Here is a 56,231-nt window from a genome sequence, read left to right on the forward strand (position 1 = left end):
GATACCGCCGTGATCGGCTTTTTCCGGCGTCTCATCGCCAGGGGCGCGAGAAACGGTACGCCACGGGGAGGCGTTATCACGTGAGAAGTCTTCCCGCGGACGGTCATCGCGTGGACGGTCACTACGCGGGCGGTCGGAACGCGGACGTTCATCGCGTTTACGATCGTCACGTTTGCGGTCATCACCGCGGTTATTTCTGTCATCGCGGGCGGGGCGACGGCCACCGTCAGCACGAGAAGAAGACGCCGGACGCCCGCCACCTTTTCCGGTACGCGGATTTTGGGTGCGTTTATCAGAGTCATCATCACTGCGGACATACATCACTTTGACCTTGCCGCTTTTGTTTTTCATTTCGTCGTTCATGCTTTTCTCCACCAGCGCTGCGCGAAGCGCGCAGATTACCCGATGTGCCAGCGCATAGCCATAATTTCGTACAAAAGCCTGTGACTATTGTTCTCATTGAATAAAACGCATTGTTGTTTCAAACAGGCTCATTGATAATATGTAACATATTAGAAACATTATCGGCGTTCCGCCGCTGTCCCACGGCTCTATCAGAGGTTAGTTATGAATACCGTATGTGCCAACTGTCAGGCTCTTAACCGCATTCCGGACGATCGGATGGAAGATGGTGCGAAATGCGGACGTTGCGGCCATGAATTGTTTGATGGCGACGTCATTAACGCAACGGGTGCTACGCTGGACAAACTCCTCAAGGACGATCTTCCTGTCGTGGTCGATTTCTGGGCGCCATGGTGCGGCCCTTGCCGTAGCTTCGCGCCAATCTTCGAAGATGTGGCCGAAGAGCGAAACGGAAAAATGCGGTTCGTTAAGGTCAACACTGAAGCTGAGCCCGAACTAAGCGCCCGTTTTCGCATCCGCAGCATCCCGACCATTATGATTTTTAAAAATGGTCAGGTGATCGATATGCTCAACGGTGCAGTTCCAAAAGCACCTTTTGAAAGCTGGTTAAACGAGTCGCTGTAACATTCACGGGGCACATCTTGTGCCCCGCTGCCGCCTCTGCGAAAATAGGGTTTTTCCTGCATTTCGCCCATGACTGATAACGCTGTTCTTCAACTACGCGCCGAACGCCTTGCGCGCGCCACTCGACCGTTCCTTGCCCGAGGCAACCGTATTCGCCGCTGCCAGCGCTGCCTGCTGCCGCTGAAGGTTTGCCTGTGCGAGACGCTGGCCCCGAGTTCGGCACAGAGCCGTTTTTGTCTGGTCATGTTCGATACCGAGCCGATGAAACCCAGCAATACGGGACGCCTTATCGCCGATATTCTCCCGGATACCGCGGCGTTTCAGTGGTCCCGCACGGAGCCCCCTCAGGCCCTGCTCGACTTAGTGGCTAGCCCGGACTATCAGCCGATGGTCGTTTTCCCTGCGTCATATGCAGGTATCGATCGCCAGGTGCTTTCGACGCCGCCATCCGGTAAACCGCCGCTATTTATTATGCTGGACGGCACCTGGACCGAAGCGCGAAAAATGTTTCGCAAAAGCCCGTATCTCGACGCACTTCCGGTGATTTCTGTCGATCTTTCCCGCGTCTCCGCCTACCGCCTTCGAGAGGCGCATGCTGACGGGCAATACTGCACCGCCGAAGTGGCGATTGCGCTTCTGGATCTGGCGGGTGATACCGCTGCGGCTGGCGCCCTGGGCAACCATTTCTCCTGTTTCCGGGAACGCTATCTGGCGGGAAAAACCGTTCATAAGGGCAGCGTCACAGCAGCCGAGACGGAAAGCGTTTAAAATCATCAGGTCGCTTGCATTCACAGGAGGCCTGCATGAGCCAGCGAGGGTTAGAAGCGCTACTTCGTCCTAAATCCATTGCCGTCATCGGCGCATCAATGAAACCGGATCGTGCTGGCTATCTGATGATGCGCAACCTGCTGGCCGGGGGATTTAATGGTCCCGTCATGCCCGTCACGCCGGCGTATAAGGCGGTTCAGGGAGTGCTTGCATGGCCTGATGTACAGAGCCTGCCTTTCGTACCGGATCTGGCCGTACTGTGTACAAACGCGAAACGGAATCCGGAGCTGCTGGAATCGCTCGGCAAGAAAGGCTGTAAAACCTGCATTATTCTCTCGTCTCCGCCTGAACAGAAAGCCGAGCTTCTGGCCTGTGCCAGCCGCTATCAAATGCGCATTCTTGGGCCAAACAGTCTCGGCCTGCTCGCCCCCTGGCAGGGCTTAAATGCCAGCTTCTCTCCGGTACCAATCCGCAAAGGCAAGCTCGCGTTTATCTCGCAGTCGGCAGCGGTATCGAACACTATCCTCGACTGGGCGCAGCAGCGAGAAATGGGATTTTCCTACTTCATTGCCCTGGGCGACAGCCTGGATATCGACGTTGATGAGCTACTGGATTTTCTGGCACGTGACGGCAAAACCAGTGCAATCCTGCTTTATCTTGAGCACCTCAGCGACGCGCGTCGTTTTGTCTCGGCTTCGCGAAGCGCTTCGCGCAATAAGCCGATCCTGGTGATCAAAAGCGGACGCAGCCCTGCGGCACAGCGTCTGCTACATTCTCATTCCGGCATGGATCCCGCCTGGGACGCCGCCATTCAGCGCGCGGGGTTGCTGCGGGTACAGGATACGCACGAGCTTTTTTCCGCCGTTGAGACGTTAAGCCATATGCGCCCGTTGCGCGGCGAGAAGCTAATGATCGTCAGTAACGGTGCCGCCCCTGCCGCGCTCGCTCTGGATGAGCTATGGCGGCGCTTCGGCAAGCTGGCAACGCTAAGTGAAGAGACGCTGCAGCGCCTGAAAGAAGCGCTTCCGACCAGCGTGACGCCCGGCAATCCGCTTGATTTGCGCGATGACGCCAGCAGCGATCGCTACATCAAGGCAATTTCAATTTTGCTGGATAGCCAGGATTTCGATGCGCTGATGATTATCCACTCACCCAGCGCGGTCGCGCCGGGCAGTGAAAGCGCGCGCGCGCTCATTGAGGCCGTACGCAACCATCCGCGAGGCAAATATGTCACCCTGCTCACCAACTGGTGCGGGGAGTTTTCTTCTCAGGAGGCGCGGCGCTTGTTCAGCGAGGCCGGGCTGCCAACCTACCGCACGCCGGAAGGCACCATCACCGCGTTTATGCATATGGTGGAATATCGCCGTAACCAGAAACAGCTCCGCGAGACGCCGGCGTTGCCCGGGAATTTGACGGCCAATACCGTTGACGTTCACAGGCTGTTGCAGCAGGCCATTGAAGAAGGCGCGACCTCGCTGGATACACATGAGGTCCAGCCGATTCTGGGCAGCTACGGGATGCAAACCCTGCCGACCTGGATCGCCAGCGACAGCGCTGAGGCCGTGCATATTGCCGAGCAGATTGGCTATCCGGTTGCCCTGAAGCTGCGTTCCCCGGATATTCCGCATAAGTCGGATGTGCAGGGGGTCATGTTGTACCTGCGCACGGCAACGGAGGTGCAGCAGGCAGCTGATGCCATTTTCGATCGGGTCAAAATGGCCTGGCCGCAGGCGAGGATCCACGGATTGCTGGTGCAAAGTATGGCCAACCGCGCTGGTGCTCAGGAATTACGGGTGGTGGTTGAACACGATCCCGTCTTCGGTCCGCTCATCATGCTGGGAGAAGGCGGCGTTGAGTGGCGCCCGGAAGAGCAGGCCGTGGTGGCGTTGCCGCCTCTTAACATGAATCTGGCGCGTTATCTGATCATTCAGGCGATTAAAAGTAAAAAGATCCGCGGCCGGAGCGCGCTGCGTCCGCTCGATATTGCCGGGCTAAGTCAGTTCCTGGTGCAGGTCTCTAACCTGATTGTGGATTGTGCCGAGATCCAGCGGCTGGACATTCATCCGCTGCTCGCCTCCGGCAATGAGTTTACGGCGCTGGACGTGACTCTGGATATCGCACCATTTGAAGGAGACAGAGAGAGTCGCCTGGCAATCCGCCCGTATCCCCTGCAGCTGGAGGAGTGGGTTGAGATGAAAAATGGTGAACGCGCCTTGTTCCGCCCTATTCTGCCGGAAGATGAGCCCCAGCTGCGAGCCTTTATCTCTCAGGTCACGAAAGAGGATCTTTATTATCGCTATTTTAGCGAAATCAACGAATTTACCCACGATGATTTAGCCAATATGACCCAGATCGACTACGATCGAGAAATGGCGTTTGTTGCAGTTCGTCGCGCCGATAAGGGTGATGAGATCCTCGGCGTTACGCGTGCGATTTCTGACCCGGATAACGTCGATGCGGAGTTTGCGGTGCTGGTGCGCTCCGATCTTAAAGGCCTGGGTCTGGGAAGACGGTTGCTGGAAAAACTCATCAGTTATACGCGAGATCACGGATTGTTACGCCTTAATGGCATTACTATGCCTAACAATCGCGGTATGGTGACCCTGGCGCGAAAACTTGGGTTTGACGTTGATATTCAGCTTGACGAAGGTATTGTTGCCTTGTCCCTTAGTCTGACATCAGCCAGCAAACGCGAGTAAGCTACTGGAAATGTTACCCACTTTGGACGGGACTGGTGGTATCATTGTCCGCTTATGTTGTTTGCATAGTACAGACAACCCTTCAATGAACAGAGAAGATACGCACTGTGATGTTGTCAAAATTTAAGCGTAATAAACATCAACAACACCTTGCTCAACTACCGAAGATTTCTCAGTCAGTTGATGATGTAGAGTTCTTTTACGCTCCCGCTCATTTTCGGGAGACGCTTCTGGAAAAGATTGCCAGCGCCACACGACGCATTTGCATTGTGGCACTGTATCTTGAACAGGATGAAGGCGGGCGCGCGATCCTGAACGCGCTCTATGATGCCAAACGTCAGCGCCCGGAACTTGATGTTCGCGTGCTGGTAGACTGGCATCGAGCTCAGCGTGGCCGTATTGGCGCTGCCGCGTCAAACACCAATGCTGACTGGTATTGCCGTACGGCGCAGGAAAATCCTGGCGTCGATGTGCCTGTTTATGGCGTCCCGGTTAATACCCGTGAAGCGCTCGGCGTCCTTCATTTCAAGGGATTCATCATTGATGACAGCGTGCTGTACAGCGGCGCCAGCCTCAATGATGTCTACCTTCATCAACTCGATAAATATCGCTACGACCGCTACCATCTGATCCGTAATCCGCAGATGGCCGATATCATGTTTAACTGGGTTGATAAAAATCTGGTCCACGGCCGTGGCGTTAACCGCCTTGACGATCCCGAGCGTCCTAAAAGCCCGGAAATCAAAAACGATGTTCGCGCCTTCCGCCAGGAGCTGCGTGATGCGGTCTATCATTTCCAGGGCGATGCGAACAACGAAGAGCTATCCGTTACCCCGCTGGTAGGACTCGGCAAATCAAGCCAGCTGAACAAAACGATCTTCCATCTGATGCCGTGTGCGGAGCAGAAACTCACCATCTGTACGCCGTACTTTAACCTTCCTGCCGTGCTGGTGCGTAATATCATTCAGCTGCTGCGCGATGGTAAAAAAGTAGAAATTATCGTTGGTGATAAAACGGCAAACGACTTCTTCATTCCTGAAGATCAGCCGTTCAAAATCATCGGTGCGCTGCCTTATCTCTATGAGATTAACCTGCGTCGTTTCCTGAGCCGCTTACAGTATTACGTCAACACTGACCAGCTGGTTGTGCGTCTCTGGAAAGATGAAGACAATAGTTACCATCTGAAAGGCATGTGGGTCGACGATGAGTGGATGTTGCTGACCGGTAACAACCTGAACCCGCGCGCATGGCGACTGGATCTGGAAAACGCTATCCTGATTCATGACCCGCAGCATGAGTTAGCCGCCCAACGTGAACGCGAGCTGGAGCTGATTCGCACCCATACGACCGTGGTGAATCACTACCGCGAACTGCAGAGCATTGCCGATTATCCGGTAAAAGTTCGCAAGCTTATTCGCCGCTTACGTCGTATCCGTATCGACCGACTTATCAGCCGTATTCTGTAATATCCAGGCCCTGTCACCCGCAGGGCTTTTTTATGGAGCCCGTTGATGCGTATTCCTCTGTTACTGAGCATCCTTTTCCTGAGTGGCTGTAGCCATATGGCCAACGATAGCTGGTCCGGACAGGATAAAGCACAGCATTTCCTCGCTTCCGCGATGTTGTCCGCAGCCGGTAATGAATATGCCCAGCATCAGGGATACAGCCGGGACCGTAGCGCGGCGATCGGGCTGATGTTCTCAGTAGGTCTTGGGGCATCAAAAGAACTGTGGGATAGCCGCCCCGCAGGGAGCGGCTGGAGCTGGAAAGATTTCGCCTGGGATGTTGCCGGCGCAACGACCGGCTACGCCGTGTGGCAAATGGCGCGCTATTAAAGTCGGATACCTTTCCCTTTGCGATGCAGCATCAGGGAAACAATAAAAGCCAGAGCCCCCATACCCGTTACGTACCAGAAGAATGTCGTTTCGCTTCCCCATGACTTAAGCGACAACGCAACGTACTCCGCCGATCCGCCAAACACCGCGTTGGCTACCGCATAAGAAAGCCCTACTCCTAACGCACGAACCTGCGCCGGGAACATCTCGGCTTTCAGTATCCCGCTGATTGAGGTATAGAAACTGACAATCACCATCGCCACCATCACCAGCGCAAAGGCGGCATACGGTGAAGAGACATGCTGAAGCGCAGTCAGAATAGGAACGGTACATAACGCCGACAGCCCGCCAAAAATCAGCATCGACGTACGTCGACCAATTTTATCCGAGAGCGCACCGACGATCGGCTGTATGAGCATAAAGACAAACAGCGCCACGGTCATGACCACGCTGGCGACGTTGGCGTGCATACCGGTGGTGTTCACCAGGTACTTTTGCATATAGGTGGTGAACGTGTAGAAACTAAGAGAACCGCCCGCGGTGAAGCCCAGCACCATCAGGAAAGCTTTGCGGTTACGCCACAACCCTTTGAATGTTCCCGCCTCCTTCAGCATCCGGACCTCTTTCTGAGAGGTTTCATCTAGCTGACGGCGTAGCCAAAGTGCAACGACCGCCAGTACTGCGCCCATTGCGAAAGGGATCCGCCATCCCCAGGCATGAAGCTGTTCGTCCGTCAGAATTTGCTGCAGGATCACCACCACAAGAATGGCCAGCAGCTGACCGCCAATCAGCGTGACGTACTGGAATGACGCGTAAAAACCTTTACGACCTTCCAGTGCAATTTCACTCATGTAGGTTGCACTGGTACCGTATTCACCGCCCACCGATAATCCCTGGAATAAGCGGGCCAGCAAAAGTAGCGCCGGTGCCCAGGTACCAATCGATGCATATCCCGGTAAGCAGGCGATCACCAGCGAGCCAAAGCACATCATGCACACCGAGATCAGCATAGAGGCCTTACGCCCGCGACGATCCGCAATGCGGCCAAACAGCCAGCCCCCGATGGGTCGCATCAAGAATCCTGCGGCAAATACCCCTGCCGTTTGAAGCAGCTGCGTTGTGGTGTTGCCGGAGGGGAAGAAGATATGTGCGAAGTAGAGTGAACAGAATGAGTAGACGTAAAAGTCGAACCATTCAACCAGATTCCCTGAAGAGGCGCTGACGATTGCCCATACCCTTCTTCGGGTATCACTGTGACCCAGCGTCCCGTTTGATGTCATGCTTTCTGTCATTGTGATTATGCTCCTGCCATAAACTGCGGCGTATTGAGCCAGGAGACTCAATAACCTCGTAAATGAAATGTTATAATTTTGTTATAAATCACATTGAGACAGAGATCACACATTCCATTAGCAGGATAAGGGATTAAGAGAAAGGCCAGAGTGGGAAAACAAAAGCAAAAAACCCCGCACCTTTCGGTACGGGGTTCTTCTATTTTGATGCCTGGCAGTTCCCTACTCTCACATGGGGAGACCCCACACTACCATCGGCGCTACGGCGTTTCACTTCTGAGTTCGGCATGGGGTCAGGTGGGACCACCGCGCTAAAGCCGCCAGGCAAATTCTGTTAAATCTGTATCAGGCTGAAATTGATTGTTCTGTCTCTTCGCCAAAACACCTTCGGCGTTGTAAGGTTAAGCCTCACGGTTCATTAGTATCGGTTAGCTCAACGCATCGCTGCGCTTACACACCCGACCTATCAACGTCGTCGTCTTCAACGTTCCTTCAGGAGACTTAAAGTCTCAGGGAGAACTCATCTCGGGGCAAGTTTCGTGCTTAGATGCTTTCAGCACTTATCTTTTCCGCATTTAGCTACCGGGCAGTGCCATTGGCATGACAACCCGAACACCAGTGATGCGTCCACTCCGGTCCTCTCGTACTAGGAGCAGCCCCCCTCAATTCTCCAGCGCCCACGGCAGATAGGGACCGAACTGTCTCACGACGTTCTAAACCCAGCTCGCGTACCACTTTAAATGGCGAACAGCCATACCCTTGGGACCTACTTCAGCCCCAGGATGTGATGAGCCGACATCGAGGTGCCAAACACCGCCGTCGATATGAACTCTTGGGCGGTATCAGCCTGTTATCCCCGGAGTACCTTTTATCCGTTGAGCGATGGCCCTTCCATTCAGAACCACCGGATCACTATGACCTGCTTTCGCACCTGCTCGAGCCGTCACTCTCGCAGTCAAGCTAGCTTATGCCATTGCACTAACCTCCTGATGTCCGACCAGGATTAGCTAACCTTCGTGCTCCTCCGTTACTCTTTGGGAGGAGACCGCCCCAGTCAAACTACCCACCAGACACTGTCCGCAACCCGGATCACGGGTCTACGTTAGAACACCAGCCATTAAAGGGTGGTATTTCAAGGACGGCTCCACGCAGACTGGCGTCCACGCTTCAAAGCCTCCCACCTATCCTACACATCAAGGACCAGTGTTCAGTGTCAAGCTATAGTAAAGGTTCACGGGGTCTTTCCGTCTTGCCGCGGGTACACTGCATCTTCACAGCGAGTTCAATTTCACTGAGTCTCGGGTGGAGACAGCCTGGCCATCATTACGCCATTCGTGCAGGTCGGAACTTACCCGACAAGGAATTTCGCTACCTTAGGACCGTTATAGTTACGGCCGCCGTTTACCGGGGCTTCGATCAAGAGCTTCGCGTTGCCGCTAACCCCATCAATTAACCTTCCGGCACCGGGCAGGCGTCACACCGTATACGTCCACTTTCGTGTTTGCACAGTGCTGTGTTTTTAATAAACAGTTGCAGCCAGCTGGTATCTTCGACTGATTTCAGCTCCACCCGCAGGGGCTTCACCTACATATCAGCGTGCCTTCTCCCGAAGTTACGGCACCATTTTGCCTAGTTCCTTCACCCGAGTTCTCTCAAGCGCCTTGGTATTCTCTACCTGACCACCTGTGTCGGTTTGGGGTACGATTTCGTGTTACCTGATGCTTAGAGGCTTTTCCTGGAAGCAGGGCATTTGTTACTTCAGCACCGTAGTGCCTCGTCATCACACCTCAGCGTTAATAAGGTACCGGATTTACCTGGAACCTCCGCCTACATGCTTAAACCGGGACAACCGTCGCCCGGCTAACATAGCCTTCTCCGTCCCCCCTTCGCAGTAACACCAAGTACAGGAATATTAACCTGTTTCCCATCGACTACGCCTTTCGGCCTCGCCTTAGGGGTCGACTCACCCTGCCCCGATTAACGTTGGACAGGAACCCTTGGTCTTCCGGCGAGCGGGCTTTTCACCCGCTTTATCGTTACTTATGTCAGCATTCGCACTTCTGATACCTCCAGCATGCCTCACAGCACACCTTCAACGGCTTACAGAACGCTCCCCTACCCAACAACACATAGTGTCGCTGCCGCAGCTTCGGTGCATGGTTTAGCCCCGTTACATCTTCCGCGCAGGCCGACTCGACCAGTGAGCTATTACGCTTTCTTTAAATGATGGCTGCTTCTAAGCCAACATCCTGGCTGTCTGTGCCTTCCCACATCGTTTCCCACTTAACCATGACTTTGGGACCTTAGCTGGCGGTCTGGGTTGTTTCCCTCTTCACGACGGACGTTAGCACCCGCCGTGTGTCTCCCGTGATAACATTCTTCGGTATTCGTAGTTTGCATCGGGTTGGTAAGCCGGGATGGCCCCCTAGCCGAAACAGTGCTCTACCCCCGAAGATGAGTTCACGAGGCGCTACCTAAATAGCTTTCGGGGAGAACCAGCTATCTCCCGGTTTGATTGGCCTTTCACCCCCAGCCACAAGTCATCCGCTAATTTTTCAACATTAGTCGGTTCGGTCCTCCAGTTAGTGTTACCCAACCTTCAACCTGCCCATGGCTAGATCACCGGGTTTCGGGTCTATACCCTGCAACTTAACGCCCAGTTAAGACTCGGTTTCCCTTCGGCTCCCCTATACGGTTAACCTTGCTACAGAATATAAGTCGCTGACCCATTATACAAAAGGTACGCAGTCACACCACGAAGGTGCTCCCACTGCTTGTACGTACACGGTTTCAGGTTCTTTTTCACTCCCCTCGCCGGGGTTCTTTTCGCCTTTCCCTCACGGTACTGGTTCACTATCGGTCAGTCAGGAGTATTTAGCCTTGGAGGATGGTCCCCCCATATTCAGACAGGATACCACGTGTCCCGCCCTACTCTTCGAGTTCACAGCCTGTGTGCTTTCGTGTACGGGACTGTCACCCTGTACCGTGCGACTTTCCAGACGCTTCCACTAACACACAAGCTGATTCAGACTCTGGGCTGCTCCCCGTTCGCTCGCCGCTACTGGGGGAATCTCGGTTGATTTCTTTTCCTCGGGGTACTTAGATGTTTCAGTTCCCCCGGTTCGCCTCGTTAACCTATGTATTCAGTTAACGATAGTGCAACGAATTGCACTGGGTTTCCCCATTCGGACATCGCCGGGTCAAAGGTTCATATCACCTCGCCGGCGCTTTTCGCAGATTAGCACGTCCTTCATCGCCTCTGACTGCCAGGGCATCCACCGTGTACGCTTAGTCGCTTAACCTCACAACCCGAAGATGTTTCACTTCTGATTGCGAAAATTTGAGAGACTCAAACACACCATTAAAGATGTGTCGTTTCAATTTTCAGCTTGATCCAGATTTTTAAAGAGCAAATATCTCAAACGTGACTCGTAAGTCAGTTTTGAGATATGACGGCAGGTGACTTTCACTCACGAACCAGCAAGTGGCGTCCCCTAGGGGATTCGAACCCCTGTTACCGCCGTGAAAGGGCGGTGTCCTGGGCCTCTAGACGAAGGGGACACTGAAGTCTCAATCGCAAGACGCCTTGCTATTTACTTTTCATCAGACAATCTGTGTGAGCACTACAAAGGCAGGTTCTTTAAGGTAAGGAGGTGATCCAACCGCAGGTTCCCCTACGGTTACCTTGTTACGACTTCACCCCAGTCATGAATCACAAAGTGGTAAGCGCCCTCCCGAAGGTTAAGCTACCTACTTCTTTTGCAACCCACTCCCATGGTGTGACGGGCGGTGTGTACAAGGCCCGGGAACGTATTCACCGTAGCATTCTGATCTACGATTACTAGCGATTCCGACTTCATGGAGTCGAGTTGCAGACTCCAATCCGGACTACGACGCACTTTATGAGGTCCGCTTGCTCTCGCGAGGTCGCTTCTCTTTGTATGCGCCATTGTAGCACGTGTGTAGCCCTACTCGTAAGGGCCATGATGACTTGACGTCATCCCCACCTTCCTCCAGTTTATCACTGGCAGTCTCCTTTGAGTTCCCGGCCGGACCGCTGGCAACAAAGGATAAGGGTTGCGCTCGTTGCGGGACTTAACCCAACATTTCACAACACGAGCTGACGACAGCCATGCAGCACCTGTCTCAGAGTTCCCGAAGGCACCAATCCATCTCTGGAAAGTTCTCTGGATGTCAAGAGTAGGTAAGGTTCTTCGCGTTGCATCGAATTAAACCACATGCTCCACCGCTTGTGCGGGCCCCCGTCAATTCATTTGAGTTTTAACCTTGCGGCCGTACTCCCCAGGCGGTCGACTTAACGCGTTAGCTCCGGAAGCCACGCCTCAAGGGCACAACCTCCAAGTCGACATCGTTTACGGCGTGGACTACCAGGGTATCTAATCCTGTTTGCTCCCCACGCTTTCGCACCTGAGCGTCAGTCTTTGTCCAGGGGGCCGCCTTCGCCACCGGTATTCCTCCAGATCTCTACGCATTTCACCGCTACACCTGGAATTCTACCCCCCTCTACAAGACTCTAGCCTGCCAGTTTCGAATGCAGTTCCCAGGTTGAGCCCGGGGATTTCACATCCGACTTGACAGACCGCCTGCGTGCGCTTTACGCCCAGTAATTCCGATTAACGCTTGCACCCTCCGTATTACCGCGGCTGCTGGCACGGAGTTAGCCGGTGCTTCTTCTGCGGGTAACGTCAATCGCTGAGGTTATTAACCTCAACGCCTTCCTCCCCGCTGAAAGTACTTTACAACCCGAAGGCCTTCTTCATACACGCGGCATGGCTGCATCAGGCTTGCGCCCATTGTGCAATATTCCCCACTGCTGCCTCCCGTAGGAGTCTGGACCGTGTCTCAGTTCCAGTGTGGCTGGTCATCCTCTCAGACCAGCTAGGGATCGTCGCCTAGGTGAGCCGTTACCCCACCTACTAGCTAATCCCATCTGGGCACATCTGATGGCAAGAGGCCCGAAGGTCCCCCTCTTTGGTCTTGCGACGTTATGCGGTATTAGCTACCGTTTCCAGTAGTTATCCCCCTCCATCAGGCAGTTTCCCAGACATTACTCACCCGTCCGCCGCTCGTCACCGAGGAGCAAGCTCCCTGTGTTACCGCTCGACTTGCATGTGTTAGGCCTGCCGCCAGCGTTCAATCTGAGCCATGATCAAACTCTTCAATTTAAGTTTGATGCTCGTGAATTAAACTTCGTAATGAATTACGTATGTTCACTCAGAGACTTGGTATTCATTTTTCGTCCGAGGACGTTAAGAATCCATGTCACTTTGAGTGCCCACACAGATTGTCTGATAAATTGTTAAAGAGCAGTGCCGCTTCGTTTTCGCTGCGGCGCGGGGTGTGCATATTACGCTTTCCCGCTTCAGAGTCAAGCGTTTATTTACGCTGTTCTCTGCTGACCAGGCGGCGTGTGTGCCGTTGTTCCGTGTCAGTGGAGGCGCATTATAGGGAGTAATTCTGAACCTGCAAGGATAAAGTGAAATTTATTTACTGACTGCTCACTTTCCAGGCAAAACCAACTCCAGACCTCAATTTTCGCCTGGTTTTTAAACAAAAACGAGCCGCAAGCGGCTCGTTTTTGCGTTTTGTGACTTACTGCACTGCCACAATGCGATCGTCGTTGGCTTCCAGACGGATAACTTTGCCAGGAACCAGCTCCCCGGAGAGGATCTGTTGCGCCAGCGGGTTTTCGATCTGCTGCTGGATAGCGCGTTTCAATGGACGCGCACCGTACACCGGATCGTAACCGTTCTTACTCAGCAGCTTCAGCGCATCGTCGGAGATGTGAATTTCATATCCACGTTCTTCCAGACGTTTGTACAGACGCTGCAGCTGGATCTGCGCAATCGACGCAATGTGTTTCTCACCCAGAGGATGGAATACCACCACTTCATCAATACGGTTGATGAACTCCGGACGGAAGTTATGGCTTACCACACCCAGCACCAGATCCTTCATGTGGCTGTAGTCCAGTTCACCGAAACGTTCCTGAATCAAATCGGAACCCAGGTTCGAGGTCATAATGACAACCGTATTACGGAAGTCGACCGTTCTCCCCTGCCCGTCGGTCAGACGACCATCATCCAGCACCTGAAGCAGGATGTTGAACACATCCGGATGCGCTTTTTCCACCTCATCCAGCAGGATGACGGAGTAAGGACGACGGCGCACCGCTTCCGTCAGGTACCCACCTTCTTCATAACCCACATATCCCGGAGGCGCCCCGACCAGACGCGAGACGGAGTGTTTCTCCATAAACTCGGACATGTCGATACGCACCATCGCATCGTCGCTGTCGAACATAAAGTTAGCCAGCGCTTTGCACAGCTCGGTTTTACCGACACCCGTCGGCCCCAGGAACAGGAACGAACCAATCGGGCGGTTTGGATCGGACAGCCCTGCACGGCTACGACGAATAGCGTTCGATACCGCCTCAACCGCTTCGTTTTGACCAATCACACGATTGTGGAGATCGTTCTCCATGCGCAGCAGTTTTTCACGCTCGCCTTCCAGCATGCGCGCCACGGGAATACCGGTCCAGCGCGCCAGGACTTCCGCGATCTCGGCATCCGTCACTTTATTACGCAACAGACGCATCGTTTTACCTTCTGACTGCGTCGCTATCTCAAGCTGTTTTTCCAGCTCAGGAATTTTGCCGTACTGCAGTTCAGACATCCGAGCCAGATCGCCCACGCGTCGCGCCTGCTCAATGGCAATTTTTGCCTGTTCGAGTTCAGCTTTAATGGTCTGCGTACCGGAAAGGGAGGCTTTCTCGGCTTTCCACTCTTCTTCCAGCTCAGAATACTGGCGCTCTTTATCGTCCAGCTCTTCATTGAGCATATCGAGGCGTTTCTTACTGGCTTCATCAGACTCTTTCTTCAGCGCCTGCTGTTCCAGCTTGAGCTGAATGATGCGTCGGTCGAGTCGGTCCAGCTCTTCCGGCTTCGAGTCAATCTGCATACGAATGCTCGACGCCGCTTCATCAATCAGGTCGATCGCTTTATCCGGCAGCTGACGGTCAGCAATATAACGATGCGAAAGCGTCGCCGCCGCAACGATGGCCGGGTCAGTGATCTGTACATGGTGGTGCAGTTCATAGCGCTCTTTCAGACCACGCAGGATCGCGATGGTATCTTCAACGCTTGGCTCGGCAACAAACACTTTCTGGAAACGACGTTCCAGCGCAGCATCTTTCTCAATATACTGACGGTACTCATCCAGCGTAGTGGCACCGACGCAGTGAAGTTCACCTCGCGCCAGCGCAGGTTTCAGCATGTTCCCGGCATCCATCGCGCCATCCGCTTTACCCGCGCCGACCATGGTGTGCAGTTCATCGATAAACAGAATGACGTTGCCTTCCTGCTTCGCCAGGTCGTTAAGCACGCCTTTAAGGCGCTCTTCGAACTCGCCGCGGTATTTCGCACCGGCCACCAGCGCGCCCATATCCAGCGCCAGTACGCGACGGCCTTTCAGGCCTTCCGGCACTTCACCGTTGACAATACGCTGCGCCAGCCCTTCAACAATCGCAGTTTTACCGACACCCGGTTCACCTATCAGCACCGGGTTGTTCTTGGTACGACGTTGCAGTACCTGAATGGTACGACGAATTTCTTCATCACGGCCGATCACCGGGTCAAGTTTGCCCTGTTCAGCACGCTCGGTCAGATCGACCGTAAATTTCTTCAAAGCCTGACGTTGGTCTTCGGCTCCCTGATCGTTCACGCTTTCACCTCCGCGCATGTTCTCAATCGCCTGAGTCACGTTGGCGGTGGTCGCACCGGCAGATTTCAGCAGGTCGGTCAAGGTACCGCGTGATTCAAGCGCCGCCAGAACAAACAGCTCTGACGAAATAAAGTTGTCCCCACGTTTTTGCGCCAGCTTGTCGCAAAGGTTCAGGACGCGCACCAGATCCTGCGACGGCTGAACGTCGCCGCCGGTCCCTTCGACCTGCGGTAAACGGCTCAGCGCCTGATCGATAGCGGTGCGTAACTGGCCAGCATTAATGCCAGCGGACGTTAATAAAGGACGTACCGATCCCCCTTCCTGATTCAGCAAGGCGCTCATTAAATGAAGAGGTTCGATAAATTGGTTGTCGTGCCCCAGTGCGAGGGACTGGGCATCGGCGAGAGCAAGCTGGAATTTATTAGTAAGACGATCCAGACGCATAACTCCTCCCATAACAGGTCAAATTTGCTACTGGAGATTAAATGAGGTCATCCCTCAATTATTCAAGGTTAATGACCTGAATTATGTGAAAAGAAAACGGCACGTGCCGGATCGTCTTGATTCTTTAGGTTATATCAGCCAAATGAAACTTGCCATACGGCCCGTCGTCTTGTCGCGGCGATAAGAGAAAAAATCATCCTTTTCGGTGAATGTACAGCGATCGCCGCCGAAGATCTGCGTTATGCCGACGCTGTTCAGCCGCTGACGAGCAAGCTGGTAAATATCGGCCAGATATTTATCTCCGGAAGGCAGGAAGGCGTCCGCCGCTTGCGGATCTTTAACCATAAAGGCTTCGCGAACCTCCGGCCCCACTTCAAAAGCGCGAGGACCAATGGCCGGGCCAAGCCAGGCCATAATATTGGCGGGCTCATCCTTAAAGCAGGCGACAGTTTCTTCCAGCACGCCTTCACACAGTCCACGCCAGCCCGCGTGTGCTGCAGCCACCTCGGTGCCTGAACGGTTACAAAAAAGTACCGGCAGACAATCCGCGGTCATTACAGCACAAACGGTTCCCGGAGTATTGCTGTAAGAGGCATCAGCACGTTTAGAAGCATAGGGTTCCCCCGTCAACTTCAGCACCGCCTTGCCATGAACCTGTTCCAGCCAGACCGGTTTTGAAGGCAGGTTCCCCGCAGCAAACAGACGCCTGCGGTTCTCTTCCACATGCTCCAGGTTATCGCCACAGTGTGCGCCGAGGTTCAAAGACTCCCACGCGCCCTGGCTAACACCGCCAGTGCGGGTTGAACTGCAGGCGGCCACGCCGGCAGGCAATGGCCACTCCGGGACAATCAGTTTGGTCATAACCAGTCCACTTGATCCTTATGTTCTTCGAAATCAACACGCATCGCGTCAATAAGGTCCACCATATCCTGCGGGATAGGCGCATGCCACTCCATCTGAATACCGGTGATCGGATGGTAAAGGCGCAGCATGGTCGCGTGCAGCGCCTGACGATCGAATTTACGCAATACGCTGATGAACTCATCCGACGCGCCCTTAGGCGGACGTGGACGACCACCGTAGACCTGATCCCCCACCAGCGGATGGGTGATGTGGGCCATATGCACACGAATCTGGTGAGTACGCCCGGTCTCCAGACGCAGACGCAGGCGCGTATGAATACGGAAATGCTCCATAATGCGATAGTGCGTCACCGCCGGTTTACCCATCGGATGCACCGACATATGGGTTCGCTTGGTCGGGTGACGGCTGATGGGCTCTTCTACCGTCCCGCCAGAGGTCATATGCCCAATGGCTACCGCCTCATACTCACGGGTGATTTCGCGCAGCTGCAGCGACTCCACCAGACGTGTCTGAGCAGGAACGGTCTTCGCCACCACCATCAGACCGGTAGTGTCTTTATCCAGACGGTGCACGATGCCCGCGCGCGGAACATCCGCGATCGGCGGATAGTAATGGAGAAGCGCGTTAAGTACCGTACCGTCAGGATTCCCCGCGCCCGGATGAACAACCAGGTCGCGCGGCTTGTTGATTACCAGAATGTCATCATCTTCATAGACGATGTCCAATGGGATATCCTGCGGCTCGAAGCGGATTTCCTCTTCGATTTCAGCATTGATGGCGACAGCTTCCCCACCTAACACTTTCTCTTTTGGTTTGTCCCAGATTTTGCCGTTTACCATCACGCGCTGGTCAAGGATCCATTCTTTTATGCGTGAACGCGAATAATCAGGGAACAATTCGGCCAAAGCCTGATCTAAGCGTTGACCGAGCTGATTTTCGGAGACTGTTGCGGTGAGTTCTACTCGTTGTGCCATAAACTGCTTCTTCGTTTAACGTTGGGTTTTACGGCTTTGCCGTTTAATATAGTGTGCTATTGTAGCTGGTCTTAATCGGGAGCAGGAACAGAGTTTCTCCCGGACAAACATTTGAGGAAAGTCAAAACGTCATGACGCGCATGAAATATCTGGTGGCAGCGGCCACGTTGAGCCTGGCTTTGGTGGGCTGCTCCGGTTCAAATGAACAGGTCCCTGACAATCCGCCGAATGAAATCTATGCGACTGCACAACAAAAGTTGCAGGACGGTAACTGGAAACAGGCGATAACGCAACTGGAAGCGTTGGATAATCGCTATCCATTTGGTCCGTATTCGCAGCAGGTACAGTTAGATCTCATCTACGCATACTATAAAAATGCCGATCTGCCGCTGGCTCAGGCAACCATCGATCGTTTCATGCGTCTGAACCCGACTCATCCTAACATCGACTACGTGATGTACATGCGCGGCCTCACCAACATGGCGCTGGACGACAGTGCGCTGCAGGGCTTCTTCGGCGTGGATCGTTCCGACCGTGACCCGCAGCATGCGCGTGATGCCTTCAATGACTTCTCCAAGCTGGTGCGCGGCTATCCAAACAGCCAGTACGTGACCGACGCCACCAAACGTCTGGTGTTCCTGAAAGATCGTCTGGCGAAATATGAATACTCCGTGGCGGAATATTATACCCGCCGTGGCGCATGGGTTGCCGTGGTTAACCGCGTAGAAGGTATGCTGCGCGATTACCCGGATACTCAGGCAACGCGCGACGGCCTGAAGCTGATGGAAAATGCTTACCGTCAGATGCAGATGACCGCTCAGGCTGAAAAAGTGGCGAAAATCATCGCCGCGAACAGCAGCAACACCTGATTTTGCCTCAATGCAAAACGGCAGCCCGCTGGCTGCCGTTTTTTTGTTCGTTTCTGAGCATCGCTGAAGCGCGTTAGCCTCAACACATCCTGTCAACTATGGCCCCAATTTATGCCTTCTACAAGGTAAATCTCACCTCTTCCTGCCCTGCCTCACAAAAAAGATTCCCTGACAAAAACCGACAAAATAACGTGATCTAAATCACACATTTTGACATTGGGTCGGGTATGCTGGAATCACCAAGACGGAAAGACAAGAGGTAAAATTTATGACAATGAACATTACCAGTAAACAAATGGAAATTACTCCGGCAATTCGCCAGCACGTCGCAGACCGTCTCGCCAAACTGGATAAATGGCAAACTCATTTGATTAATCCACATATCATCCTGTCCAAGGAGCCGCAGGGTTTCATCGCTGACGCAACTATCAATACTCCAAACGGCCATCTGGTCGCCAGCGCAAAACACGAGGATATGTACACAGCTATTAACGATTTGATCAACAAGCTGGAACGGCAGCTCAATAAAGTGCAACACAAAGGTGAAGCCCGTCGCGCCGCAACGTCGGTGAAAGACGCCAGCTTCGCGGAAGAAGTTGAAGAAGAGTAATCCTTTAAATTGAGTGTACCGCCAACGCGCCTTCGGGCGCGTTTTTTGTTTTTTATTGACAGGGTGAAAACAGTACAGGTACTTTAACGGTATCAATCGCAGGATGACTTTATGAAACTTACGCCGTTCTTCTTCGCATTCTTTTTTACCTTCCCCTGAACGGGAGGCGTTTCGTCGTGTGATAAAGAATGCGAAGACGAACAACAAGGCCTCCCACACCGGGGGGCCTTTTTTATTGATAACGATAAAATGAGACAGGCAACACTATGACACCGGAAAACCCGTTACTGGATCTGCGCGTAAAAATCAGCGCGCTGGATGAGAAACTGCTGGCGCTGCTGGCCGAACGCCGCGCCCTTGCCGTTGAAGTAGGCAAAGCCAAGCTGGACTCCCATCGTCCGGTCCGTGATATCGACCGCGAGCGGGATCTTCTGGAACGTCTCATTCAGCTCGGCAAAGCGCATCACCTCGATGCCCACTACATAACCCGGTTGTTCCAGCTCATCATTGAAGACTCCGTTCTGACCCAGCAAGCGTTACTTCAGCAGCACCTCAATAAAACCAATCCACACTCTGCGCGTATCGCCTTCCTGGGACCGAAGGGCTCTTATTCTCACCTGGCCGCACGTCAGTACGCTGCACGCCATTTCGAAGAATTTATTGAGAGCGGCTGCGCGAAGTTTGCCGACATTTTTAACCAGGTCGAGACCGGCCAGGCGGATTACGCCGTGGTGCCGATTGAAAACACCAGCTCCGGCGCCATCAACGACGTCTACGATTTGCTGCAGCACACCAGCCTGTCGCTGGTCGGCGAGCTGACGATCCCTATCGATCACTGCGTGCTGGTCTCCGGCTCAACGGACCTGAACACGATCGAAACGGTTTACAGTCATCCGCAGCCGTTCCAGCAGTGCAGCCAGTTCCTGAACCGCTATCCGAACTGGAAAATTGAGTACACCGAAAGCACCTCGGCGGCGATGGAAAAAGTGGCGCAGGCTAATTCCCCCACCGTCGCGGCGCTCGGCAGCGAAGCGGGCGGCGCGCTGTATGGCCTGCAGGTGCTGGAACGCAACCTGGCAAACCAGACGCAAAACATTACCCGCTTCGTGGTGCTGGCCCGCAAGGCAATCAATGTGTCTGACCAGGTGCCAGCAAAAACCACGCTGCTGATGGCCACCGGCCAACAGGCCGGTGCGCTGGTTGAAGCCCTGCTGGTGCTGCGTAATCACAACCTGATCATGACCAGGCTGGAATCACGCCCAATCCACGGTAACCCGTGGGAAGAGATGTTCTATCTCGACATCCAGGCCAACCTGGAGTCCGCTTCCATGCAGAAAGCTCTCCGCGAGCTGGGCGAGATCACGCGTTCCATGAAGGTGCTGGGCTGCTACCCGAGCGAAAACGTCGTGCCGGTCGATCCAATCTAACGTTCGATAAAGCGGCTTTTCTTCATCCCTGCCACGCCCACCGGCAGGGTGAAGATGGCCCCGGATAGCGGATATTTCGCCACCTCCTCCGCATCCATATTCTCCCGCGTGGTGGTAATAAACAGCGTTTTCATATCATCGCCGCCAAAGCAGACCATCGTCGGGCAACGCACCGGCATGCGATATTCTTCCAGCTGCTCCCCTTGCGGTGAAAAACGCGCGATGCGCCAGCCGTCAAACAGCGCGCTCCAGTAACAGCCTTCCACATCCATCGCCGCGCCGTCCGGTATCCCCTCGCCCTCTTTAAACTGACGAAACACCTCGCGCCTGCCGGGTTCGCCCTGCTCATCAAGCGGCGTACGATAGATCACACCGTTTGGCGTATCTGAGGTAAACATCCACTGCTTATCCGGGCTAAACGCTAAGCCGTTATGCCCGTGGATATCGCACTGGATCACCTTCGGCGTCAGGTCGTTGTCGATGCGCATCAGCAGGGCGCCGTTGTAATCTCCCGGCCCCCAGAACGTGCCCGCATAGAAGCGGCCCAGGTGATCGGTACCTCCATCGTTAAAACGCGCCAGCTGCGGGTTAGAGGGGTTATCACACACCTTGCGGCGCAGCAGGCCGTGTTTATCGGTCAGCCAGATACCCGTTCTCATCGCAACGATAAAACCACCCTGCTCGCGCAACGCGAAACAGCCCACCTCCTCGTGGAAAGAGAGTACGGTATGTTCCGCCGTCGGCAGATGGTAGCGGTGGATCTCTCCTTCCAGAATATCGGCCCAGTAGAGCGCCTGCTCTTCGGCGCTCCAAGTCGGGCATTCAGGCAAATGCCCGGTGTAATTCAACAGCAGCTGCGGTTCGGCCATGACAGTTCCCCAAAATGAAAAAAGCCAGCATTGCTGGCTTTCAGTATATACATCATCGCATTACTGGCGACTGTCATTTGCCTGGCGCAATAAAGTCCGACTCTCATTCTGGAAACGCTGCGCGTAATCGCCAAACCAGTGTTCGACCTTGCGGAAGCTATCGATAAACGCCTGCTTATCTCCGTGCTCCAGCAGCGTAATGGCTTCACCAAAGCGCTGATAGTAGCGCTTGATCAGCGCCAGGTTGTTTTCAGAGGACATAATAATGTCCGCGTACAGCTGTGGATCCTGCGCAAAGAGACGCCCGACCATCGCCAGCTCAAGACGATAGATAGGTGAAGAGAGCGCCAGAAGCTGTTCAAGCTGTACGTTCTCTTCCGCCAGATGCAGACCGTAGGCAAACGTGGCAAAGTGGCGCAGCGCCTGAATGAACGCCATGTTCTGGTCGTGCTCAACCGCGCTGATGCGGTGCAGTCGTGCCCCCCATACCTGAATCTGTTCCAGGAACCACTGATAGGCTTCCGGCTGACGACCGTCGCAGTAAACCACCACCTGCTTAGCAAGGCTGCCGCTGTCCGGGCCAAACATCGGGTGCAGACCCAGCACCGGACCCGTATGAGCAGCCAGCATTGCCTGCAGCGGACCATTTTTGACGGAGGCCAGATCCACCAGGATGCAATCTTTCGGTAAAGGAGGCAGCTTCCCGATGATTTGCTCCGTCACGTGGATCGGCACGCTGACGATAACCATCCCGGCATCTTTCATGAGTTCCGGAGCATGCGCCCAGTCCTCTTTTTCCAGAATGCGCACCTGATAGCCAGAAAGCGTAAGCATCTTTTCAAACAGGCGCCCCATCTGCCCAGCACCGCCGACAATCACGACCGGACGCAGGGTCGGACAGAGGGTTTTGAAGCCCTTGTCGTTTTCACTGGAATAGGACTCCCGCATCACGCGACGCAGAACATCTTCAATCAAATCCGGCGAAACGCCCAGCGCCTGCGCCTCTTTACGGCGGGAGGCGAGCATAGAGGCTTCGCGCTCCGGGACGTAAATCGGCAGGCCGTATTTGCTTTTCACCTCACCGACTTCGGCAACCAGCGACATGCGTCGCGCCAGCAGATCCAGCAGCGCCTTATCCACTTCATCAATTTGATCGCGCAGTGCGGTCAATTCAGCAACCATAACTACCCTCTTAAGCCAGACGCGTCGCCAGCTGGCCGTTTAAATCTTTATGGATCTCACGCAGCAGTGCATCGGTAGTCTCCCAGCTGATGCAGGCATCCGTCACGGAGACGCCGTGCTTCATGGCACTGCGCGGTTGTTCAGATGACTGATTGCCTTCATGAATGTTGCTCTCAATCATCAGACCGATAATCGAACGATTGCCATCTTTGATCTGTGCGACCACGGATTCCGCAACCGCAGGCTGGCGACGGTAATCTTTATTCGAGTTACCATGACTGCAATCTACCATCAGTGCCGGGCGCAGTCCCGCCTGCTCCATCTCTTTTTCACACTGGGCCACGTCCGCCGGGCTGTAGTTAGGGGCTTTACCGCCGCGCAGGATCACGTGGCCGTCCGGGTTACCCTGCGTTTGCAGGAGGCATACCTGGCCTGCCTGGTTGATACCGACGAAACGGTGCGGCATGGCGGCAGCGCGCATGGCATTAATCGCCGTCGCCAGGCTGCCATCGGTACCGTTTTTAAAGCCAACCGGCATCGACAGGCCAGACGCCATCTCGCGGTGGGTTTGCGATTCCGTGGTACGCGCGCCAATCGCGGACCAGCTGAACAGATCGCCCAGGTACTGCGGGCTGTTCGGATCCAGCGCTTCGGTTGCCAGCGGCAGCCCCATGCTGACCAGCTCCACCAGCAGGCGACGCGCAATCTTCAGGCCTGCTTCCACATCAAACGAGCCATCCATGTGCGGATCGTTAATCAGCCCTTTCCAGCCGACGGTAGTACGTGGCTTCTCAAAATAGACGCGCATCACCAGATAGAGGCTATCGCTGACCTCCTCCGCTAATGCTTTAAATCGACGAGCGTACTCAATGGCGGTTTCAGGATCGTGAATGGAGCAAGGACCACACACCACCAGCAGGCGCGGATCGCGGCCGGCGATGATATTTGAGATGGTCTGACGCGAGTGCTCAATCTGAGCCTCCTGCGCGACGCTCAGCGGAAATTCTGCTTTCAGTTGATCCGGGGTAATTAAAACCTGTTCGTCAGTGATATGTACGTTGTTCAGCGCGTCTTTTTGCATGATGGCGATCCTGTAAAGCTCATTTGCGATAGTTGTTTTCCTCAATGAGGTGAAACCACGATACCATAAAAAGTAAACATTTCAATCCAAAATACGTACACATTACTTTACAGAAGCCAATTTATTGCAAAAATAAGCCGATAAAAACGTAAACTTTAAATTACAGACAGATTTTCTTTAGCCAGGCTATGCTGAAGAAAAAAGGAGAATGGCTATGCGTTCAATTGCTCTCGCGCTGTTGTCGCTGTTTTTAACGGGCTGTCAGATCAATCCTTATACCTTCCAGCCCGACTGGACCAGTCCCTCCTGGTTTGATGCAGGTAAAGAAGACGCCATGAATGGCCTGCCGGTTAAAGATAACCAGACCTTGGCCGATAGTTTTAACGACACCCACGTTGATCGTAGTGAATATCTTCGCGGCTATGCCGATGGTCAGAAGAGAGTCTGCGAAGAAGGGTTTATTCATGCCTGGGGATTAGCGGGCAAATCTTTCCCTGCCAGTTGTGATACTGTCGAAAACGCGACAAAACTGCGTGCGTCATGGCAAAAAGGAATGGATGAAGGTATGCGTTCCAGCAGACTCAATTAAGTCTGCTTTTAACCACCGGAAAATAAACAACAGTAGGATTTAGCTTAGGTTGGCCTGAGGCTATTTCTGACATAATGACGGCTCTGATAAACAATGGTATTCTGCCCGCAACTCTTAAGGACATCTATTTCCGGAGCGATGTGGCGGATTCTGGTGAGAAATTTATTCTTGATCTCTTTTTTCCGACTCACTCTGGTGTTAATGCTGTTCCTTATGGTGGGCCCAGCGACGGCAGGCACGCTTACGGAAACGGATAAATCGGTACGTTCGATTGTCTCAGGCATTGTGAGCTATACGCGATGGCCGTCACTATCCGGGCAGCCCAGACTTTGCGTCTATGCCACTTCTCACTATACATACGCGCTCAGCGGCGACGAAGGGCACAACGAGTTACCCTATACTCCCGTTATTGTACGTAACGATCGGGAAGCCCTGGCCGCGACGTGTGATGCGATTTATTTCGGGTCTGAATCACCGGCAAAACAACTTGAATTAATAAGTCAATATCAGGGCAGAGCGTTGCTATTAATCTCAGAGCAAAATCCGGAATGTGTAATTGGCAGTGCCTTTTGCCTGATGATCGATCGCGGCCAGGTACGGTTTTCCGTCAACCTGGATGCGTTGACGCGCAGTGGCGTAAGAGTCAATCCGGATGTATTAATGCTGGCACGGAATAAGCAGCATGGATAAAGATTTCACTTCAACGCCACGTCCGACGTTTAAAAGAACGTTGAGGCGAAACAGCATGATAAGCGTCATTATCACAATGACGTTAATATGGCTGTTGCTCTGTTTTGCTTCCGTCGTGACGTTAAAACAATATGCGCAAAAGAACCTCGAATTAACCGGCGCCACAATGAGCCACAGCCTGGAAGCTTCGCTGGTTTTCAACGACTCGCTGGCGGCCAACGAAACGCTTGCAGCCCTGGGCAAACAGGGGCAGTTTGCCGCGGCGGAGGTGATTAACGCGCATAAAAAGCGGTTTGCCTACTGGTCCTGGAACCCGGAAGATAACAACGACACGCTGGGCGCACTGGTCAGCCGTTGGCTTTTCCCCGTACCGGTTGCGCAGCCCATCATGCATAACGGCTTAAGGATCGGCGAAATCCGCCTTACCGCGCGTGACAGTTTGATCAGCCACTTCATCTGGACGTCGTTTGCCGTACTTACCGGCTGCATTCTCTTTGCCGCCGTCGTCGCGCTTATCATTACCCAGTCTTTGCATCGTGGGATGGTTATGGCCCTGCAGAACATTACCGACGTCGTGCATGACGTACGCACAAACCGCAACTTCTCCCGCCGGGTGAAAGACGGGCGTATCGAAGAGTTTCACCAGTTTGGCGAAGACTTCAACAGTCTTCTGGATGAAATGGAAGAGTGGCAGCTGAAACTCCAAGCGAAAAACGCCCAGCTGTTGCGGACCGCCATGCACGACCCGCTCACCGGTCTTGCCAACCGCGCAGCGTTTCGTAACAGCATTGCGGCCTTAATGAACGACCCTTCAGCCAGAACAAACTCGGCCCTGCTCTTCCTCGACGGTGATAACTTTAAGTTTATTAACGACACCTGGGGCCACGCGGCAGGAGACTGCGTGCTGATCGAAGTCGCCAGCAGGATGATGGAGTTTGGCGACAAACGTCATCAGTCTTACCGTCTTGGCGGTGACGAATTTGCCATGGTGCTGTACGGCGTTCACTCTGAGCTTGAGGTTCAACACATTTGTGCTGCGCTTTCGCAGCAGTTTATTCGTCCGTTTGATCTTCATAACGGGCAAAAAGCATCGATGTCATTCAGCATTGGCTTTGCTCTGGCGTGGGAAAATGCTTCCGTGGAAGCATTACTGGAGAGGGCTGACCGCAATATGTACCAGGTTAAAAACCAGCGTACGAAAACAATAAGTTAGAAAGGATACACTATGTTAAAACGTTACTTCGCGCCGTTAGTACTGGCCTCACTGGTTCTGGCAGGCTGTCAGTCGCCGCCGGAAGGCAAATTCACTCCTGAGCAAATTGCGGCGATGAAGTCTTACGGTTTTAACGAACTGAACGGTGACTGGTCGCTTGGCATGTCGGACACCATCCTGTTTGATAAAAATGACGCCAGACTGCGTTCTGAGAGTGAAACGCAGATCCAGTCCATGGCCTCTCGCCTGGCTGAAACCGGCCTGACCCATGCGCGAATGGACGGTCACACGGATAACTACGGGGAAGAAAGCTACAACGAAGCGCTGTCGTTAAAACGCGCCAACGCCGTGGCCGATGCCTGGGCAAAGGGGGCAAATATCCCGCGCAGCAATCTCACCACGCGAGGATTAGGTCAAAAATACCCGGTGGCGAGCAACAGTACCCCGCAAGGGCGCGCTGAAAACCGCCGCGTCGCAGTGGTGATCAGCACGCCATAGGGTTATTTAGCGGATGATTCGGCGAGCGTCACCCTGGTTGCCGCTCGCCAGCGCAGCCAGTCCACCAGAATAAACAGCGCCAGACTCACGCCCATGACCGGCAGGGCCAGCCCCAGCAGTACGCTGGTTATCAGCGTAACCCCTCTTCCCCATCCTGACAGCGCCAGCCAGCTCTGACAAAGCGTCTGTACCGGACTCACTGCCGATTGCGCAGGACGACGCATCCACCACATCCGGTATCCCCAGATAATGAGCACGCACAGGGCGAGGCCGAACGCCACGAGCAGCAGCTGATTCACCAGGCCGAATAAGATCCCCATATGGAAATCCACGCCCCAGCGGGTCAGTTTTGCCATTAACGGGAAATCCTCGAATCGGGTTCTGTCCAGGACCTGCATTGTATGGGGATCAACCGCAACGGCGTCCACCTGAGTCGGCCAGCTGCGATCGATTTCCGTCACGGTCCAGGCACGATCCTTCGTTTTCGCCGGGCGGATCTCCAGCTTGCTGGCATCAATCCCCGCGTGACGCGCCGCGCTTAACACCCCGTCAAACAGCGTCAAATCCATCGCCATTTCCGGCATCATCATCCCACCGTGATGACCACGGTGTTCGGCATGTTCATCCACGATCTCATGTTGGCCGGATAGCGTCGTGTTCACCTGCGGGGTGAGCCAGTTCATCTCTGCACGCAGCTTATCCACGTTCCCGCCAGCCCACTGGGACCAGGTCAGGCCGGTTGCCGAGAACAGCAGCATTCCTCCCAGCAGAACCCAGCCCAGCGTCACATGCACCCGACGCCGGTTCTGGAAGCGATTGTTGATCCGTCGTTTGGGTCGGGTATAAAACCACAGGGCAATACCGCCCAGCGCGGCAACCCACATCCACGAGGCCGCAAGCTCGCTGTAAAGGCGCCCAACGTCGCCCAGCATCAGGGACGTATGCAGGTAATCAATGGTCTGACGCAGGGGTAAAATCCCGCTGGTGCCGTATACCGTCAGATCTCCAAGCACCGCCAGGCTCACCGGATCGATAAAGATAGCCCGGTTCTCCGATGGCCCAAGCGCCGGGTCAGCGAACATCACGCGGGTGGTTTCCCCTTCAGCCAGCCCCGGACGAACAGCGTGCAAACGTAAATCTGATCCAACGGTTTTTTCCGCCACGGCGATTTGTTCCGCCAGAGGCTGCGGCTCGCCCACGGAATCCGCGTGGAGCGCGTGTCGGTAGAGCGCATTCTCCAGCTGCGGGGTCGCCACATACAGCGTCCCGGTCAGCGCGGCGAAGAAGATAAACGGGCCGACAAACAGCCCAACGTAGAAATGAAGGCGACGCAGCAGGTTTCCCCATGCCGCGCGCGAGGTGCAGGTAGTCATACTTTTCCTTTTTAAGGCAAAAAGTTATCGATATTTTTTTAAAGGGAAAAAGCAGACTGCCGCGGCGGCGCGCGGGTATCCGGGTATAGCCAGGGGAAGAAGTGCCAGTGGCTGACCGCCTGACGCGGCGGCTTAACGCGAAGCCTCTGCAGCACCACGCTGAGCAGGACGATGAGCGCCAGCATCACGCCAGGGACATGCGCTAACAGCACGCAGTAGCCACAGGCTTCCGCATGGTCGACAGGCATCGTGTGCGGCATATCGACGTGATGCTCGTCCATCGACATCATGCTCATGTCATGATGCATGCCCGGCATGGCGCTCATGGGATCTTTCTGCAACGAGACGGAGATAAGCGGTGCTACCACGATCAGCAGGATCGCAAACAGCGCGATCAATGCCGCTGCGCGTTTCCGGTCAGGCTGATGCAGTACGTTATCCACTTCCCCTCCACTCAAGAGGCAAGCATTGTAAATGATTTATGACAAAAGGGTTAACTCGAGAGGTGCGATGGGATAAAAAAAGGGCCAGCCTTTCGGCCAGCCCTTTCTAACAGGATGTCGCTTAAGCGAATCTTAGTTCAGACGCTCTTTAATACGAGCAGACTTACCAGTACGCTCACGCAGGTAGTACAGTTTAGCTTTACGTACAGCACCACGACGTTTAACAGCAATGCTGTCAACTACCGGAGAGTGAGTCTGGAAGACACGCTCAACGCCTTCGCCGTTGGAAATTTTACGAACAGTGAATGCAGAGTGCAGACCGCGGTTACGAATAGCGATAACCACGCCCTCGAATGCCTGCAGACGTTTTTTGGAACCTTCAACAACCCATACTTTCACTTCCACGGTGTCACCTGGACGGAAGGAAGGTACGTCCTGCTTCATCTGCTCTTGTTCAAGTTGCTTAATAATGTTGCTCATAATTTAATCTCTTATCCTGGGTAAACTGATATTCGGGAGCGTATTACGCATTCCCATCATGTTCATGCTGCTGGTGCGCGTGTTCAGTTTTGAACTCGGCCAGCAACTTTGCTTGCTCTTCAGTCAGAGCCAGGTTTTCCAGAAGTTCAGGTCTTCTAAGCCAGGTTCGGCCCAGCGACTGCTTCAAACGCCAGCGACGTATCTCGGCATGGTTTCCAGACAGTAACACTGCCGGGACTTCCATCCCTTCTAACACTTCAGGACGAGTATAGTGTGGACAGTCCAGCAACCCATCGGCAAAGGAATCTTCCGTTGCCGAAGCTTCATGGCCCAGAACCCCCGGAATAAACCGGGCGACGGAGTCAATCAGCGTCATTGCCGGTAACTCACCACCGCTGAGAACGTAATCGCCGATAGACCATTCTTCGTCAATCTCGGTTTGAATTACGCGCTCATCTATCCCTTCGTAGCGCCCACAGACCAGAATCAGCTTTTGATTCGTCGCCAGTTCGCTCACGCCCGCTTGATCAAGCTTGCGTCCCTGAGGTGACAGATAAATCACCTTTGCGCCTTCACCTGCCGCGGCTTTTGCTGTGTGAATGGCGTCCCGTAAGGGTTGCACCATCATTAGCATCCCCGGTCCGCCGCCGTAAGGACGATCGTCCACGGTACGGTGCCGGTCATGAGTAAAGTCACGAGGACTCCAGCTCTGGATGCTCAGCAGGCCATTCTTTACTGCCCGGCCAGTTACCCCGTAATCGGTAATCGCGCGGAACATTTCAGGAAACAGGCTAATTATGCCAATCCACATAGCGCCGTCTTTTACCGTTTATCCGGAGAATTTAAAAACCAGGATCCCAATCTACTTCAATGGTTTGAGTAGTGAGATCGACTTTCTTGATAACCTGTCCATCGAGGAACGGGACCAACCGCTCCTTGATGCCAAATGCATCTTTCAGGTTTGCCTTAATGACGAGAACGTCATTTGACCCGGTTTCCATCATATCGATGACTTTCCCCAGGCTGTAGCCTTCGGTAGTGACCACCTGGCAACCCATAAGGTCTTTCCAGTAGTAGTCGCCCTCTTCCAGCTTTGGCAACTGCGACGAATCCACGACAATTTCACAATTAGTCAGCGCATTCGCGGCATCACGATCGTCAACGCCTTTCAGCTTGATGATGATGTCCTGATTGTGGTGACGCCAGCTTTCCAGCTCGACCTCTTCCCACTTACCGCCTTTCTGGATGAACCAGGGCTGGTAATCAAAAATGCTATCAGCGTCTTCAGTGGAGGAAAACACTCTGAGCCAACCACGGATACCGTAGCAAGAACCCATTTTTCCCAATACGATCGGTTCAACAGGTGCTTTACTGCTCATCATGACCACCGTGACAGATTAAGCTGCTTTGTTTGCTGCTTTGATCAGCGTAGCAACGCGATCGGAAACAGTAGCGCCCTGGCCAACCCAGTGAGCGATACGATCCAGATCCAGACGAGTTTCTTCTTCTGCGCCAGCGGCCAGTGGGTTGAAGAAACCAACGCGCTCGATGAAGCGACCGTTGCGTGCATTACGGCTGTCAGTCACAACAACCTGGTAGAACGGACGCTTTTTAGCGCCGTGACGTGCTAAACGAATAGTTACCATAACATCCTCTTGTGTGAATAAAACAACCGGGCCCCATCGAGGAACGGAGCCCGGGTGTCATATTAAAAGCCCGAAAATTTTACTCATTTTCGGGCAAAAAGCAATCTCAAAAGCGATTAACGCCCTGGAAAACCGGGAGGCATCATGCCTTTCATCCCGCGCATCATCTTCGCCATGCCGCCTTTCTTCATTTTCTTCATCATGCGCTGCATGTCGTCGAACTGTTTCAGAAGGCGGTTAACGTCCTGCACCTGCATGCCGCAACCGGCTGCGATACGGCGTTTACGGGAACCTTTGATGATGTCCGGGTTAGCGCGCTCTTTCAGCGTCATCGAGTTGATGATCGCCTCCATACGCACCAGCACCTTGTCATCCATCTGCGCTTTCACGTTGTCAGGGATCTGGCCCATGCCCGGCAGTTTGCCCATCAGGCTGGCCATGCCGCCCATGTTTTTCATCTGACGCAGCTGCTCAAGGAAGTCGGTGAGATCGAACCCGTCGCCTTTTTTCAGCTTGCTGGCGAGTTTCTCAGCCTGCGCGCGGTCAACCTTGCTCTCAATATCTTCGATCAGCGACAGCACGTCGCCCATGCCGAGGATACGGGAGGCAATACGGTCCGGGTGGAACGGCTCCAGCGCTTCGGTTTTCTCGCCCACGCCGAGGAATTTGATCGGCTTGCCGGTGATGTGGCGAATCGAGAGGGCCGCACCGCCGCGGGCGTCACCGTCCACTTTGGTCAGCACCACGCCGGTTAACGGCAGCGCTTCGTTAAACGCTTTCGCGGTATTCGCCGCATCCTGACCGGTCATGGCGTCGACAACAAACAGGGTCTCTACCGGGTTGATAGAGGCATGCACCTGCTTGATCTCGTCCATCATCGCTTCGTCAACGTGCAGACGACCGGCGGTATCCACCAGCAGCACGTCGTAGAATTTCAGCTTCGCCTCTTTCAGCGCGGCGTTAACGATGTCGACAGGCTTCTGCGCCACGTCGGACGGGAAGAAATCCACGCCAACCTGCTCAGCCAGAGTTTCCAGCTGCTTGATCGCCGCCGGGCGATAGACGTCCGCAGAGACCACCAGCACTTTCTTCTTGTGCTTTTCGCGCAGGAATTTACCCAGCTTACCGACGCTGGTGGTTTTACCCGCACCCTGCAGGCCCGCCATCAGCACCACGGCCGGTGGCTGAGCGGCCAGGTTAAGCACCTGGTTCTCTTCGCCCATCGCCGAAACCAGTTCATTACGAACGATTTTGACGAACTCCTGACCCGGAGTCAGGCTCTTGTTAACTTCATGACCAACCGCCTTATCTTTCACGCGGTTGATAAAATCACGAACAACCGGCAACGCGACGTCTGCTTCCAGCAGCGCCATGCGCACTTCGCGCAGCGTTTCCTTGATGTTCTCTTCAGTAAGGCGTCCGCGGCCGCTGATGTTGCGCAGCGTGCGCGACAAACGATCGGTTAAATTATCAAACATTGTCTCTCGCCTGAGTAGAAACGTTGGGTCGCATTGAGCGACACATACACAGAATTTTGCCGGAGTATAACATGAAGGCGCCTTTGTTGTTATGCAACGGTTGGAGCAGGCGTCACGTAACGTTATACTGCTTCTCTTTCTTATTAAGACAACTGTCGATGCCTATATGCCTGTTTTCGCACTGATCGCCCTTGTTGCCTACTCTGTCAGCCTCGCGCTGATTATTCCCGGACTGCTGCAAAAAAACAGCGGCTGGCGGCGCATGGCTATTCTTTCGGCGGTGATCGCACTGATTAGCCACGCCTTTGCGCTGGAATCACGCATCATCCCCGGTGACGGCAGCGTGCAAAACCTGAGCGTCCTCAACGTCGGCTCGCTGGTCAGCCTGATGATCTGTACGGTAATGACCATCGTCGCGTCTAAAAATCGCGGCTGGCTGCTGCTGCCAATTGTCTACACCTTCGCGCTGATCAATCTGGCCCTCGCCACCTTTATGCCTAATGAGTTCATTACGCATCTGGAGGCGACGCCGGGGATGCTGGTGCATATCGGCCTGTCGCTCTTTGCCTACGCGACGCTGATTATCGCCGCGCTTTACGCCATGCAGCTCGCCTGGATTGACTACCAGCTGAAAAACAAAAAGCTGGCCTTTAACCATGAAATGCCGCCGCTGATGGTCATTGAGCGTAAGATGTTCCACATCACCCAGGTGGGGGTGGTGCTGCTGACGCTCACGCTCTGCACGGGGCTGTTTTACATGAAGAACCTGTTCAGCGTGGAGAATATCGATAAAGCGGTGCTCTCCATCATCGCGTGGTTTGTCTATATTGTCCTGTTATGGGGCCATTATCATGAAGGCTGGCGCGGTCGTCGCGTGGTCTGGTTCAACGTCGCGGGTGCGGGCATTCTCACCCTTGCCTATTTTGGCAGCCGCTTCATACAGCAATTTGCTGGCTAAGAAACAAAGGAGTTCCCCCTGGAACACATCTCTACCACCACGCTGATCATTACGCTGATCGTCATGGTGGTCATCTCCGCCTATTTCTCCGGCTCGGAAACCGGCATGATGACCCTGAACCGCTACCGGTTACGTCATCGTGCCAAACAGGGTAACCGCGCCGCACGTCGCGTTGAAAAGCTGCTCCGCAAGCCGGATCGCCTGATAAGCCTGGTGCTCATCGGCAACAACCTCGTCAACATTCTGGCCTCCGCCCTCGGCACCATCGTCGGGATGCGCCTGTACGGCAATGCCGGGGTGGCGATTGCCACCGGCGTGCTGACGTTCGTGGTGCTGGTTTTTGCCGAAGTGCTGCCGAAAACCATCGCCGCACTTTATCCTGAGAAAGTTGCCTACCCAAGCAGCTTCCTGCTGGCACCGCTGCAGATCCTGATGATGCCGCTGGTCTGGCTGCTGAACATGGTGACGCGCGTCCTGATGCGGATGGTGGGAATCAAAGCCGACGTCACTATCAGCAGCGCACTCAGCAAAGAGGAATTGCGCACTATCGTGAATGAATCCCGCTCACAGATTTCCCGGCGCAATCAGGACATGCTCCTGTCGGTGCTGGATCTGGAAAAGGTGAGCGTGAACGACATCATGGTGCCGCGTAACGAAATCGTCGGTATCGACATCAATGACGACTGGAAAGCCATCGTTCGCCAGCTGACGCACTCCCCGCACGGGCGCATTGTGCTCTATCGTGATTCACTGGATGACGCTATCAGCATGCTCCGCGTGCGCGAAGCGTACCGTCTGATGACCGAGAAAAAAGAGTTCACCAAAGAGGTGATGCTGCGCGCCGCCGACGAAATTTACTACGTGCCGGAAGGAACGCCGCTCAGCACGCAGCTGGTAAAATTCCAGCGAAACAAGAAGAAGGTCGGCCTGGTGGTCAACGAGTACGGCGATATCCAGGGGCTGGTGACGGTCGAAGATATTCTGGAAGAGATTGTCGGGGACTTTACCACCTCAATGTCGCCTTCCCTCGCGGAAGAGGTCACCCCGCAAAACGATGGCTCGGTGCTGATTGACGGCAGCGCGAACATTCGTGAACTCAACAAAGCCTTTAACTGGCATTTACCGGAAGATGAGGCTCGCACCATTAACGGGATGATTCTGGAAGCGCTGGAAGAGATACCGGCAGCGGGCACGCGGGTGCGCATTGAACAGTACGATATTGATATCCTGGACGTGCAGGACAATATGATTAAGCAGGTGAAAGTCCTGCCCGTAAAACCCCTGCGCGAAAGTATCGCGGAGTAAGGTTGTAGGCCGGGTAAGGCGAACGCCGCTACCCGGCACTACGGATTGCGAATTACGCTTTCGCTTTCGCCACGGTCACCATCGCCGCGCGAATGGTACGGCCGTTCAGGGTGTAACCTTTCTGCATTACGCCCAGTACTTTACCGGCTTCAATCTCTTCAGATTCAACCATCGCAATCGCCTGGTGAACGTTTGGATCCAGCGGAACGTCGGTATCGGCAATCACTTCCACGCCAAACTTACGCACCACGTCGAGCATGGATTTCAGCGTCAGTTCGATGCCTTCGATCATTGCCGCGTTGTCCGGATTCGCTTTGTCAGCCACTTCCAGCGCGCGATCGAGGCTATCGATCACCGGCAGCAGTTCGTTGACGAATTTCTCCAGCGCGAACTTGTGCGCCTTCTCAACGTCCTGCTCGGTACGACGACGCAGGTTTTCCATTTCCGCCTTGATGCGCAGAACACTCTCGCGTTCGCGATTCTGTGCTTCTACCAGCTGGGCTTCCAGATTCGCAATTTTTTCATCGCGCGGGTCCACCTGCTCAGCAGATGCGTCTGGCTCTACAGCCTCAACTTCATCGTGCTGTTCCGTGATAATTTCTTCAGGGGCTTGCCCCTCAGGCGTTTTCTGTTCTTTACTACTCATGAATTTCTCCGCGTTTTTCTGCATTCATCTCGCTAACTTCGCTTATTATGGGGATCAGTTTCCGGGATTCAAGGGAACAAGACAGATTGTCATCATTCATCAGGCACAAGGACCTCCAGAAAATGAATAATCATTTCAGGTGTATTGGGATCGTCGGGCATCCGCGTCACCCTACCGCACTAACGACACATGAAATGTTGTATCGCTGGTTGTGTAGCAAAGGCTATGAAGTGATGGTCGAGCAGCAGATTGCTCAGGAGCTGCAGCTGAAGAGCGTCAAAACCGGCACGCTGGCGGAAATTGGCCAACAGGCCGATCTCGCCGTGGTGGTGGGCGGCGACGGCAACATGCTAGGCGCGGCGCGCACGCTGGCGCGCTATGACATCAAGGTCATCGGCATCAACCGTGGCAATCTCGGTTTTTTAACCGATCTCGACCCGGACAATGCCCAGCAGCAGCTGGCCGACGTGCTGGAAGGCCACTATATCAGTGAAAAACGCTTTTTACTGGAGGCGCAGGTGTGCCAGCAGGACTGTCAGAAGCGCATCAGCACCGCGATTAACGAGGTCGTGCTTCATCCCGGAAAAGTGGCGCACATGATCGAGTTCGAAGTCTATATCGACGAAATCTTTGCCTTCTCCCAGCGTTCTGACGGGCTGATTATCTCCACCCCGACCGGCTCAACCGCCTACTCGCTTTCTGCCGGCGGCCCGATCCTGACGCCCTCGCTGGATGCCATTACCCTGGTACCGATGTTCCCGCACACGCTCTCCGCCCGCCCGCTGGTGATCAACGGCGACAGCACGATCCGTCTGCGCTTCTCGCACCGCCGTAACGACCTGGAGATCAGCTGCGACAGCCAGATAGCGCTGCCTATCCAGGAAGGTGAAGATGTGCTTATTCGCCGGTGTGATTACCACCTGAATTTGATACATCCAAAAGATTACAGCTATTTCAACACTTTAAGCTCGAAGCTTGGCTGGTCAAAAAAATTGTTCTGATTTTGCATCCAGGACTTTACTGTATATAAAACCAGTTTATACTGTATGAAAACACAGTTATGGTTTTTCATACAGGAAAACAATTATGCTGGCACAACTGACCATCAGCAACTTTGCCATTGTTCGTGAGCTTGAGATCGATTTCCACAGCGGCATGACGGCGATCACCGGGGAAACCGGTGCAGGTAAATCCATTGCCATTGATGCCCTCGGCTTGTGCCTTGGCGGCCGCGCCGAGGGCGACATGGTGCGCATGGGCGCAAACCGTGCCGACCTGTGCGCCCGCTTCTCCCTGAAAGACACCCCTGCAGCCCAGCGCTGGCTGGAACAGAACCAGCTTGAAGATGGACGTGAGTGTTTACTTCGCCGCGTGATCAGCAGCGACGGTCGCTCCCGCGGCTTTATCAACGGCACGGCGGTCCCACTCTCCCAGCTTCGTGAACTCGGCCAGCTGCTTATTCAGATCCACGGTCAGCACGCGCATCAGCAACTCGTCAAACCCGAACAGCAGAAAGCGCTGCTGGATGGCTATGCGGGTGAGTACGAGCTTACTCAGCTTATGGCCGAGCACTATCGCCAGTGGCATCAGAGCTGCCGCGAGCTCGCTCAGCACCAGCAGCAAAGCCAGGAGCGCACCGCCCGTGCGGAGCTGCTGGAATACCAGCTCAAAGAGCTGAACGAATTTAACCCGCAGGCGGGTGAGTTTGAGCAAATCGACGAAGAGTACAAGCGCCTGGCGAACAGCGGGCATCTGCTCTCAACCAGTCAGAATGCGCTCAACCTGCTGGCGGATGGCGAAGACGTGAACCTGCAGAGCCAGCTGTATAACGTCCGCCAGCTGCTTACCGAACTGGTCGGCATGGACAGCAAACTTTCTGGCGTCCTGGATATGCTGGAAGAGGCAGCCATTCAGATCTCTGAAGCCGGTGATGAACTGCGCCACTACTGTGAGCGTCTGGATCTCGACCCGAACCGTCTGTTTGAGCTGGAACAGCGTATCTCCCGTCAGATCTCGCTGGCGCGCAAGCACCACGTTACGCCGGAAGAGCTGCCGGGCTACTATCAGTCTCTGCTGGAAGAACAGCAGCAGCTCGACGATCAGGCTGACTCGCTGGAAACCCTCTCCCTGGCGGTGAGCCTGCACCATGAACAGGCGCTGGCCACAGCGCAAAAGCTGCATGAAATCCGTCAGCACTATGCTCAGGAGTTAAGCCAGCATATTACCGATAGCATGCACACGCTGGCGATGCCGCACGGCGTCTTCACCATTGACGTTCGCTTTGAAGAGAATCACCTGACGGCGGAAGGTGCGGATCGCATCGAATTCCGCGTCACCACCAACCCGGGGCAGCCGCTGCAGGCGATTTCCAAAGTGGCCTCCGGCGGTGAACTGTCGCGTATTGCGCTGGCGATTCAGGTGATCACCGCGCGTAAAATGGACACCCCGGCGCTGATTTTCGATGAAGTGGATGTCGGCATCAGCGGCCCGACGGCGGCGGTGGTGGGTAAACTGCTGCGCCAGCTCGGCGAATCAACGCAGGTGATGTGTGTCACCCACCTGCCGCAGGTTGCGGGCTGCGGTCATCATCACTTTATCGTCAGCAAAGAAACCGACGGTGAAATGACCGAAACGCACATGAAGCCGCTGGATAAACGTGCTCGCCTGCAGGAGCTGGCACGCCTGCTCGGCGGCAGCGAAGTCACGCGCAATACGCTTGCGAACGCGAAAGAACTGCTGGCGGCATAAACTTTTTTGGGATCTCAGGGTCATACAGAACAACAAAAACGCCGCCAGACCGGTTTCAAAGTGGGGCAAGGTCTATTATCATCGGCATATTACATATGAGCCGCGTTCTGCTCGGGCCCGAAAAGGAATCAAATCACTATGCGTTGTAAAATGCTGACCGCTGCCGCAGCGGTTCTTCTGATGTTGACCGCAGGCTGTTCCACTCTGGAGAAAGTGGTTTACCGTCCTGACATCAACCAGGGGAACTACCTTACCCCTAACGATGTGTCCAAAATCCGCGTGGGGATGACACAACAGCAGGTCGCTTATGCACTGGGAACCCCGATGATGTCCGATCCGTTCGGCACTAACACCTGGTTCTATGTATTCCGCCAGAAGCCGGGCCATGAAGATGCGACCCAGCAGACCCTGACGCTGACCTTCAGCAGCGCCGGTGTGTTGACCAACATCGACAACAAGCCTGCCCTGACCAAATAATCCGGTGTCAGAAATGCAAAAAGGTGCTCATTGAGCACCTTTTTTGTTTTGTGTTGATCCCCTCGCCGCTTTGGGGAGAGGGTAAGGGGAAGAAAGCGCTACTTGCTGGCCTTCTCCGCACGCTGACGACGCAACTCTTTCGGGTCGGCAATCAGCGGACGATAAATCTCCACCCGGTCGCCCTCTTTCAGCACATCGCCCAGCTTCACCGGACGGCTGTAAATCCCGACCTTGTTCTTCGCCAGGTCGATATCGCTGCGAAGCTCTAGGATGCCGGAAGCACGGATGGCCGCCTCAACGGTCGCCCCCTCTTCCAGCGTCACGCGCTGCAGATACTGCTTCTCCGGCAGCGCGTAAACCACTTCCACAGCAATCTTATGCGACACTGTAAACCTCTTTGGCGCGGGTGGTGAACGCCTGAACCATATTCGATGCCAGCTCTTTAAAGATGCGGCCAAACGCCAGCTCAATCAGCTTATTGGTGAACTCGAAGTCAAGATGGAACTCAATGCGGCAGGCGTCAGCGCTCAGCGGCGTAAACTTCCAGCCCCCCATCAGGGTCTTAAACGGACCATCCACCAGATGCATCAAAATACTCTGATTACTGGTCAGCGTATTACGGGTGGTGAACGTCTTGCTGATCCCCGCTTTGGAGACATCCACCGCCGCGGTCATCTGCGTCGGGCCGGACTCCAGAACGCGGCTCCCGGTGCATCCCGGAATGAACTCTGGATAAGACTGAACATCGTTCACTAACTGGTACATTTGTTCCGCGCTGTAAGGCACAAGCGCAGTACGGCTAATCTGAGGCATAGCATTTCCCATGGTCACACAACGGACAAATAATAACATTTATCACCTGTTAAAAAAACGCTAAGCCTCATCTCGTGCTAAGATAGCGCGTTAGACCTCACAGGACGCAATGAGGTGACTTTTTGAAATCAGATTACCGACGGCTTTACGACACTTATGACGAAGAAAAAAGCACATAAACCAGGCTCGGCGACCATTGCGCTCAACAAGCGTGCTCGCCACGAGTATTTCATTGAAGAAGAATTCGAAGCTGGCCTTGCGTTGCAGGGCTGGGAAGTAAAATCGCTGCGCGCCGGGAAAGCCAACATTGGCGATAGCTACGTGATCCTGAAAGATGGCGAAGCCTTCCTGTTCGGTGCGAACTTTACGCCGCTGACCGTCGCCTCCTCACACTACGTGTGTGACCCAACGCGCACGCGCAAATTGCTGCTGAACAAGCGTGAGCTGGAATCCCTCTACGGACGCATCAACCGCGAAGGTTTCACCGTGGTCGCCCTGTCGCTGTACTGGAAAAACGCCTGGTGCAAAGTGAAAATTGGCGTCGCGAAGGGTAAAAAACAGCACGACAAACGTACTGACCTGAAAGAGCGTGAATGGCAGCTCGACAAAGCGCGCATTATGAAAAACGCAGGACGTTGATTCTGCACACTTATTGTACTATTCAATAAGTTAGCGTTCCGGGCTGGTATCCAGGAAGTGAAATCTGGTATACTCAGTTCAACACTATTGGGGCTGATTCTGGATTCGACGGGATTTGCGAAACCCAAGGTGCATGCCGAGGGGCGGTTTGCCTCGTTAAAAGCCGCAAAAAAATAGTCGCAAACGACGAAAACTACGCTTTAGCAGCTTAATAACCTGCTCTGAGCCCTCTCTCCCTAGCTTCCGCTCTTAAGACGGGGATCAAAGAGAGGTCAAACCCAAAAGAGATCGCGTGGAAGCCCTGCCTGGGGTTGAAGCGTTAAAACTAATCAGGCTAGTTCGTTAGTGGCGTGTCTGTCCGCAGCTGGCGTGCGAATGTAAAGACAAACTAAGCATGTAGTACCGAGGATGTAGAAATTTCGGACGCGGGTTCAACTCCCGCCAGCTCCACCACTTACTTTTCCGGATACGTCCGGGGAAATCCTGAAAGCCCGCATGGCACAAGCCCTGCGGGCTTTTTTGTGTCTGTCGTTGTCCGAGAACATCCGGCTAAATCCAGAGAAAATTGGTACACGTTTAGGTACACGCTATACTGTGGTCCATTAAACGTGTACCAATTATGGAAGGGATCCAGACATGGCGCGCATCACACGCCCCCTCACTAACAACGAAATCCTTAAAGCCAAACCTCGGGAAAAAGACTTCACCCTGCATGATGGTGACGGCCTATTCTTGCTCGTCAAAACCACCGGTAAAAAACTCTGGCGCTTCCGCTATCAACGTCCGGTCAGTGGCACCCGAACTAATTTGAGTCTCGGCTCATACCCTGCCCTTACTCTCGCAGCAGCTCGTCAGATCCGCGACCAGCACTTAACAACGCTCGCACAAGGTATGGATCCGCAACAGCAACAAGAGCAGGCATCAGAACAACGTCAAATTGAGCTGGATAGTATTTTCTCAACTGTGGCCGCCAACTGGTTCAAAATGAAGAGCAAAAGCGTCACTGAAGACTACGCCAAAGATATTTGGCGCTCTTTGGATAAGGATGTGTTCCCTGCAATAGGCGCAATACCTGTTCAGGAGATTAAGGCCAGAACGATTGTTGAAGCATTGGAACCAATCAAAGCACGTGGTGCATTAGAGACGGTTCGCCGCCTGGTACAGCGTATTAACGAGATAATGATTTACGCAGTCAACACTGGCCTGATTGATGCGAACCCGGCATCTGGTGTCGGAATGGCATTTGAGAAACCGAAAAAGCAAAACATGCCGACGCTTCGGCCAGAAGAATTGCCGAAACTGATGCGTTCTTTGGTGATGTCGAATCTTTCTGTTTCGACTCGCTGTCTTATTGAATGGCAGCTTCTGACCCTAGTGCGCCCGTCTGAAGCTTCTGGTGCCCGATGGGAAGAGATCGATCTCGAGGCAAATCTCTGGACGATTCCAGCCGAACGGATGAAAGCGAAGCGTGAACATATTGTTCCTTTATCGCCACAGGCATTAGAAATTTTGGAAGTGATGAAGCCTATTAGTGCTCATCGAGAACATATTTTTCCAAGTAGAAATGATCCAAAGCAATCTATGAATAGCCAGACTGCTAATGCCGCTTTAAAACGGATAGGTTACGGAGGCAGACTTGTTGCACATGGGCTACGTTCTATCGCGAGCACAGCTTTAAATGAGGCGGGCTTTAATGCTGATATTATCGAAGCAGCCTTAGCCCATAGTGATAAAAATGAAGTACGAAGAGCTTATAACCGCTCAACGTACCTGAATAAAAGATTAGAGCTAATGGCATGGTGGGGAAGGTTTGTTTATCAAACAAACCTTTTATAATTATACCTTAAAGAATTTGTTTGTCGAAGATAACTCAAGGATGGAGTTATCCTTCATCATTTTTAAATCAACATCTTCTGAAAACTTATCACTTAAGATTGACACAATATATTGACCATTTATATTGTTTGCTTCAAAAAATATATCTCTAATTTGATTCACATCAACATCTTCAATGCTATCATGAATTACAAAAGTTGGTCTCTTCAATTTAACTTTATCAACAAATTTAATATATGCTAAATCAAATGCAGTTATCTCGCCCTTCTTCTTACCCCCGTTACTATTTGGCGTAACACATGAAATATCGAAATTACACTTTCCTTTATCAATATCGAAAGAAAGATCAAAGATATATCTCTCGCCATAAATTTCCTTTGTAAGATCACCAAAAAACTCGTTAAAAATCTCGATATTCTTCTCTAGACCTTGAACAGCCAACTCGATCTCTTCAAGTAACTTCTCCCTACTATCTTCAAGCGATTTTATTAAGGCATTAGTATCGTTAATACGAGTGAGATTAGTCTCTATGCTAGCCAGATTTTCACGTAACTCAGTGAGTTTATTAAATAGTTGATTTATGGATTTTAACGTTTCTGGCTCTTTGATTGTTTTAAATAAAGATGACTCTTGCTCATGAAAATCATTAATTTTTTCATTTACAGCATCAATCTCTTCTTTTTTCTTTAACAACTCCGACTCTAAAAAATTAATTTTATTTTTAATTACATCATTATGGAATAATACCATTTCTTCATAAGATCTTTTAAGCTCGCCTTTAAAATAAAGACCGGCTGAATTATATATTTCGATTAAATCGTCTTCTACGAGTTGCGTGATATTATTTTTTAGGGACAAGATCGATTCTTCAATATTCCTAACGCGCATATTTAAAGAAGCATAAGTCAAAGAGTAGTCACTGATAATTCTTTGTATTTCTGATAGCTTTTTAAGGCTTTCATCATGGCTATCTTTAAAATCAAAATTTTTAATATTTTTCTCTGCCTCTGCAATTTCCTTTTTTAGAGGCTTGATCATTTTTGATAAAACTGTCTCTCTGTTCGGATTTCTGTATGCGGCAAGATATGCTCTTTGTTTTTTTATATCTTTATTAAATTCACCCTTTTTCTTTATCAATGGCAACCCATTGAATCCAAACAAAAACAAGTATAATAAATCGTAGACATCAGAAGTTGTATTAGCATGTAAAAAGTTAAGAGTTTTCTGCATTTTTTCATTCGTGTTTCTAATGAATTTATGCGACACATTTCTTAGAGATGGCTTATCTGTAGTCAAACCAAATACTGCTTGAGCTATGAAGTCATAATATTTTTTCTTATCAACTTCAACATCGCTTAAATAATACTTTGAATTTTTCTCATCAGTAGATATTGTTCGAGAAACAATTGCTTTTTTATTTTCTACCGTATTAAAATCCAATGTAAACCTTAATATGTTATCATTGATTAATGATACTATTTCAGGTATATCCTTTCCAAATTCAGCATCATGATAGATATCATTACCTGAAGACATAAACAAGTAATCTAAAACGCGTGATAACGTGGATTTACCTACACTATTACCACTATCTTTACCTGACGTTCTTTTATTTACAATTAGGTTTAAACCGTCTTTAAACGTCACTTCCCTAACAATAGCATTGTTTTTTAAAACAATAAGTTTATTGAGCCGCATATACTACTCCACCATTTCCATCTAACTCAATTGCGCCGATTATGAAAAGCCAATCTAATGAGTAAAGAAAAAGATCAAACGATAATTCAAAGACAGCATTTACTAAATCATACAGTCGAGAAATTTCAATCACCATTGAATCATTGCTTTGGAAAAGCCTAAGTACCACACTTCCAATATATACAGGGTTTGCTTTTGGATCCGAATCAATTGTAATCATTTGGATTCTCCAGCACTATGCACTCGATAATTGAATAACTCACAATCATACGAATGCCATTATCAATATCTTCTTGTAAAAACTCGGAATCTAAATTAGAGCATGAACTAACCGTTTCTTGAGCAGCTCTAATAACATCATCTATAATATTATCTGAGTTTTTCCTAACAACTTCAATGTTAAATGGCTTTTCATAGAGCCCATATAACCCCAACGCCGCGTTATAATAGCCTCTAAATTGTCTTTTCAGTTTGGCACTACCATTTAAAATTATACTATCAAGTGTTTTAATAGACTCATCAACTAGTAAAGCATCTTCTTTGTAAAGTTCAGCTACCCATCTGTTTCTTTTAAGATCATTGAACGAGATTTTAACGTCAATATTTGACGCACTTCTGTTTAAACTTTGCCCGCTACCAACTGGATTGGAAATAATTTCTATCAATTTCCCAATAACACTGGCTCTTAATACTCGTGGCTGGTTAGTTATATGTACAGGGCCTGTATTATCATTAAAATTAACACCAGAGCCCATAACTACCCCCGATTATCAATATTAACAGGCCCATTATTATCTTGGAAATATTGGGATCGCTCGCCTTGATTAATATTATTCCTATTGGTTGTGATATTTGTAATCTGCGAATTGAGATCATTTATCGTAACATTAAGCTGTTGTATCTCATTATTTTTCTTGGTCACTTGCGTAGTCTGGTATATTGCTATACACCCAGAGACCACCCCAACTATATATCCAAAGGCACTTACGTATTCATTGGTGAGTAGTGATGCAATCATTTGGAACTCCATTTCAAGCCTGATAATTTAAAGTTACAACTATTTCATTCAATTAGAATAGCAATTTAAGAAGAGTAAATGAACAAGTATTGTTCATTCTCGTTAACCTGATCTCACTCAACATTGAGCCACTCAGGTCTCTCTCCTTCTTATGAACACTCAATGCAACTATGTAAACTTCTGAGGCCAAAACTGATGCCTTATGTAATCTATTGTTAGCATCAACAAATTAAAATGATTTAACACTATCGGCGCGCAATGCTCTCCCCGCCCCGCCTGCCCGCTTAATGGGGCGCTTTTAATGCAGGTGCATGATTGGTCTCAGGGCGCGCCAGTGCTGGCGCTGGCGGTGGATTCAGTGTCGGTAAAACGCATGCAAAGCCATGCACCTTATGCATGCATGGCTTTTTTACGTAAAAATGGCGGGATTTTCGGGGATTTTTGAAAGGACTACTGCGCAGCCAGTTCTGCACGACGGCGGGTGTAATTCAGGTTCTGTGCAGGTGTGAATTTTTCACGATTATCATCGCGCGAAGCCGCGTCAGGCCTGAATCCAATGGCTGTTAAAATGTCATTATCCTGCGCCGAATAATTAATTTTTTCACCGGCGGCCAGCCAGACCTGCAGCGCCTCACGCAGATAGTCGACCGAGTGCTGCATGGCGCAGCGCTGAACGGCGGAATGTTGCCCGGAATAATTCATCAGCTCCGGGGCAAGGGCGGCGGCCAGCTCCGCGCCATGCGCCTGCATAAAATCATTTAATCGGTCGCGGATGCTGATGCGCTGCACCTCCTCATGCGAGCGGATATAACGCCCGGCAGCCTGGTTAATTTCCCACCTTTTCACGTCGATAATCTCGCGCAGCGTTTGCAGGCTCCGGCCGCTGTGGCCGCTACCGGCAAGCTGTTCGCGGTATGCCTGTTCGGACTGCATCAGTTCTTCCCTGCGTTGCAGCCAGGCGGATTTATTTGTCTGACAGGCCTCAAAGGCTTTCTGTAGCGTCAGTGTGGTCACGTAAGTTTCTCCTGATGACTGGTCGTGCTTACGCACCGGCACGGTTAACGGTGGCTGTCGGTTCGGACGCAGGAATGACCGGCTCTGTCGGCGGCGAACAGATAATCCCGTCAACGGATTCAAGCGTGCGGAAAGTTGCAGAGCACTCGATATTCACGCACTGGTGATAGCGCTGTTTAACGTTCTCTGACAGATAACGACTGGTGCGGGCGTGTGCACTGGTTTTGCAGAACGGACAGTGAAACATACTTATGCCTCCGCCTTAGTGCCGTCATTTTCAGACAGCTTTCTGGCGAGCTTCATTCTCTTCGCCGGGCTGCGTAACAGCTCCGTATCCACACCGGTAATCTGCGGCCGGTGCATGCCCGTCACGGACAATACCGGCTCCTGCTTCATATCGAAGTGATACAGGCTGCCCTGACGGCGCAGCGCATCGCGCAGCTCACTGATAGCCACGGACTGCGGGGCGCTTTCTCCCTTCATTTCGAGGGCGCGAATGCGCAGCAGGAAAGCACGAATGAGCGCGACGGGAACAGCATTGATAGCCTGAGCCCATTCCGCACCGGCATAAGCGGTAAAGGCATCGTCATGCGCTGACAGGTATTTACTGGCAGTGGAGCAGGCATTCAGCATGGCGCGTGTCCGGTCGGTTTCCAGCTCCGCAATCAGGCCGGTGAATTCGTCGGCCAGCTCGCGACTGGCGATACGCTTGCTGTGCTCAGCTTTCATTTCAGGGGTGAGACTGCCGCGCAGGGTGCGGAAGCGGCTGCGCCAGTCCTGCTCCGCCTCAGTGCTCTCATCGAGGGCGGTCTGCCGCTCCTGCTTACAGCGTTCAATGGACGTATCAATCTCTTTCAGTTCCTGCATGCTGGCCGCATGTGTGTCTCTGGCCGCAGTGAATGTGCTCAGCTTGTCTGTGATGCGCTGGCTGCTCTCTGCAGACTGTTGGGCGGCTACATTCTGCAGGGCGGTAATGACTGTTTCAGGTTTCATGTTCAGGTTCTCCGTGTGTTCAACCTGAAATGATTCTGCCCTTCATCACACAACATCTCGATTCATTGCAGTTGTGGCAGTTCTGGCACAAACAGCACTCAAAAACCGGCTTGCCAGAGAAAGGTCTCAGCAAAACCTTGCTCATCGTTTGTTTTTTTACTTATAACTATTCACCACTGTTCACCTTAAATAAAAATATAAGAAATACAGTAAGATAAAGGGTGAACAGTTGAGGGCATGACTGTTCACCGTCTGTTCACCACTGTTCACCCTCCTGTTTTGCTCTGTCTATACCACTTAGACTTTATTTCGATTAAAAATGAAAAGCGTATAACTAAAAGCAATAGAAATTGCTGCATTGTAATGCAGTGATTTGCATATGTTTGCCAGCGTTTTCCTTTGTTTGCCATAGCGAAAAGTCAATGTTTGTTTCACCAAAAATCTCACATGACCTGAGGAAAAATATAGACATAATAAGGAGCTACCCGAAGCCGGACGGACATGACCGGCACTGTATGGACTTTGTGAGGTAGCCCGATGCACACCGCTTTTTCTTCCCCGTCTTCTGCCCCTGCCGCGCCACTGATGCCGGTCTCTGATGCCGTTCAGGAGCGCTTTATCCGCCTGCCTGAAGTGATGCATCTGAGCGGCCTGTCCCGGTCAACCATTTACGACCTCATCAGCCGGGAGGCTTTCCCGAAACAAATCTCCCTCGGCGGTAAAAACGTGGCGTGGGCGCAGTCTGAAATCACTGCATGGATGGCGGATCGCATTGCCGAACGTAACCGGGGCTATGACGCATGATGATGACCGTTCAGCAAACAACCCCTTTTTCTGGCTTGCTTCTTTTCGCCGTTTCCAGGTATAGTTTTCCCGCTGTCGCAAAATCGGCAGCCGGGCGTAGGAACCCGAGTTACTCAATGGCGACACCGGACGCGCCATGCGTCTTTTTTTACGTCGTTGCTCAGGCACACCCATTTTTCGGGCTGTGGTGTTTACACCTTAGCCCCTGTCAGATAATGGTGATCCGGGCGGGGCAGCCTTCGGGCTGGCCGGTATTCATTGAGGCCGGTATTCCTACCCCCGTTCGGGTCACCACCCATGAGCGTAGGAACTCCGGTGGTGGCAATAACCGCTACTCAATGGAGGTTGCCACTATGGCTATGACCCTCACCTCATCACACCCGCAGTTTGTATTTGTGTTTGCCGCCGTTCGTCGCGCAGACCTTAAACCCCGCATTTGTATGCTTCGCACCGTTGCTGGTGATGAACACGCCGCACGCCTTTCTCTTGTTCGCGATTACGTCCTCTCGTTTGCCGGCCGTCTGCCGGTTGCGGAGGTGCGCGCATGAGACACACCACCATTACCGCCCGTGACCTCGAATGCCTTGAGCACATGCGCAACGTCGGCCAGCTCGTCAATGAGCTGATGCAGGTGCAGGACTGCGCCAACGTTCGTCGTGACCCTGCGCAGCAGTTACAGCTCACCTCCGTGATTTACCTCATGACCGCCCAGCTCGACGGCGTGGTCGAACGCTGCAATCAGCGCTGGCTGACCGGGGAGGGCAACGTATGAAAAAGCCATTACAGCCCGTATTACGCGCCGCGCTGTATCGTCGCGCCGTGGCCTGTGCATGGCTGACCCTGTGCGAACGCCAGCACCGCTACCCGCAACTCACCCTTGATGCGCTGGAAAGCGCCATCGCCGACGAGCTGGAGGGCTTCTATCTGCGCCAGCACGGTGAGGAAAAAGGCCGCCAGATTGCCTGTGCACTGCTGGAAGATTTAATGGAAGCCGGACCGCTCAGGGCCACCCCGTCGCTGTCCTTTCTGGGACTCGCCGTGATGGATGAACTCTGTGCCCGTCATATCACATCGCCTGTTATGCACTGAGGGAGAAAATAACGATGAAAATGAACGTAACGGAAACCTTAAAACAGGCGTGCGGCCACTGGCCGCGCATTCTCCCGGCGCTGGGTGTGAAGGTCATTAAAAACCGCCATCAGGCCTGCCCGGTGTGCGGCGGCTCTGACCGCTTCCGCTTTGATGATAAAGAGGGGCGCGGGACGTGGCTCTGCAATCAGTGCGGCGCGGGTGACGGGCTTAAGCTGGTTGAAAAGGTTTTCGGTGTAAAACCGTCAGAGGCAGCCCAAAAGGTGAATGCCGTGACCGGCAACCTGCCGCCGGTTGCCCCGGAAGTGATTGCGGCCGCAGAGGCTGAAACGGAGGCTGACCGCAAAGCGGCGTCCGCACTGGCCGTCAGGCTGATGGAGAAAACCCGCACGGCCTGTGGCAACGCCTATCTGACCCGCAAGGGCTTCCCCGACCGGGAATGTCCGGTAATGACGGTAATGCATAAAACCGGCGGCGTGACGTTCCGCGCCGGTGATGTGGTTATCCCGCTGTATGACGAGACCGGCGCACTGGTTAACCTTCAGCTCATCAATTCTGAGGGGCTCAAACGCACCCTGAAAGGCGGGACGGTAAAAGGGGCGTGCCACACCATCGAAGGGAAAAAACAGGCCGGAAAACGCCTGTGGATTGCGGAGGGCTATGCGACCGCGCTCACCGTGCATCACCTGACCGGTGAAACCGTCATGGTGGCGCTGTCGTCCGTGAACCTCCTTTCTCTGGCGAGCCTTGCCCGTCAGAAATCCCCGGCCTGTCAGATTGTCCTCGCCGCCGACCGTGACCTTAACGGTGACGGCCAGAACAAAGCCGCTGCGGCCGCAGGAGCCTGTGAGGGCGTTGTTGCCCTGCCTCCGGTGTTCGGTGACTGGAATGATGCGTTTATGCAGCACGGCGAGGAGGCTACGCGGAAAGCCATTTATGACGCCATCCGGCCACCGGCGCAAAGTCCGTTTGACACCATGAGCGAGGCGGAATTTACCGCCATGAGTGCCAGCGACAAGGCCTGGCGGGTACATGAGCATTACGGCGAAGCGCTGGCGGTGGATGCGAACGGCCAGCTCCTGTCCCGTTATGAAGCAGGGATATGGAAAGTCGTTCAGCCGTCCAGTTTCGAACGCGACGTAGCCGGGCTTTTCCAGCGCCTGCGCGCCCCGTTCTCGTCAGGGAGAATCACCTCAGTGGTGGAGACGCTGAAGCTGATTATTCCTCAGCAGGCCGCACCGGCACGCCGTCTGATTGGTTTTCGCAATGGGGTACTCGATACCCAAAGCGGCCTGTTCAGTCCGCACCACAAATCGCACTGGCTGCGCACGCTTTGCGACGTGGATTTTACCCCGCCGGTGGAAGGCGAAATGCTGGAGACTCACGCGCCGAACTTCTGGCGCTGGCTCGACCGTGCTGCCGGTAGCAGACCAGAAAAACGCGATGTAATTCTGGCCGCGCTGTTTATGGTGCTGGCGAACCGCTACGACTGGCAGCTCTTTCTCGAAGTCACCGGTCCCGGCGGGAGCGGGAAAAGTATTCTGGCCGAAATTGCGACCCTGCTTGCCGGAGAGGATAACGCCACGTCGGCCGATATCGACACGCTGGAAGACCCGCGCAAGCGTGCATCCCTGATTGGCTTCTCGCTGATACGTCTGCCTGACCAGGAAAAATGGAGCGGTGACGGTGCAGGACTCAAGGCCATCACCGGCGGCGATGCAGTTTCAGTTGACCCGAAATACCAGAACCCGTACTCAACACATATTCCGGCGGTGATTCTGGCTGTGAACAATAATCCGATGCGCTTCACCGACCGCAGCGGAGGCGTCTCCCGTCGACGGGTGATTATTCATTTCCCGGAGCAGATTGCACCGGAAGAACGCGACCCGCAGCTCAGGGATAAAATTGCACGCGAGCTGGCCGTTATTGTGCGCCAGCTTATGCAGAAATTCAGCGACCCGATGGCCGCGCGCGCACTGCTCCAGTCGCAGCAGAACTCCGACGAGGCGCTCAGCATCAAGCGCGACGCTGACCCGACGTTTGATTTTTGCGGCTATCTGGAAATGCTGCCGCAGACCAACGGGATGTATATGGGTAATGCCAGCATCGTCCCGCGTAATTACCGTAAATATCTCTATCACGCGTATCTGGCCTATATGGAGGCCAATGGGTACAGAAACGTGCTCAGCCTGAAAATGTTCGGGCTGGGGCTGCCTATGATGCTGAAAGAGTACGGCCTGAATTATGAAAAGCGGCACACAAAGCAGGGGATACAGACCAACCTGTCGCTGAAAGAGGAAAGCTACGGCGACTGGCTGCCGAAATGCGATGAACCCGCAGCGACATAACCGACTCCAGACCGGCTAAAGCCGGTCTTTTTCTTTCCGGCAATTGCCATAAGGTGAACAATCCACTGTTCACCCTTCACCGTGTATTCACCCTGTATCACTATGAAATTATTAATAAAAAAGAAAAGGTGAACAGTGTGAACAGTAAAACCGGAAAAAACTTTTTATACCCCCCGTGTATCGCCTGACCGGGCGCGGCCAGAACGAGAAAAACGAACAAAGGTGAAGAGTCGACTGTTCACCCTTCACCAATTCATCACCATCTAACAAATTGATATTAAATGAAAAATAATCGAGGTGAACAGTGTGAACAGTTAAATGCAAAAAAACTTTTTTTCTGTGCTTATTGTTTAAAAAAAAAGACCACATGAAAAAGGTGACACATTTCTAAAGAGGGATCGTATTACTATGACATTTCATAATTGGTACACGTTTAGGTACACAACTGAAAGTTGAATACAAAAAAGTCCTTTATATTTAATACATTGAGGAATTTATTCAGACTCCGCCAGCCCACCAAAATTCTCCATCGGCGATCACCAGAGTCGACTGATGAAGTCCTGAAAGCCCGCACGGCGCAAGCCCTGCGGGCTTTTTTGTACCCTCAACATGTCCCGCGAAGTCCGTAAAATTTCCCGGCGACACAGAAACATCACGCCATTAAACATTATATCTCTCATGCTCAATGAGCCATTCTTTGCGTGAAATCCCCCCTCCATAGCCTGTCATCGCGCCATCTTTTCCTATTATTCTGTGACAGGGGATCACAATCGCAATCCGGTTGGCACCATTAGCTGCAGCGACGGCGCGCACAGCATTGGGCTTATTAAGCCGTAGTGAAATGGCCTGATAGTGTGAGGTCTGTCCATAGGGAACAGCACGCAACGCATGCCAGACGGATTGTTGAAAATCACTGCCCGGAGCATCTAAAGCCAGATCAAACTGTCGGCGCGTTCCGGCAAAATACTCGCCGATCTCTTTTACTGTCTGCCGGGTATGGCTGTTTTCGCCGGTGACGATTCTGGCGTTAAATAAACGCTGAATATCGCGGAATTCTGTTTCCAACATCCGGCGATCGGTAAACTCCAGCAGACAGACTCCCAGCTCTGTCGCGCAGACAAACATCGGTCCAAGCGTCGTGGTAAACCGGTGAATGACTATCACCTGGGTTGCCTGAGTCGGCGCTGCGCCAGTCAGCCGCTTGTAGGTATAACCAAAGCCGCTAAGCGATTCATAGCCATTGTCCAGCGCAACATCAGTCGCCGCTCGTCCACTTTTTAGCTCCTGCAGGGCAACGTTCACCCGCTGCATTCGCTGGAAAGCCTGAAAAGTGATGCCGTGATGTTGCAGGAACCAGCACCTTACCCGCTCCGGGCTGATGCCATGCTGACGAAGCTCCGCGTCTGCTACACGGGATTTGATATCGCGCCTGACAAGCGCAAGCGCCTGCTCAACGAATAATGGCGCGCTGTGCGCATTTTCCGCAGGTCTGCAGACCTTACAGGGACGAAAGCCGTCCGCCAGGGCAGATTTGGCATCTTTATAAAATTCGACATTTTCGCGCTTGGGCTTTCGCGCCCGGCATACCGAAATGCAGAATACGCCAGTGGTTTTGACGCCAACAAAAAACACGCCAGTGTAGTCTGAATCACGTTCAAGTAATGCCTGATACCAGATATCACACAGATTTTTATCGGTTATTTTCATCACCAAAAAGTCCTTCAAACGTCTGACGAGATCGGATCGCATGCATGACATCAATCAGCGTTGACTGCATCGCTGAATGAACAAAATTGCCCATTGAAATGCGGCTTACCCCTGCCCGTTTCAGCCTGTCGAATGACGGAAGATCGGGCATACACATGACATTCAAAGGCAATCCCGTTGCCTCTGCAATGAGGCTGATGTCTTTCTCTGAAGTCAGGCAGGGAACAAAAAGGCCGTCAGCACCTGCAGCTTTGTAGCGTTGACCCCGTAATATCGTCTCCTGCAACGCGTCTTCATGCCCGAGCAGGTAAGTGTCAGTCCGGATGTTCAGAAACAGGCTGTAATTTTCGCTTCTCAGCGTATCGCATACTGTTCTCAGGTTACGGGAAAAATCAGAGGCATCGTCAAGCTGACGAACCCCGTTTATGACTCGGCTGTCTTCGAGGTTAACGCCTGAGACGCCTGTCTGAGCAAGGCGCCGCAGATTGTCTGCTATCTCTTCGGCTGAATCACCATACCCTGCTTCCATGTCAACGCTCAATGGCAGGCTGCTGGCAGCCCGGATCCGGGTGACCATATAAAATAACTCATCAAACGGCACTCGCTGCCCGTCGTCATATCCCAGTGTGGACGCTATAGCTGCACTGGACGTTCCCAGAACCTGGTAGCCTGCTTTTTGCGCTGCGACAGCACTGGCGGCATCCCAGACGTTGGCGATAAGAAGAGGCTCATGCTGATAGTGGCGTTCTGCAAAGTTCATATTCATATCCTCTCGATAGATTGAAAATGAATCTAAGCACTCAGGAAGAACCTCACAACCGAAATTCAGACGACCATTTTTTAGCAAACGTCGTCTGAACATGGGGGGCGGAACAGACCAAAACCTTTCAGGCCCGGGCTCCGGCTTTCAGCATGGCTAAGCAGACGAGGCTCTCCCACATGTTCCCCGGTGAAAGCATGGAGCAGGTGACCCAGTGTTCCGGCGAGCACAATACGCTGAGCCATGATTTCGTCATAGTAGAGAGGGGCTACCACAACGACAAAATCGAGATCGGAGTATTTATCAAACCCGCCATGAACAAGCGAGCCGCCAGCGAGAAGGGAGTGAATCTGCGATCATTCCACCACAATCACTACGTCCAGCCCTGACAGAGCTCATTCATCTTCTCGCTTGAGAAGCTACCCTCTCCCTTTGACCAACATCAACGACACCGCCCCTCCCCCTATGGAGAATAAAAAAACACCCCCACCCAGCGCTACGGAATAGCCGCTCACCCCGGAAGGAGCCCCACCATGTACAGACCCATAACCGTCATAATATTCATTCTCCTGACCCTCGCCGCCCTCGCGGAAATAGGCGTTTTATCCCTTGGATAATCCTCAGGCGAAATACCCCTCATCGGGGCATGTTGATCTCATTACAGTTTTTTCCTAAAGCCATCCCGTTTCGCCTGTGCCATGCTGAATCACGCTCATAACCGATAACGTTAAATGAGGATATTATGAAAAAAACAATTATCGCATTATCTGCCGTTCTGCTGGCTTCCCCAGTATTTGCTGCGACCACACATGCAACTGACGATACCGTCGCGGCGGCGAACGCAAACGCCAACGAGGCGAAGCAAAAACTGCACGAAGAGCAGAACAAAGGTGAAGAGCTGAAACTGAAACAGAAGCATGCTGCGGAAGGTAAAAGCGAAAGCTTTGGCAGCAAGGTCAGCGAAGATTCCCAGAAAGCCTGGCATAAAACCAAAGAAGGCACCGAGAAAGGGTGGGATGCCACCAAAGAAGGCGCTGAGAAAGGCTGGAACAAAACCAAAGAAGGTGCCAGCGAGCTGGAAAAGAAAGTCACTGAGTAAATATTTATGCTCGCAAAAAGGTCGCGCTTGCGGCCTTTTTTATTTCTTCGAATATAATTAGCACCTCGGGCGTTTACGCAGTGCGCATTTATCGGAGAAACCACTATGTATCGCCTTTTGGCCTTTCTGGCCGTTCTGCTGTTATGCCCTTCCCTGCATGCCGCCCCGAAGAGCTACCTTATCGACACCGATAACACCGCCATTCGGCTGTCGTGGCATGCCTTCGGCGGTATCCTCTCCTGGGCGACATTCAGCGGCGTGACGGGAGCCGTAACGCTCAACCCGGAAAACGACGTCGACGATCATATTCACGTCACCATTCCCGTAGCGACTCTCGTAGCCTCAAACAAGCTGCTCACCTGGCAGCTCAAAAGCGACATGTTTTTTGAATCCGAGCGTTACCCGACAATCGAGTTCATCAGCTCTCGCGTGGTCGCCCAGGGCGACGGGCGGTTCAGGGTGTTCGGCACGCTGACCGTGCGAAACATTGCCCGTCCGGTGATCCTTGAGGCCATCGTGAAAAACCCGCATGCGCAGGCCCTCACGCTGGATGCCACCACCGCGATCTCGCGCGCGTCCTACGGAATGGATAAGTTTGCCCTGGTCGTGGACGATCGAATTGCCATTGCCATTGCGATTCAGACGAATAAAGTGCCGTCATCCTGAGATCAGGCGCTGTAGCTGCTCCGCGTTTCCCCGCAGATGTGACGGCGGGTTGCGGCCAATCAGGACAAACTGGTAGCCCGCATCCTGCCACCACGCCAGGTTCATGCTGTGCCGCTTCTCCTGGCGGAGCGAGGCCGTCGCCTTTTCATCAACAGGAGAGATACAAAGCGCCATCGGGCCGTAGTCGGCATTGATCCAGGCAATCTGCGCGATCGAGGTGGTTTCATAGCGCAGCATTCGCACCATTTTCAGCTCTGCCCCCTGAAGGACAAGCTGCGACATGTTCAGCTTCAGGCCGATGTCCTGCGCAGCCCGTTCCAGCCCGCGCTGCAGGACCGGCGTCGCGCTGTCCATATCCAGCAGCGTCTCGACGCTGTACAGGGACATATATTGCGCTTCGAGGTCGCGGATATGGGCATTCTCATCCGCAGGCGCAGCTGCGGGACGCAGCAGGTAGCCCAGACCGGAGCCAACCATCAAAAAGCTGACCGACGCGGCAATCAGCGCCCGCCTGCTGACGCCGACCGGCGAGGAGGATTGTGGATCGGGAAGAGCTGCCAGACGCGCCTGCATTGTCTCAAGAGGCGCGTCATCCAGCAGGGAAGCAAACGCCCCGGCGTAATCCTGGCTGCTTTTCATCAGTTCGTCGGTTCGTCCGGCGAGGCGTTCATCACGCTTTAACTGTTCTTCAAACTGCTGCGCGTCGGCGCGGCACATCTCGCCATCTATCCAGGCCACGATAGCGTCGTCGTTATAGGGCGGTACAAAACGGTGCGCGTTCAAGAGCGTTTCTCCTTTACCGGAGGCAGTGCGTCAGCGGATCTGGCAAGACGAGCCCGTGCCGTCGCCAGCCGGCTCATCACGGTTCCGATCGGCACCGCCAGAGTGTCTGCCGCCTCCTGGTAGGTAAAGCCTTCGACATAAACCAAAAATACCGCGTTGCGCTGGGCTTCAGGCAGCGCGTTGACGCGTTGCATCACCTTAAGGTAATGCAGGCGTGTCTCATCCTGTTCACGGGTGTCCGGTGCCATAAGCTCGTCGCTGGCCACAAATCCCTGCCCCTGACGCACGTGTCGTGCCCGAAGTTCAGAGATCCAGATGGAGTGAAGGATCGCGAACAGCCACCTGTCTATGCGTGTGCCCGGCGTATACTGGCTGCTTCTTTCAAGCGCACGCACGCAGGTGGACTGAACCAGCTCTTCGGCGATATCCCTGTTTCGCGACAGCACCAGCCCATACCGCCAGAGACGCGGCAGGTGTGCGGCTAACTGTTGACGAACCTCACGGGTAGCGATGTGTTTTCCCTCCACGAGAAAATCAGGATTCCGGATGTCCGTTGATAGCGGCCTGCAGGTCGCGATACTCCTCACAGGACTGGCCACAAATACCGGCAATCACCTTCAGCTGTTCTTTCGCGAGGTCCGGGCGTCCTTTTACCATCCACGCTTCACCGAGATATTCCCGGGCTTTGGCATAATCCGGGGCGATAGCCAGCGCGCGCTGGTAGTAACCAATCCCTTCGTCCGTGCGGCCCAGTTTGCGCGTGGCGAACCCGCGGT

Annotated in this window: 57 protein-coding genes, 1 tRNA gene, 3 rRNA genes, 1 other RNA gene, 1 pseudogene and 1 other annotated feature (2 of these 64 cut by a window edge); of the genes and pseudogenes, 29 read left to right on the forward strand and 34 right to left on the reverse strand. The window is 53.1% G+C overall.

Going from position 1 to position 56,231, the window contains the following annotated elements:
- Positions 1 to 363: the start of a tRNA/rRNA methyltransferase gene (locus tag AB3N39_RS15775; protein WP_133294946.1), read on the reverse strand. The gene continues 771 nt to the left of window position 1, outside the view; 363 of the gene's 1,134 nt are visible here — the first part of the coding sequence; the start codon lies at positions 361 to 363; the stop codon falls past the left edge of the window.
- Between the two features lie 204 nt (positions 364 to 567).
- On the opposite strand from AB3N39_RS15775, the gene trxC reads away from it, so the two are divergent.
- From trxC to AB3N39_RS15800, 5 genes are all read left to right on the forward strand, one after another.
- On the forward strand, positions 568 to 987 hold the full coding sequence (gene trxC / locus AB3N39_RS15780; protein ID WP_136195579.1) for a thioredoxin TrxC: 420 nt from the start codon (positions 568 to 570) through the stop codon (positions 985 to 987).
- Positions 988 to 1,056: 69 nt separating this feature from the next.
- Positions 1,057 to 1,755 (forward strand): tRNA-uridine aminocarboxypropyltransferase, encoded by a 699-nt coding sequence (tapT, locus tag AB3N39_RS15785; RefSeq protein WP_127731990.1) that lies wholly within the window; start codon positions 1,057 to 1,059, stop codon positions 1,753 to 1,755.
- Between the two features lie 35 nt (positions 1,756 to 1,790).
- Entirely contained in the window at positions 1,791 to 4,454 is a 2,664-nt protein-coding gene (pat, locus tag AB3N39_RS15790) for a protein lysine acetyltransferase (RefSeq protein WP_127731992.1), read from the forward strand.
- Positions 4,455 to 4,564: 110 nt separating this feature from the next.
- Positions 4,565 to 5,920, forward strand: a complete 1,356-nt coding sequence (pssA, locus tag AB3N39_RS15795) for a CDP-diacylglycerol--serine O-phosphatidyltransferase (protein WP_115876029.1) — start codon at positions 4,565 to 4,567, stop codon at positions 5,918 to 5,920.
- A gap of 45 nt (positions 5,921 to 5,965) precedes the next feature.
- Positions 5,966 to 6,289, forward strand: a complete 324-nt coding sequence (locus AB3N39_RS15800; protein ID WP_133294948.1) for a YfiM family lipoprotein — start codon at positions 5,966 to 5,968, stop codon at positions 6,287 to 6,289.
- Here AB3N39_RS15800 and AB3N39_RS15805 read toward each other — a convergent pair.
- From AB3N39_RS15805 to rluD, 8 genes are all read right to left on the reverse strand, one after another.
- A complete protein-coding gene (locus tag AB3N39_RS15805; protein WP_115876030.1) occupies positions 6,286 to 7,581 on the reverse strand; it encodes an MFS transporter in 1,296 nt (431 codons plus the stop codon). The genes AB3N39_RS15800 and AB3N39_RS15805 overlap by 4 nt on opposite strands.
- A 209-nt stretch (positions 7,582 to 7,790) precedes the next feature.
- A 5S ribosomal RNA gene (gene rrf, locus AB3N39_RS15810) occupies positions 7,791 to 7,906 on the reverse strand.
- Positions 7,907 to 7,978: 72 nt separating this feature from the next.
- A 23S ribosomal RNA gene (locus AB3N39_RS15815) occupies positions 7,979 to 10,883 on the reverse strand.
- A 183-nt stretch (positions 10,884 to 11,066) separates the two neighbouring features.
- Positions 11,067 to 11,142: transfer RNA gene (locus tag AB3N39_RS15820), tRNA-Glu, on the reverse strand.
- 85 nt (positions 11,143 to 11,227) lie between these two features.
- Positions 11,228 to 12,767, reverse strand: a 16S ribosomal RNA gene (locus AB3N39_RS15825).
- The 16S, 23S and 5S rRNA genes sit together here with 1 tRNA gene alongside, the layout of an rRNA operon.
- Positions 12,768 to 13,194: 427 nt before the next feature.
- A complete protein-coding gene (gene clpB / locus AB3N39_RS15830; RefSeq protein ID WP_045909253.1) occupies positions 13,195 to 15,768 on the reverse strand; it encodes an ATP-dependent chaperone ClpB in 2,574 nt (857 codons plus the stop codon).
- A 129-nt stretch (positions 15,769 to 15,897) separates the two neighbouring features.
- A complete protein-coding gene (gene yfiH / locus AB3N39_RS15835; protein ID WP_133294950.1) occupies positions 15,898 to 16,629 on the reverse strand; it encodes a purine nucleoside phosphorylase YfiH in 732 nt (243 codons plus the stop codon).
- Positions 16,626 to 17,606 (reverse strand): 23S rRNA pseudouridine(1911/1915/1917) synthase RluD, encoded by a 981-nt coding sequence (rluD, locus tag AB3N39_RS15840; RefSeq protein WP_111964900.1) that lies wholly within the window; start codon positions 17,604 to 17,606, stop codon positions 16,626 to 16,628. The genes yfiH and rluD overlap by 4 nt, the downstream gene beginning before the upstream one ends.
- Before the next feature lie 131 nt (positions 17,607 to 17,737).
- Here rluD and bamD point away from each other — a divergent pair, with 131 nt between their 5' ends.
- The 4 genes from bamD to pheA all read left to right on the forward strand — a co-directional run bounded on the left by bamD (position 17,738) and on the right by pheA (position 20,512).
- Positions 17,738 to 18,475, forward strand: coding sequence for an outer membrane protein assembly factor BamD (gene bamD / locus AB3N39_RS15845; RefSeq protein ID WP_023308867.1), 738 nt, complete (start codon positions 17,738 to 17,740; stop codon positions 18,473 to 18,475).
- Between the two features lie 268 nt (positions 18,476 to 18,743).
- The gene (gene raiA, locus AB3N39_RS15850; protein WP_003863162.1) at positions 18,744 to 19,085 is read left to right on the forward strand and encodes a ribosome-associated translation inhibitor RaiA; all 342 of its coding nucleotides are present in this window, start codon (positions 18,744 to 18,746) and stop codon (positions 19,083 to 19,085) included.
- Positions 19,086 to 19,195: 110 nt separating this feature from the next.
- Positions 19,196 to 19,321 (forward strand) — a sequence feature (Phe leader region).
- A complete protein-coding gene (gene pheL, locus AB3N39_RS15855; protein WP_100249759.1) occupies positions 19,197 to 19,244 on the forward strand; it encodes a pheA operon leader peptide PheL in 48 nt (15 codons plus the stop codon). Its footprint overlaps the feature before it by 48 nt.
- 30 nt (positions 19,322 to 19,351) lie before the next feature.
- On the forward strand, positions 19,352 to 20,512 hold the full coding sequence (gene pheA / locus AB3N39_RS15860; protein WP_021242003.1) for a bifunctional chorismate mutase/prephenate dehydratase: 1,161 nt from the start codon (positions 19,352 to 19,354) through the stop codon (positions 20,510 to 20,512).
- Here pheA and AB3N39_RS15865 read toward each other — a convergent pair.
- The 3 genes from AB3N39_RS15865 to aroF are packed head-to-tail and all read right to left on the reverse strand — an operon-like array spanning position 20,509 to position 23,644.
- Entirely contained in the window at positions 20,509 to 21,381 is an 873-nt protein-coding gene (locus tag AB3N39_RS15865) for an SMP-30/gluconolactonase/LRE family protein (RefSeq protein WP_367896871.1), read from the reverse strand. The two genes, pheA and AB3N39_RS15865, sit on opposite strands and share 4 nt — an antisense overlap.
- A 60-nt stretch (positions 21,382 to 21,441) precedes the next feature.
- Positions 21,442 to 22,563, reverse strand: coding sequence for a bifunctional chorismate mutase/prephenate dehydrogenase (gene tyrA, locus AB3N39_RS15870; protein WP_133294954.1), 1,122 nt, complete (start codon positions 22,561 to 22,563; stop codon positions 21,442 to 21,444).
- A 10-nt stretch (positions 22,564 to 22,573) separates the two neighbouring features.
- The gene (gene aroF / locus AB3N39_RS15875; protein ID WP_111964897.1) at positions 22,574 to 23,644 is read right to left on the reverse strand and encodes a 3-deoxy-7-phosphoheptulonate synthase AroF; all 1,071 of its coding nucleotides are present in this window, start codon (positions 23,642 to 23,644) and stop codon (positions 22,574 to 22,576) included.
- 214 nt (positions 23,645 to 23,858) lie between these two features.
- Between aroF and AB3N39_RS15880 the strand changes: the two genes are divergently transcribed.
- The 4 genes from AB3N39_RS15880 (at position 23,859) to AB3N39_RS15895 (ending at position 26,634) form a co-directional block, all read left to right on the forward strand.
- A complete protein-coding gene (locus AB3N39_RS15880) occupies positions 23,859 to 24,233 on the forward strand; it encodes a DUF2799 domain-containing protein (RefSeq protein ID WP_288460794.1) in 375 nt (124 codons plus the stop codon).
- Positions 24,234 to 24,371: 138 nt separating this feature from the next.
- Positions 24,372 to 24,923: a YfiR family protein gene (locus AB3N39_RS15885; protein WP_288460792.1), complete on the forward strand. Its 552-nt coding sequence runs from the start codon at positions 24,372 to 24,374 to the stop codon at positions 24,921 to 24,923.
- The gene (gene dgcN / locus AB3N39_RS15890) at positions 24,916 to 26,136 is read left to right on the forward strand and encodes a diguanylate cyclase DgcN (RefSeq protein ID WP_288460791.1); all 1,221 of its coding nucleotides are present in this window, start codon (positions 24,916 to 24,918) and stop codon (positions 26,134 to 26,136) included. Before AB3N39_RS15885 ends, dgcN begins: the two co-directional genes overlap by 8 nt.
- Before the next feature lie 12 nt (positions 26,137 to 26,148).
- Entirely contained in the window at positions 26,149 to 26,634 is a 486-nt protein-coding gene (locus tag AB3N39_RS15895) for an OmpA family protein (protein ID WP_115876096.1), read from the forward strand.
- Positions 26,635 to 26,636: 2 nt separating this feature from the next.
- Here AB3N39_RS15895 and AB3N39_RS15900 read toward each other — a convergent pair whose 3' ends face one another.
- From AB3N39_RS15900 to ffh, 7 genes are all read right to left on the reverse strand, one after another.
- Positions 26,637 to 28,007, reverse strand: coding sequence for a PepSY domain-containing protein (locus tag AB3N39_RS15900; protein ID WP_136195206.1), 1,371 nt, complete (start codon positions 28,005 to 28,007; stop codon positions 26,637 to 26,639).
- A 38-nt stretch (positions 28,008 to 28,045) separates the two neighbouring features.
- The gene (locus AB3N39_RS15905) at positions 28,046 to 28,450 is read right to left on the reverse strand and encodes a DUF2946 domain-containing protein (RefSeq protein WP_136195205.1); all 405 of its coding nucleotides are present in this window, start codon (positions 28,448 to 28,450) and stop codon (positions 28,046 to 28,048) included.
- Positions 28,451 to 28,582: 132 nt separating this feature from the next.
- Positions 28,583 to 28,930: a 50S ribosomal protein L19 gene (gene rplS, locus AB3N39_RS15910; RefSeq protein WP_002914145.1), complete on the reverse strand. Its 348-nt coding sequence runs from the start codon at positions 28,928 to 28,930 to the stop codon at positions 28,583 to 28,585.
- Positions 28,931 to 28,973: 43 nt separating this feature from the next.
- Entirely contained in the window at positions 28,974 to 29,741 is a 768-nt protein-coding gene (gene trmD, locus AB3N39_RS15915; protein ID WP_014832949.1) for a tRNA (guanosine(37)-N1)-methyltransferase TrmD, read from the reverse strand.
- Positions 29,742 to 29,772: 31 nt separating this feature from the next.
- Complete coding sequence (gene rimM / locus AB3N39_RS15920) at positions 29,773 to 30,312, reverse strand: ribosome maturation factor RimM (protein WP_164850638.1); 540 nt, start codon at positions 30,310 to 30,312, stop codon at positions 29,773 to 29,775.
- A gap of 15 nt (positions 30,313 to 30,327) precedes the next feature.
- On the reverse strand, positions 30,328 to 30,576 hold the full coding sequence (gene rpsP, locus AB3N39_RS15925) for a 30S ribosomal protein S16 (protein ID WP_003863133.1): 249 nt from the start codon (positions 30,574 to 30,576) through the stop codon (positions 30,328 to 30,330).
- 116 nt (positions 30,577 to 30,692) lie between these two features.
- Positions 30,693 to 32,054: a signal recognition particle protein gene (ffh, locus tag AB3N39_RS15930; protein ID WP_136195204.1), complete on the reverse strand. Its 1,362-nt coding sequence runs from the start codon at positions 32,052 to 32,054 to the stop codon at positions 30,693 to 30,695.
- Between the two features lie 166 nt (positions 32,055 to 32,220).
- Between ffh and AB3N39_RS15935 the strand changes: the two genes are divergently transcribed.
- On the forward strand, positions 32,221 to 33,012 hold the full coding sequence (locus AB3N39_RS15935) for an inner membrane protein YpjD (protein ID WP_032623031.1): 792 nt from the start codon (positions 32,221 to 32,223) through the stop codon (positions 33,010 to 33,012).
- 18 nt (positions 33,013 to 33,030) lie between these two features.
- A complete protein-coding gene (locus tag AB3N39_RS15940; RefSeq protein ID WP_048029284.1) occupies positions 33,031 to 34,317 on the forward strand; it encodes an HlyC/CorC family transporter in 1,287 nt (428 codons plus the stop codon).
- Positions 34,318 to 34,369: 52 nt separating this feature from the next.
- Here AB3N39_RS15940 and grpE read toward each other — a convergent pair whose 3' ends face one another.
- Positions 34,370 to 34,963: a nucleotide exchange factor GrpE gene (gene grpE / locus AB3N39_RS15945; RefSeq protein WP_136195203.1), complete on the reverse strand. Its 594-nt coding sequence runs from the start codon at positions 34,961 to 34,963 to the stop codon at positions 34,370 to 34,372.
- A gap of 122 nt (positions 34,964 to 35,085) precedes the next feature.
- Between grpE and nadK the strand changes: the two genes are divergently transcribed.
- The 3 genes from nadK (at position 35,086) to bamE (ending at position 38,188) form a co-directional block, all read left to right on the forward strand.
- Positions 35,086 to 35,964 (forward strand): NAD(+) kinase, encoded by an 879-nt coding sequence (gene nadK, locus AB3N39_RS15950; protein ID WP_008502500.1) that lies wholly within the window; start codon positions 35,086 to 35,088, stop codon positions 35,962 to 35,964.
- An 85-nt stretch (positions 35,965 to 36,049) separates the two neighbouring features.
- Entirely contained in the window at positions 36,050 to 37,711 is a 1,662-nt protein-coding gene (recN, locus tag AB3N39_RS15955) for a DNA repair protein RecN (RefSeq protein WP_252093569.1), read from the forward strand.
- 138 nt (positions 37,712 to 37,849) lie between these two features.
- Positions 37,850 to 38,188 (forward strand): outer membrane protein assembly factor BamE, encoded by a 339-nt coding sequence (gene bamE, locus AB3N39_RS15960; protein WP_008502502.1) that lies wholly within the window; start codon positions 37,850 to 37,852, stop codon positions 38,186 to 38,188.
- 98 nt (positions 38,189 to 38,286) lie between these two features.
- On the opposite strand, the gene AB3N39_RS15965 is transcribed toward bamE, so the two are convergent.
- Complete coding sequence (locus AB3N39_RS15965) at positions 38,287 to 38,574, reverse strand: RnfH family protein (RefSeq protein ID WP_008502503.1); 288 nt, start codon at positions 38,572 to 38,574, stop codon at positions 38,287 to 38,289.
- The gene (locus AB3N39_RS15970) at positions 38,564 to 39,001 is read right to left on the reverse strand and encodes a type II toxin-antitoxin system RatA family toxin (RefSeq protein ID WP_014832955.1); all 438 of its coding nucleotides are present in this window, start codon (positions 38,999 to 39,001) and stop codon (positions 38,564 to 38,566) included. The genes AB3N39_RS15965 and AB3N39_RS15970 overlap by 11 nt, the downstream gene beginning before the upstream one ends.
- 156 nt (positions 39,002 to 39,157) lie before the next feature.
- Between AB3N39_RS15970 and smpB the strand changes: the two genes are divergently transcribed.
- The 3 genes from smpB (at position 39,158) to AB3N39_RS15985 (ending at position 41,476) form a co-directional block, all read left to right on the forward strand.
- A complete protein-coding gene (gene smpB, locus AB3N39_RS15975) occupies positions 39,158 to 39,640 on the forward strand; it encodes an SsrA-binding protein SmpB (RefSeq protein WP_024908331.1) in 483 nt (160 codons plus the stop codon).
- Positions 39,641 to 39,729: 89 nt separating this feature from the next.
- Positions 39,730 to 40,093, forward strand: a transfer-messenger RNA (tmRNA) gene (gene ssrA / locus AB3N39_RS15980).
- A gap of 183 nt (positions 40,094 to 40,276) precedes the next feature.
- Positions 40,277 to 41,476 carry an integrase domain-containing protein gene (locus tag AB3N39_RS15985; protein ID WP_367896872.1) on the forward strand — a complete coding sequence of 400 codons (1,200 nt, stop codon included), beginning with the start codon at positions 40,277 to 40,279 and terminating at the stop codon, positions 41,474 to 41,476.
- On the opposite strand, the gene AB3N39_RS15990 is transcribed toward AB3N39_RS15985, so the two are convergent.
- From AB3N39_RS15990 to AB3N39_RS16000, 3 genes are read right to left on the reverse strand one after another with little or no spacing between them, the layout of a single operon-like run.
- A complete protein-coding gene (locus AB3N39_RS15990) occupies positions 41,477 to 43,174 on the reverse strand; it encodes a DUF2326 domain-containing protein (protein WP_367896873.1) in 1,698 nt (565 codons plus the stop codon).
- Positions 43,161 to 43,394, reverse strand: a complete 234-nt coding sequence (locus tag AB3N39_RS15995) for an ABC-three component system middle component 6 (protein ID WP_031523069.1) — start codon at positions 43,392 to 43,394, stop codon at positions 43,161 to 43,163. Before AB3N39_RS15995 ends, AB3N39_RS15990 begins: the two co-directional genes overlap by 14 nt.
- Entirely contained in the window at positions 43,381 to 43,929 is a 549-nt protein-coding gene (locus AB3N39_RS16000) for a hypothetical protein (RefSeq protein WP_323308797.1), read from the reverse strand. The genes AB3N39_RS15995 and AB3N39_RS16000 overlap by 14 nt, the downstream gene beginning before the upstream one ends.
- A gap of 564 nt (positions 43,930 to 44,493) precedes the next feature.
- Between AB3N39_RS16000 and AB3N39_RS16005 the strand changes: the two genes are divergently transcribed.
- Positions 44,494 to 44,637 (forward strand): acetyl xylan esterase, encoded by a 144-nt coding sequence (locus tag AB3N39_RS16005; RefSeq protein WP_367896874.1) that lies wholly within the window; start codon positions 44,494 to 44,496, stop codon positions 44,635 to 44,637.
- A gap of 5 nt (positions 44,638 to 44,642) precedes the next feature.
- Here the strand turns inward: AB3N39_RS16005 and AB3N39_RS16010 are convergent, their stop codons facing one another.
- From AB3N39_RS16010 to AB3N39_RS16020, 3 genes are read right to left on the reverse strand one after another with little or no spacing between them, the layout of a single operon-like run.
- Entirely contained in the window at positions 44,643 to 45,206 is a 564-nt protein-coding gene (locus AB3N39_RS16010; protein ID WP_367896875.1) for a phage polarity suppression protein, read from the reverse strand.
- 28 nt (positions 45,207 to 45,234) lie between these two features.
- Positions 45,235 to 45,453, reverse strand: a complete 219-nt coding sequence (locus AB3N39_RS16015; protein WP_367896876.1) for an ogr/Delta-like zinc finger family protein — start codon at positions 45,451 to 45,453, stop codon at positions 45,235 to 45,237.
- Between the two features lie 2 nt (positions 45,454 to 45,455).
- Entirely contained in the window at positions 45,456 to 46,199 is a 744-nt protein-coding gene (locus AB3N39_RS16020) for a capsid protein (RefSeq protein WP_367896877.1), read from the reverse strand.
- A gap of 537 nt (positions 46,200 to 46,736) precedes the next feature.
- On the opposite strand from AB3N39_RS16020, the gene AB3N39_RS16025 reads away from it, so the two are divergent.
- From AB3N39_RS16025 to AB3N39_RS16045, 5 genes are read left to right on the forward strand one after another with little or no spacing between them, the layout of a single operon-like run.
- Positions 46,737 to 47,003, forward strand: a complete 267-nt coding sequence (locus AB3N39_RS16025) for a helix-turn-helix transcriptional regulator (protein WP_367896878.1) — start codon at positions 46,737 to 46,739, stop codon at positions 47,001 to 47,003.
- Positions 47,000 to 47,551: a host cell division inhibitor Icd-like protein gene (locus tag AB3N39_RS16030; protein ID WP_023338729.1), complete on the forward strand. Its 552-nt coding sequence runs from the start codon at positions 47,000 to 47,002 to the stop codon at positions 47,549 to 47,551. The genes AB3N39_RS16025 and AB3N39_RS16030 overlap by 4 nt, the downstream gene beginning before the upstream one ends.
- Positions 47,548 to 47,775: a hypothetical protein gene (locus tag AB3N39_RS16035; RefSeq protein WP_336215784.1), complete on the forward strand. Its 228-nt coding sequence runs from the start codon at positions 47,548 to 47,550 to the stop codon at positions 47,773 to 47,775. Before AB3N39_RS16030 ends, AB3N39_RS16035 begins: the two co-directional genes overlap by 4 nt.
- Positions 47,772 to 48,092 (forward strand): DUF5375 domain-containing protein, encoded by a 321-nt coding sequence (locus AB3N39_RS16040; protein WP_367896879.1) that lies wholly within the window; start codon positions 47,772 to 47,774, stop codon positions 48,090 to 48,092. The genes AB3N39_RS16035 and AB3N39_RS16040 overlap by 4 nt, the downstream gene beginning before the upstream one ends.
- A 14-nt stretch (positions 48,093 to 48,106) precedes the next feature.
- Positions 48,107 to 50,440 (forward strand): primase-helicase zinc-binding domain-containing protein, encoded by a 2,334-nt coding sequence (locus AB3N39_RS16045; protein ID WP_367896880.1) that lies wholly within the window; start codon positions 48,107 to 48,109, stop codon positions 50,438 to 50,440.
- A 660-nt stretch (positions 50,441 to 51,100) separates the two neighbouring features.
- Here AB3N39_RS16045 and AB3N39_RS16050 read toward each other — a convergent pair.
- From AB3N39_RS16050 to AB3N39_RS16060, 3 genes and pseudogenes are all read right to left on the reverse strand, one after another.
- On the reverse strand, positions 51,101 to 52,147 hold the full coding sequence (locus tag AB3N39_RS16050; RefSeq protein ID WP_367897313.1) for a bifunctional transcriptional activator/DNA repair enzyme AdaA: 1,047 nt from the start codon (positions 52,145 to 52,147) through the stop codon (positions 51,101 to 51,103).
- Complete coding sequence (locus AB3N39_RS16055; RefSeq protein ID WP_133294998.1) at positions 52,131 to 52,907, reverse strand: isocitrate lyase/phosphoenolpyruvate mutase family protein; 777 nt, start codon at positions 52,905 to 52,907, stop codon at positions 52,131 to 52,133. The genes AB3N39_RS16050 and AB3N39_RS16055 overlap by 17 nt, the downstream gene beginning before the upstream one ends.
- 158 nt (positions 52,908 to 53,065) lie before the next feature.
- A pseudogene (locus tag AB3N39_RS16060) lies at positions 53,066 to 53,263 on the reverse strand (nucleotidyltransferase domain-containing protein); the annotation flags it as partial.
- A gap of 386 nt (positions 53,264 to 53,649) precedes the next feature.
- Between AB3N39_RS16060 and AB3N39_RS16065 the strand changes: the two are divergent.
- Both AB3N39_RS16065 and AB3N39_RS16070 read left to right on the forward strand, forming a co-directional pair.
- Positions 53,650 to 54,006, forward strand: coding sequence for a hypothetical protein (locus tag AB3N39_RS16065; protein ID WP_008502540.1), 357 nt, complete (start codon positions 53,650 to 53,652; stop codon positions 54,004 to 54,006).
- A gap of 105 nt (positions 54,007 to 54,111) precedes the next feature.
- On the forward strand, positions 54,112 to 54,672 hold the full coding sequence (locus AB3N39_RS16070) for a YceI family protein (protein ID WP_133294999.1): 561 nt from the start codon (positions 54,112 to 54,114) through the stop codon (positions 54,670 to 54,672).
- On the opposite strand, the gene AB3N39_RS16075 is transcribed toward AB3N39_RS16070, so the two are convergent.
- The 3 genes in view from AB3N39_RS16075 to AB3N39_RS16085 are tightly spaced (at most 7 nt apart) and all read right to left on the reverse strand, a layout consistent with a single transcriptional unit that may run on beyond the window.
- Entirely contained in the window at positions 54,664 to 55,455 is a 792-nt protein-coding gene (locus tag AB3N39_RS16075; RefSeq protein ID WP_133295000.1) for an anti-sigma factor, read from the reverse strand. The genes AB3N39_RS16070 and AB3N39_RS16075 overlap by 9 nt on opposite strands.
- On the reverse strand, positions 55,452 to 55,982 hold the full coding sequence (locus AB3N39_RS16080) for a sigma-70 family RNA polymerase sigma factor (protein WP_133295001.1): 531 nt from the start codon (positions 55,980 to 55,982) through the stop codon (positions 55,452 to 55,454). The genes AB3N39_RS16075 and AB3N39_RS16080 overlap by 4 nt, the downstream gene beginning before the upstream one ends.
- Before the next feature lie 7 nt (positions 55,983 to 55,989).
- Positions 55,990 to 56,231, reverse strand: the final stretch of a protein-coding gene (locus tag AB3N39_RS16085) for a tetratricopeptide repeat protein (protein ID WP_023294382.1). It continues 286 nt past the right edge of the window; only the last 242 of its 528 coding nucleotides appear in the window; its start codon lies off the right edge, out of view — the gene reads right to left on this strand; its stop codon occupies positions 55,990 to 55,992.

The sequence above is a fragment of the Enterobacter vonholyi genome, from assembly GCF_040834095.1.
Classification (GTDB): domain Bacteria; phylum Pseudomonadota; class Gammaproteobacteria; order Enterobacterales; family Enterobacteriaceae; genus Enterobacter; species Enterobacter vonholyi.

Bases quoted from the DNA above. Each gene is read 5' to 3' on its own strand.
- trxC (WP_136195579.1), top strand. From the start codon at position 568: ATGAATACCGTATGTGCCAACTGTCAGGCTCTTAACCGCATTCCGGAC.
- tapT (WP_127731990.1), top strand. From the start codon at position 1,057: ATGACTGATAACGCTGTTCTTCAACTACGCGCCGAACGCCTTGCGCGC.
- pat (WP_127731992.1), top strand. From the start codon at position 1,791: ATGAGCCAGCGAGGGTTAGAAGCGCTACTTCGTCCTAAATCCATTGCC.
- pssA (WP_115876029.1), top strand. From the start codon at position 4,565: ATGTTGTCAAAATTTAAGCGTAATAAACATCAACAACACCTTGCTCAA.
- AB3N39_RS15800 (WP_133294948.1), top strand. From the start codon at position 5,966: ATGCGTATTCCTCTGTTACTGAGCATCCTTTTCCTGAGTGGCTGTAGC.
- AB3N39_RS15805 (WP_115876030.1), bottom strand. From the start codon at position 7,581: ATGACAGAAAGCATGACATCAAACGGGACGCTGGGTCACAGTGATACC.
- clpB (WP_045909253.1), bottom strand. From the start codon at position 15,768: ATGCGTCTGGATCGTCTTACTAATAAATTCCAGCTTGCTCTCGCCGAT.
- yfiH (WP_133294950.1), bottom strand. From the start codon at position 16,629: ATGACCAAACTGATTGTCCCGGAGTGGCCATTGCCTGCCGGCGTGGCC.
- rluD (WP_111964900.1), bottom strand. From the start codon at position 17,606: ATGGCACAACGAGTAGAACTCACCGCAACAGTCTCCGAAAATCAGCTC.
- bamD (WP_023308867.1), top strand. From the start codon at position 17,738: ATGACGCGCATGAAATATCTGGTGGCAGCGGCCACGTTGAGCCTGGCT.
- raiA (WP_003863162.1), top strand. From the start codon at position 18,744: ATGACAATGAACATTACCAGTAAACAAATGGAAATTACTCCGGCAATT.
- pheA (WP_021242003.1), top strand. From the start codon at position 19,352: ATGACACCGGAAAACCCGTTACTGGATCTGCGCGTAAAAATCAGCGCG.
- AB3N39_RS15865 (WP_367896871.1), bottom strand. From the start codon at position 21,381: ATGGCCGAACCGCAGCTGCTGTTGAATTACACCGGGCATTTGCCTGAA.
- tyrA (WP_133294954.1), bottom strand. From the start codon at position 22,563: ATGGTTGCTGAATTGACCGCACTGCGCGATCAAATTGATGAAGTGGAT.
- aroF (WP_111964897.1), bottom strand. From the start codon at position 23,644: ATGCAAAAAGACGCGCTGAACAACGTACATATCACTGACGAACAGGTT.
- AB3N39_RS15880 (WP_288460794.1), top strand. From the start codon at position 23,859: ATGCGTTCAATTGCTCTCGCGCTGTTGTCGCTGTTTTTAACGGGCTGT.
- AB3N39_RS15885 (WP_288460792.1), top strand. From the start codon at position 24,372: ATGTGGCGGATTCTGGTGAGAAATTTATTCTTGATCTCTTTTTTCCGA.
- dgcN (WP_288460791.1), top strand. From the start codon at position 24,916: ATGGATAAAGATTTCACTTCAACGCCACGTCCGACGTTTAAAAGAACG.
- AB3N39_RS15895 (WP_115876096.1), top strand. From the start codon at position 26,149: ATGTTAAAACGTTACTTCGCGCCGTTAGTACTGGCCTCACTGGTTCTG.
- AB3N39_RS15900 (WP_136195206.1), bottom strand. From the start codon at position 28,007: ATGACTACCTGCACCTCGCGCGCGGCATGGGGAAACCTGCTGCGTCGC.
- rplS (WP_002914145.1), bottom strand. From the start codon at position 28,930: ATGAGCAACATTATTAAGCAACTTGAACAAGAGCAGATGAAGCAGGAC.
- trmD (WP_014832949.1), bottom strand. From the start codon at position 29,741: ATGTGGATTGGCATAATTAGCCTGTTTCCTGAAATGTTCCGCGCGATT.
- rimM (WP_164850638.1), bottom strand. From the start codon at position 30,312: ATGATGAGCAGTAAAGCACCTGTTGAACCGATCGTATTGGGAAAAATG.
- rpsP (WP_003863133.1), bottom strand. From the start codon at position 30,576: ATGGTAACTATTCGTTTAGCACGTCACGGCGCTAAAAAGCGTCCGTTC.
- ffh (WP_136195204.1), bottom strand. From the start codon at position 32,054: ATGTTTGATAATTTAACCGATCGTTTGTCGCGCACGCTGCGCAACATC.
- AB3N39_RS15935 (WP_032623031.1), top strand. From the start codon at position 32,221: ATGCCTGTTTTCGCACTGATCGCCCTTGTTGCCTACTCTGTCAGCCTC.
- grpE (WP_136195203.1), bottom strand. From the start codon at position 34,963: ATGAGTAGTAAAGAACAGAAAACGCCTGAGGGGCAAGCCCCTGAAGAA.
- nadK (WP_008502500.1), top strand. From the start codon at position 35,086: ATGAATAATCATTTCAGGTGTATTGGGATCGTCGGGCATCCGCGTCAC.
- recN (WP_252093569.1), top strand. From the start codon at position 36,050: ATGCTGGCACAACTGACCATCAGCAACTTTGCCATTGTTCGTGAGCTT.
- bamE (WP_008502502.1), top strand. From the start codon at position 37,850: ATGCGTTGTAAAATGCTGACCGCTGCCGCAGCGGTTCTTCTGATGTTG.
- AB3N39_RS15970 (WP_014832955.1), bottom strand. From the start codon at position 39,001: ATGCCTCAGATTAGCCGTACTGCGCTTGTGCCTTACAGCGCGGAACAA.
- smpB (WP_024908331.1), top strand. From the start codon at position 39,158: ATGACGAAGAAAAAAGCACATAAACCAGGCTCGGCGACCATTGCGCTC.
- AB3N39_RS15985 (WP_367896872.1), top strand. From the start codon at position 40,277: ATGGCGCGCATCACACGCCCCCTCACTAACAACGAAATCCTTAAAGCC.
- AB3N39_RS15990 (WP_367896873.1), bottom strand. From the start codon at position 43,174: ATGCGGCTCAATAAACTTATTGTTTTAAAAAACAATGCTATTGTTAGG.
- AB3N39_RS15995 (WP_031523069.1), bottom strand. From the start codon at position 43,394: ATGATTACAATTGATTCGGATCCAAAAGCAAACCCTGTATATATTGGA.
- AB3N39_RS16000 (WP_323308797.1), bottom strand. From the start codon at position 43,929: ATGGGCTCTGGTGTTAATTTTAATGATAATACAGGCCCTGTACATATA.
- AB3N39_RS16005 (WP_367896874.1), top strand. From the start codon at position 44,494: ATGCAGGTGCATGATTGGTCTCAGGGCGCGCCAGTGCTGGCGCTGGCG.
- AB3N39_RS16015 (WP_367896876.1), bottom strand. From the start codon at position 45,453: ATGTTTCACTGTCCGTTCTGCAAAACCAGTGCACACGCCCGCACCAGT.
- AB3N39_RS16020 (WP_367896877.1), bottom strand. From the start codon at position 46,199: ATGAAACCTGAAACAGTCATTACCGCCCTGCAGAATGTAGCCGCCCAA.
- AB3N39_RS16025 (WP_367896878.1), top strand. From the start codon at position 46,737: ATGCACACCGCTTTTTCTTCCCCGTCTTCTGCCCCTGCCGCGCCACTG.
- AB3N39_RS16030 (WP_023338729.1), top strand. From the start codon at position 47,000: ATGATGATGACCGTTCAGCAAACAACCCCTTTTTCTGGCTTGCTTCTT.
- AB3N39_RS16035 (WP_336215784.1), top strand. From the start codon at position 47,548: ATGAGACACACCACCATTACCGCCCGTGACCTCGAATGCCTTGAGCAC.
- AB3N39_RS16040 (WP_367896879.1), top strand. From the start codon at position 47,772: ATGAAAAAGCCATTACAGCCCGTATTACGCGCCGCGCTGTATCGTCGC.
- AB3N39_RS16045 (WP_367896880.1), top strand. From the start codon at position 48,107: ATGAAAATGAACGTAACGGAAACCTTAAAACAGGCGTGCGGCCACTGG.
- AB3N39_RS16050 (WP_367897313.1), bottom strand. From the start codon at position 52,147: ATGAAAATAACCGATAAAAATCTGTGTGATATCTGGTATCAGGCATTA.
- AB3N39_RS16055 (WP_133294998.1), bottom strand. From the start codon at position 52,907: ATGAACTTTGCAGAACGCCACTATCAGCATGAGCCTCTTCTTATCGCC.
- AB3N39_RS16065 (WP_008502540.1), top strand. From the start codon at position 53,650: ATGAAAAAAACAATTATCGCATTATCTGCCGTTCTGCTGGCTTCCCCA.
- AB3N39_RS16070 (WP_133294999.1), top strand. From the start codon at position 54,112: ATGTATCGCCTTTTGGCCTTTCTGGCCGTTCTGCTGTTATGCCCTTCC.